Origin of the sequence: Miniphocaeibacter sp. (assembly GCF_049276255.1) — a bacterium.
Lineage (GTDB): Bacteria > Bacillota > Clostridia > Tissierellales > Peptoniphilaceae > Miniphocaeibacter.
This window is the reverse complement of sequence record NZ_JBASWB010000056.1, coordinates 1-57,671: the sequence shown is the minus strand read 5'-3', so window position 1 is coordinate 57,671 and position 57,671 is coordinate 1. Positions and strand designations below refer to the sequence as shown.

Annotated in this window: 55 protein-coding genes, 1 riboswitch and 1 other annotated feature (1 of these 57 running past the window's edge); of the genes, 7 read left to right on the top strand and 48 right to left on the bottom strand. The window is 29.2% G+C overall.

Annotation, left to right across the window (positions count from 1 at the left end):
* On the bottom strand, positions 1 to 1,175 hold the 5' portion of the coding sequence (metG, locus tag WAO56_RS07240) for a methionine--tRNA ligase (RefSeq protein WP_422144070.1). 775 nt of this gene lie to the left of the window's left edge; the window shows 1,175 of its 1,950 coding nt (coding positions 1-1,175); the start codon lies at positions 1,173 to 1,175; its stop codon lies off the left edge, out of view.
* A 478-nt stretch (positions 1,176 to 1,653) separates the two neighbouring features.
* Between metG and WAO56_RS07235 the strand changes: the two genes are divergently transcribed.
* Positions 1,654 to 2,460, top strand: coding sequence for an alpha/beta hydrolase (locus WAO56_RS07235; protein ID WP_422144069.1), 807 nt, complete (start codon positions 1,654 to 1,656; stop codon positions 2,458 to 2,460).
* 87 nt (positions 2,461 to 2,547) lie between these two features.
* On the opposite strand, the gene WAO56_RS07230 is transcribed toward WAO56_RS07235, so the two are convergent.
* Positions 2,548 to 3,324: an IclR family transcriptional regulator gene (locus tag WAO56_RS07230; protein ID WP_422144068.1), complete on the bottom strand. Its 777-nt coding sequence runs from the start codon at positions 3,322 to 3,324 to the stop codon at positions 2,548 to 2,550.
* A 791-nt stretch (positions 3,325 to 4,115) separates the two neighbouring features.
* On the opposite strand from WAO56_RS07230, the gene WAO56_RS07225 reads away from it, so the two are divergent.
* The gene (locus tag WAO56_RS07225; RefSeq protein ID WP_422144067.1) at positions 4,116 to 4,322 is read left to right on the top strand and encodes a transposase; all 207 of its coding nucleotides are present in this window, start codon (positions 4,116 to 4,118) and stop codon (positions 4,320 to 4,322) included.
* Positions 4,323 to 4,494: 172 nt separating this feature from the next.
* On the opposite strand, the gene WAO56_RS07220 is transcribed toward WAO56_RS07225, so the two are convergent.
* The 28 genes from WAO56_RS07220 to rpsF all read right to left on the bottom strand — a co-directional run bounded on the left by WAO56_RS07220 (position 4,495) and on the right by rpsF (position 30,916).
* On the bottom strand, positions 4,495 to 4,677 hold the full coding sequence (locus tag WAO56_RS07220; RefSeq protein ID WP_422144096.1) for a transposase family protein: 183 nt from the start codon (positions 4,675 to 4,677) through the stop codon (positions 4,495 to 4,497).
* Positions 4,678 to 4,686: 9 nt separating this feature from the next.
* Entirely contained in the window at positions 4,687 to 4,854 is a 168-nt protein-coding gene (locus WAO56_RS07215; RefSeq protein ID WP_422146306.1) for a hypothetical protein, read from the bottom strand.
* 255 nt (positions 4,855 to 5,109) lie between these two features.
* Positions 5,110 to 6,033, bottom strand: a complete 924-nt coding sequence (locus WAO56_RS07210; protein ID WP_422142763.1) for a dihydrodipicolinate synthase family protein — start codon at positions 6,031 to 6,033, stop codon at positions 5,110 to 5,112.
* Positions 6,034 to 6,051: 18 nt separating this feature from the next.
* A complete protein-coding gene (locus tag WAO56_RS07205) occupies positions 6,052 to 7,221 on the bottom strand; it encodes a UxaA family hydrolase (protein WP_422146305.1) in 1,170 nt (389 codons plus the stop codon).
* 10 nt (positions 7,222 to 7,231) lie between these two features.
* Positions 7,232 to 7,531 (bottom strand): UxaA family hydrolase, encoded by a 300-nt coding sequence (locus WAO56_RS07200; protein ID WP_422142761.1) that lies wholly within the window; start codon positions 7,529 to 7,531, stop codon positions 7,232 to 7,234.
* Between the two features lie 26 nt (positions 7,532 to 7,557).
* Positions 7,558 to 8,556: a 2-keto-3-deoxygluconate permease gene (locus tag WAO56_RS07195; protein WP_422142760.1), complete on the bottom strand. Its 999-nt coding sequence runs from the start codon at positions 8,554 to 8,556 to the stop codon at positions 7,558 to 7,560.
* A 316-nt stretch (positions 8,557 to 8,872) separates the two neighbouring features.
* On the bottom strand, positions 8,873 to 10,117 hold the full coding sequence (gene purD / locus WAO56_RS07190) for a phosphoribosylamine--glycine ligase (protein WP_422142759.1): 1,245 nt from the start codon (positions 10,115 to 10,117) through the stop codon (positions 8,873 to 8,875).
* Position 10,118: 1 nt separating this feature from the next.
* A complete protein-coding gene (gene purN, locus WAO56_RS07185) occupies positions 10,119 to 10,742 on the bottom strand; it encodes a phosphoribosylglycinamide formyltransferase (RefSeq protein ID WP_422142758.1) in 624 nt (207 codons plus the stop codon).
* The gene (gene purM, locus WAO56_RS07180; RefSeq protein ID WP_422142757.1) at positions 10,733 to 11,767 is read right to left on the bottom strand and encodes a phosphoribosylformylglycinamidine cyclo-ligase; all 1,035 of its coding nucleotides are present in this window, start codon (positions 11,765 to 11,767) and stop codon (positions 10,733 to 10,735) included. The genes purN and purM overlap by 10 nt, the downstream gene beginning before the upstream one ends.
* Positions 11,768 to 11,777: 10 nt before the next feature.
* Positions 11,778 to 13,019: an amidophosphoribosyltransferase gene (locus tag WAO56_RS07175; RefSeq protein WP_422142756.1), complete on the bottom strand. Its 1,242-nt coding sequence runs from the start codon at positions 13,017 to 13,019 to the stop codon at positions 11,778 to 11,780.
* Positions 13,020 to 13,026: 7 nt separating this feature from the next.
* Positions 13,027 to 13,506 (bottom strand): 5-(carboxyamino)imidazole ribonucleotide mutase, encoded by a 480-nt coding sequence (gene purE, locus WAO56_RS07170; RefSeq protein WP_422142755.1) that lies wholly within the window; start codon positions 13,504 to 13,506, stop codon positions 13,027 to 13,029.
* A gap of 9 nt (positions 13,507 to 13,515) precedes the next feature.
* The gene (locus tag WAO56_RS07165) at positions 13,516 to 17,199 is read right to left on the bottom strand and encodes a phosphoribosylformylglycinamidine synthase (protein ID WP_422142754.1); all 3,684 of its coding nucleotides are present in this window, start codon (positions 17,197 to 17,199) and stop codon (positions 13,516 to 13,518) included.
* 160 nt (positions 17,200 to 17,359) lie between these two features.
* Positions 17,360 to 18,037 carry a phosphoribosylaminoimidazolesuccinocarboxamide synthase gene (locus WAO56_RS07160; RefSeq protein WP_422142753.1) on the bottom strand — a complete coding sequence of 226 codons (678 nt, stop codon included), beginning with the start codon at positions 18,035 to 18,037 and terminating at the stop codon, positions 17,360 to 17,362.
* A 213-nt stretch (positions 18,038 to 18,250) separates the two neighbouring features.
* The gene (guaB, locus tag WAO56_RS07155; RefSeq protein ID WP_422142752.1) at positions 18,251 to 19,702 is read right to left on the bottom strand and encodes an IMP dehydrogenase; all 1,452 of its coding nucleotides are present in this window, start codon (positions 19,700 to 19,702) and stop codon (positions 18,251 to 18,253) included.
* Positions 19,703 to 20,249: 547 nt separating this feature from the next.
* Positions 20,250 to 20,438, bottom strand: coding sequence for a hypothetical protein (locus WAO56_RS07150; RefSeq protein WP_422142751.1), 189 nt, complete (start codon positions 20,436 to 20,438; stop codon positions 20,250 to 20,252).
* 118 nt (positions 20,439 to 20,556) lie between these two features.
* The gene (locus WAO56_RS07145; protein WP_422142750.1) at positions 20,557 to 20,694 is read right to left on the bottom strand and encodes a DUF4177 domain-containing protein; all 138 of its coding nucleotides are present in this window, start codon (positions 20,692 to 20,694) and stop codon (positions 20,557 to 20,559) included.
* A gap of 365 nt (positions 20,695 to 21,059) precedes the next feature.
* A complete protein-coding gene (gene rplL, locus WAO56_RS07140) occupies positions 21,060 to 21,431 on the bottom strand; it encodes a 50S ribosomal protein L7/L12 (protein WP_422142749.1) in 372 nt (123 codons plus the stop codon).
* A gap of 42 nt (positions 21,432 to 21,473) precedes the next feature.
* A complete protein-coding gene (gene rplJ / locus WAO56_RS07135; protein ID WP_422142748.1) occupies positions 21,474 to 21,998 on the bottom strand; it encodes a 50S ribosomal protein L10 in 525 nt (174 codons plus the stop codon).
* A gap of 22 nt (positions 21,999 to 22,020) precedes the next feature.
* Positions 22,021 to 22,140, bottom strand: a sequence feature (ribosomal protein L10 leader region).
* Positions 22,141 to 22,184: 44 nt separating this feature from the next.
* The gene (locus WAO56_RS07130) at positions 22,185 to 22,829 is read right to left on the bottom strand and encodes a 50S ribosomal protein L25 (protein ID WP_422142747.1); all 645 of its coding nucleotides are present in this window, start codon (positions 22,827 to 22,829) and stop codon (positions 22,185 to 22,187) included.
* Positions 22,830 to 22,865: 36 nt separating this feature from the next.
* Positions 22,866 to 23,114, bottom strand: coding sequence for a pro-sigmaK processing inhibitor BofA family protein (locus WAO56_RS07125; RefSeq protein WP_422142746.1), 249 nt, complete (start codon positions 23,112 to 23,114; stop codon positions 22,866 to 22,868).
* A 101-nt stretch (positions 23,115 to 23,215) separates the two neighbouring features.
* The gene (locus WAO56_RS07120; protein WP_422142745.1) at positions 23,216 to 24,580 is read right to left on the bottom strand and encodes a M15 family metallopeptidase; all 1,365 of its coding nucleotides are present in this window, start codon (positions 24,578 to 24,580) and stop codon (positions 23,216 to 23,218) included.
* The gene (locus WAO56_RS07115) at positions 24,570 to 25,730 is read right to left on the bottom strand and encodes a glycosyltransferase (RefSeq protein WP_422142744.1); all 1,161 of its coding nucleotides are present in this window, start codon (positions 25,728 to 25,730) and stop codon (positions 24,570 to 24,572) included. The genes WAO56_RS07120 and WAO56_RS07115 overlap by 11 nt, the downstream gene beginning before the upstream one ends.
* Before the next feature lie 6 nt (positions 25,731 to 25,736).
* Complete coding sequence (locus WAO56_RS07110) at positions 25,737 to 26,849, bottom strand: glycosyltransferase family 4 protein (protein WP_422142743.1); 1,113 nt, start codon at positions 26,847 to 26,849, stop codon at positions 25,737 to 25,739.
* A gap of 12 nt (positions 26,850 to 26,861) precedes the next feature.
* On the bottom strand, positions 26,862 to 28,706 hold the full coding sequence (locus WAO56_RS07105; RefSeq protein ID WP_422142742.1) for a polysaccharide biosynthesis protein: 1,845 nt from the start codon (positions 28,704 to 28,706) through the stop codon (positions 26,862 to 26,864).
* A gap of 3 nt (positions 28,707 to 28,709) precedes the next feature.
* On the bottom strand, positions 28,710 to 29,795 hold the full coding sequence (locus WAO56_RS07100; RefSeq protein WP_422142741.1) for a glycosyltransferase: 1,086 nt from the start codon (positions 29,793 to 29,795) through the stop codon (positions 28,710 to 28,712).
* Positions 29,796 to 29,890: 95 nt separating this feature from the next.
* Complete coding sequence (gene rpsR, locus WAO56_RS07095) at positions 29,891 to 30,115, bottom strand: 30S ribosomal protein S18 (protein WP_422142740.1); 225 nt, start codon at positions 30,113 to 30,115, stop codon at positions 29,891 to 29,893.
* A gap of 16 nt (positions 30,116 to 30,131) precedes the next feature.
* Positions 30,132 to 30,617 carry a single-stranded DNA-binding protein gene (locus WAO56_RS07090; protein WP_422142739.1) on the bottom strand — a complete coding sequence of 162 codons (486 nt, stop codon included), beginning with the start codon at positions 30,615 to 30,617 and terminating at the stop codon, positions 30,132 to 30,134.
* A gap of 14 nt (positions 30,618 to 30,631) precedes the next feature.
* The gene (rpsF, locus tag WAO56_RS07085) at positions 30,632 to 30,916 is read right to left on the bottom strand and encodes a 30S ribosomal protein S6 (RefSeq protein ID WP_422142738.1); all 285 of its coding nucleotides are present in this window, start codon (positions 30,914 to 30,916) and stop codon (positions 30,632 to 30,634) included.
* A 156-nt stretch (positions 30,917 to 31,072) separates the two neighbouring features.
* Here rpsF and WAO56_RS07080 point away from each other — a divergent pair, with 156 nt between their 5' ends.
* Positions 31,073 to 31,747, top strand: coding sequence for a hydrolase (locus WAO56_RS07080; RefSeq protein WP_422142737.1), 675 nt, complete (start codon positions 31,073 to 31,075; stop codon positions 31,745 to 31,747).
* 69 nt (positions 31,748 to 31,816) lie between these two features.
* Here WAO56_RS07080 and WAO56_RS07075 read toward each other — a convergent pair whose 3' ends face one another.
* From WAO56_RS07075 to tadA, 6 genes are all read right to left on the bottom strand, one after another.
* The gene (locus WAO56_RS07075; RefSeq protein WP_422142736.1) at positions 31,817 to 32,773 is read right to left on the bottom strand and encodes an LCP family protein; all 957 of its coding nucleotides are present in this window, start codon (positions 32,771 to 32,773) and stop codon (positions 31,817 to 31,819) included.
* A 161-nt stretch (positions 32,774 to 32,934) separates the two neighbouring features.
* The gene (fni, locus tag WAO56_RS07070; protein WP_422142735.1) at positions 32,935 to 33,951 is read right to left on the bottom strand and encodes a type 2 isopentenyl-diphosphate Delta-isomerase; all 1,017 of its coding nucleotides are present in this window, start codon (positions 33,949 to 33,951) and stop codon (positions 32,935 to 32,937) included.
* A gap of 8 nt (positions 33,952 to 33,959) precedes the next feature.
* Positions 33,960 to 34,967 (bottom strand): LCP family protein, encoded by a 1,008-nt coding sequence (locus tag WAO56_RS07065; RefSeq protein ID WP_422142734.1) that lies wholly within the window; start codon positions 34,965 to 34,967, stop codon positions 33,960 to 33,962.
* 123 nt (positions 34,968 to 35,090) lie between these two features.
* A complete protein-coding gene (locus WAO56_RS07060) occupies positions 35,091 to 39,317 on the bottom strand; it encodes an acyl-CoA dehydratase activase-related protein (RefSeq protein WP_422142733.1) in 4,227 nt (1,408 codons plus the stop codon).
* A gap of 21 nt (positions 39,318 to 39,338) precedes the next feature.
* A complete protein-coding gene (locus WAO56_RS07055; protein WP_422142732.1) occupies positions 39,339 to 40,244 on the bottom strand; it encodes a TIGR01212 family radical SAM protein in 906 nt (301 codons plus the stop codon).
* Positions 40,245 to 40,301: 57 nt separating this feature from the next.
* Positions 40,302 to 40,778 carry a tRNA adenosine(34) deaminase TadA gene (gene tadA / locus WAO56_RS07050; RefSeq protein ID WP_422142731.1) on the bottom strand — a complete coding sequence of 159 codons (477 nt, stop codon included), beginning with the start codon at positions 40,776 to 40,778 and terminating at the stop codon, positions 40,302 to 40,304.
* Between the two features lie 188 nt (positions 40,779 to 40,966).
* Here tadA and WAO56_RS07045 point away from each other — a divergent pair, with 188 nt between their 5' ends.
* Complete coding sequence (locus tag WAO56_RS07045) at positions 40,967 to 42,097, top strand: ribose-phosphate pyrophosphokinase (RefSeq protein WP_422142730.1); 1,131 nt, start codon at positions 40,967 to 40,969, stop codon at positions 42,095 to 42,097.
* Between the two features lie 239 nt (positions 42,098 to 42,336).
* Positions 42,337 to 43,107 carry an SDR family oxidoreductase gene (locus WAO56_RS07040; protein WP_422142729.1) on the top strand — a complete coding sequence of 257 codons (771 nt, stop codon included), beginning with the start codon at positions 42,337 to 42,339 and terminating at the stop codon, positions 43,105 to 43,107.
* A gap of 53 nt (positions 43,108 to 43,160) precedes the next feature.
* On the opposite strand, the gene prxU is transcribed toward WAO56_RS07040, so the two are convergent.
* Positions 43,161 to 43,862, bottom strand: a complete 702-nt coding sequence (gene prxU, locus WAO56_RS07035; RefSeq protein ID WP_422142728.1) for a thioredoxin-dependent peroxiredoxin — start codon at positions 43,860 to 43,862, stop codon at positions 43,161 to 43,163.
* 249 nt (positions 43,863 to 44,111) lie between these two features.
* Entirely contained in the window at positions 44,112 to 44,951 is an 840-nt protein-coding gene (locus WAO56_RS07030) for a hypothetical protein (protein ID WP_422142727.1), read from the bottom strand.
* A 253-nt stretch (positions 44,952 to 45,204) separates the two neighbouring features.
* On the opposite strand from WAO56_RS07030, the gene WAO56_RS07025 reads away from it, so the two are divergent.
* Positions 45,205 to 46,755, top strand: a complete 1,551-nt coding sequence (locus WAO56_RS07025; RefSeq protein WP_422142726.1) for a helix-turn-helix domain-containing protein — start codon at positions 45,205 to 45,207, stop codon at positions 46,753 to 46,755.
* A 121-nt stretch (positions 46,756 to 46,876) separates the two neighbouring features.
* Here WAO56_RS07025 and nagA read toward each other — a convergent pair whose 3' ends face one another.
* Genes nagA through WAO56_RS07010 form a run of 3 tightly spaced genes read right to left on the bottom strand, consistent with a single transcriptional unit; the run spans position 46,877 to position 51,058 of the window.
* Positions 46,877 to 48,055 carry an N-acetylglucosamine-6-phosphate deacetylase gene (gene nagA, locus WAO56_RS07020; RefSeq protein WP_422142725.1) on the bottom strand — a complete coding sequence of 393 codons (1,179 nt, stop codon included), beginning with the start codon at positions 48,053 to 48,055 and terminating at the stop codon, positions 46,877 to 46,879.
* Positions 48,056 to 48,102: 47 nt separating this feature from the next.
* Positions 48,103 to 49,470: a class-II fumarase/aspartase family protein gene (locus WAO56_RS07015; protein WP_422142724.1), complete on the bottom strand. Its 1,368-nt coding sequence runs from the start codon at positions 49,468 to 49,470 to the stop codon at positions 48,103 to 48,105.
* Between the two features lie 16 nt (positions 49,471 to 49,486).
* A complete protein-coding gene (locus WAO56_RS07010; protein ID WP_422146304.1) occupies positions 49,487 to 51,058 on the bottom strand; it encodes a PTS transporter subunit EIIC in 1,572 nt (523 codons plus the stop codon).
* Positions 51,059 to 51,266: 208 nt separating this feature from the next.
* On the opposite strand from WAO56_RS07010, the gene WAO56_RS07005 reads away from it, so the two are divergent.
* Entirely contained in the window at positions 51,267 to 52,121 is an 855-nt protein-coding gene (locus tag WAO56_RS07005; RefSeq protein ID WP_422142723.1) for a Cof-type HAD-IIB family hydrolase, read from the top strand.
* 68 nt (positions 52,122 to 52,189) lie between these two features.
* On the opposite strand, the gene WAO56_RS07000 is transcribed toward WAO56_RS07005, so the two are convergent.
* The 7 genes from WAO56_RS07000 to ribD form a co-directional block, all read right to left on the bottom strand.
* Positions 52,190 to 52,438 (bottom strand): OsmC family protein, encoded by a 249-nt coding sequence (locus WAO56_RS07000; protein WP_422142722.1) that lies wholly within the window; start codon positions 52,436 to 52,438, stop codon positions 52,190 to 52,192.
* Between the two features lie 3 nt (positions 52,439 to 52,441).
* Positions 52,442 to 52,606, bottom strand: a complete 165-nt coding sequence (locus WAO56_RS06995; RefSeq protein WP_422142721.1) for an OsmC family protein — start codon at positions 52,604 to 52,606, stop codon at positions 52,442 to 52,444.
* Positions 52,607 to 52,875: 269 nt separating this feature from the next.
* Positions 52,876 to 53,934, bottom strand: a complete 1,059-nt coding sequence (locus tag WAO56_RS06990) for an agmatinase family protein (protein ID WP_422142720.1) — start codon at positions 53,932 to 53,934, stop codon at positions 52,876 to 52,878.
* Positions 53,935 to 54,072: 138 nt separating this feature from the next.
* A complete protein-coding gene (ribE, locus tag WAO56_RS06985; protein WP_422142719.1) occupies positions 54,073 to 54,540 on the bottom strand; it encodes a 6,7-dimethyl-8-ribityllumazine synthase in 468 nt (155 codons plus the stop codon).
* 9 nt (positions 54,541 to 54,549) lie between these two features.
* On the bottom strand, positions 54,550 to 55,746 hold the full coding sequence (locus WAO56_RS06980) for a bifunctional 3,4-dihydroxy-2-butanone-4-phosphate synthase/GTP cyclohydrolase II (protein WP_422142718.1): 1,197 nt from the start codon (positions 55,744 to 55,746) through the stop codon (positions 54,550 to 54,552).
* Positions 55,747 to 55,755: 9 nt separating this feature from the next.
* Positions 55,756 to 56,397: a riboflavin synthase gene (locus tag WAO56_RS06975; protein ID WP_422142717.1), complete on the bottom strand. Its 642-nt coding sequence runs from the start codon at positions 56,395 to 56,397 to the stop codon at positions 55,756 to 55,758.
* Complete coding sequence (gene ribD, locus WAO56_RS06970) at positions 56,397 to 57,485, bottom strand: bifunctional diaminohydroxyphosphoribosylaminopyrimidine deaminase/5-amino-6-(5-phosphoribosylamino)uracil reductase RibD (RefSeq protein ID WP_422142716.1); 1,089 nt, start codon at positions 57,483 to 57,485, stop codon at positions 56,397 to 56,399. The genes WAO56_RS06975 and ribD overlap by 1 nt, the downstream gene beginning before the upstream one ends.
* An 85-nt stretch (positions 57,486 to 57,570) precedes the next feature.
* Positions 57,571 to 57,671, bottom strand: a riboswitch (FMN riboswitch). This riboswitch is flagged as partial in the annotation.

Sequence of the window (57,671 nt, the reverse complement as noted above, 5' to 3'; positions counted from 1 at the left end):
CCTTCTGCAAGTTCTATTAACTCCTTGTCTACTTCTTCCTTTTCTACCGGTTCCTTAATTTCTCCATTAAAGTACTTTTCAACCATAGTAACACTTCTAGAAACTAGGTTGCCTAAATCATTAGTTAAGTCTGAATTTATTCTTTGTAAGAATTTTTCATTTGTATAATTTCCATCATTGCCAAAAACAAATTCCCTTAAAATAAAATATTTTAAAGCATCAGCACCATATAGTTCTATAATTGGTTCAGGATAAACAATATTCCCTTTAGATTTACTCATTTTATCCTCATCAAATAAAATCCAACCATGAGCAAAAATTTCTTTTGGTACTTCTAAATCCAAGGCCATTAACAATGCCGGCCAAATAATAGCATGGAATCTTACAATTTCCTTTCCTACTAAGTGAACATCAGCTGGCCAATATTTATTGAATTTTTCTTCATCTACACCGTAACCAATACCAGTTAAATAACATGAAAGAGCGTCAATCCAAACATATATAATATGATTATCATCAAAAGGCACCTTTACTCCCCAGTCAAAACTATTTCTAGTAACTGATAAATCATCTAATCCCTTTTTAAGAAAATTATTTAACATTTCATTTCTTCTAGATTCAGGTAAAAGGAAATTAGGATTATCCTCATATAGTTTTATTAATTTATCTTGATATTTAGATAATTTAAAGAAATAGGATTCCTCTTCGTGATACTGTACCGGTCTTCCACAATCTGGACACTTACCATCTACTAATTGTGCATCTGTCCAAAAGGCTTCGTCTGGTACACAGTAGTTTCCCTTATATACGGATTTGTAAATATCACCTTTATCATAGAGTTTTTGAAAAATTGCCTGTACGTTTTTTTCATGTTGAGGATCAGTAGAACGAACAAAAGCATCATAATTAATATCCAATTTTTTCCATAACTCTTTTGCACTTTCAACTATTGGGTCTATATATTCTAAAGGCTCTTTTCCCGCTTCCTTAGCCTTCTCCAGAAGCTTTTGACCATGTTCATCTGTACCTGTTGTAAAAAAAACATCATAACCTTGAATTTGTCTTATTTTTTTTAAAGTATCGGCAATAATAGTTGTATAGGTATGACCTAAATGTAAATTATCACTTGGATAATAAATAGGCGTTGTTAAATAATAAGCTTTTTTATTGCTCATAATATCATCTCCTTAAATAAATATATAATTGTCTAAAATCTTTAATTCTTAATTTACTAATATAAGTCCATAAATTCCCAAATTCTCTTAGTAAGCAGTTAACTTATCGAAAATAGATTTTCCATTTCAATCATAAAAAAACCTTCATCTCCAATAGAGACGAAGGTAATATTCGTGGTACCACTCTAATTCAACTTATAAAATAAGTCCTCATTAACTTAGACTCATGGGCCATTTTCACTAAATACATCCTTTGCTTTTCACCAAACAGCAACTCTCTTATCTCAGTATTAAGATCTCTTCCAATCACAGTCCTATTCAATTACGCCTTATTTTACCTTAAATTAGCAATTTAGTCAAGTTAGTTATATTTTTATAAAAATATATTTATACCTTTCTATTACTATTTTAGATTTATATATAATTTTAAACAAAGCTACTATATATTATGATAAAATTGTTAAAAGGAGATGGTTAAATGTACGAAGAAAAATTAGTTCCTTCCTTTGATGGAACAGAACTTAGAATGAGAACTGACAAGGTAGATAATCCTAAAGCAGTAGTTTTAATTTGCCATGGATTATGTGAACATTTAAACAGATACGACTATGTAACTGAGAAACTAAATGAAAATAACTTTTCCGTTTATCGATATGATCAAAGAGGTCATGGAAAATCTAAAGGAAAAGATGTTTATTTTAATGACTATAAGGATATGCCAAGTGATGCAAATTTTATCTTTAAAATAGCCGAGGAAGAAAATCCTGGCCTTCCAATTTTTGTTTTAGGTCATAGTATGGGAGGGGAAACAGCAACTTTATTTGGAACAATATATCCACGAAAAGCAAAGGGAATTATTTTATCCGGTGCATTAACTAGATTTAATACTAAATTATTTCCAGACAAACTAATGGATGCAGATGATGAGTTCTATTTTAAAAATGCCTTAGGTGATGGAGTTTGTTCTGACAAAAATGTAGTAGAAAAATACATAGCTGACCCTTTGGTAAAAAATATGATCTCTGCAAAATTAGTAAAAGAAATTACCTTAGGAGTTCATTATTTAAAGAAGAACGCCGACAGATTTATAGCTCCTGTATTAATATTACATGGTGCAGATGATGGACTTGTCTCAGAAAAAGATTCCAGAGATCTTTTTGGAGAAATAGCTTCCAAAGACAAGGGATTAATTATTTATTCGAAGCTTTATCATGAAATATTAAATGAACCAGTTAAGGATAAAATTATAGCTGAAATTATAGAATGGATAAATGAAAGAATATAATATTTATTAATAAATAGCTTTATAATACTACTATAAACTCGGGGCTGAAACATTAATTTTAGCCCTAAGTTTTATGCTATGCAACTTTTAAGATATTTCAATTTTATGAATTTTAGATATTTCTTCTATTAATTTTGCTTTTGATTTTAAATTGGTTTTAATGCTATTTATTTTTTCTTCTGTCCCTCTAAATATTGGATAAGTAACACTTAATGCTAATTTATAACCTGTATTCATATTTATTGGAACTGCAATACAAGAAGCGTGTAACATCGCTTCCTGATTATCATATGCAAATCCTATTTTTCTCACATTTTCAACTTCTTTTAACAATTCTTTAATATTCGTTATAGTTTTTTCTGTAAATTTTTCAAATTTAAAACCATCATACATTTTTTCAATTTCCTTATTATCTAAAAAAGATAGTAGAGCTTTACCTAAACCTGTACAATATGCAGGCATATATTTACCTGTATAGGATAAAATTTTTATCGCTTGATCCGGTTCTACTTTTTCCAAATAATATACTTGATCACCTACTAACATGCCAAGTTGACAAATTTCTTTACATTCGTCAACAATATCTATCATTTCTTTTCTTATAATATCAATTCCACCTAAATTTGCAGAATACGATAATCCAATTTGAAAAGTCTTCAAACCTATTACATAATTATTAAATCTATTTAATTTTAAGTATCCATTCTCTAATAAAGTATTTAATATAGGATAAATTGTACTTTTAGGACTTCCAATAGTTTTTGAAATCTCCGTCAAGCTTAAACCCTGTGGATTTCTATCTACACATTCTAAAATTTTCAATACTCGCATTGTAGGTTGATGCAAATCAATTGTTTCTTTCATTATAAAAATACCCCCTGTCAACAATAATTATTTTATAAATTCAAATCTTTGCTTCTTAATTAAGAATGTAAATCTATTCGCTATAATTTTCATACAATAATACTAGTTTATATTGTTAATATATTTTTATTGACTATGTTTCATAACCAATATTAAATCTCTCTTAATAGCATATCTAGTACACTATATTTTCTAATGTAATTAGAATCAATAATATTTTTAACATATTCAACTTGAAAAGTTTTTTATTTTTATTTGATACAATGCTAAATTTTAATAATAGTAAGAACCTAAATCTCTATTTAATATAATTTAAATTAATACTCCTTAAAATTCCAAATTTCATATTTAATAAAAAACTATTAAATAATTCAAATATATCAAAGTAAAAATACAAGTTACATATGTTTATACATAGTAGTTAGTTTATTTTATCTATATTTAAATATTCTCCAGTAATATATTCTTAAATAAAATGTATACCATCTATTATATCATTGATTTTATTAAGTCTATCTCTCCAATTTTTATATAATCCATATTATTTTTATTTTGCTGTTTTTTCTTACCCTTACCACTCACGATTCACTCCCTGTTTTTATTATTTAAATTCTATAATATTTGATATAAAACCGTCCTATTTAGCGTAGTCTATCCACTTGTTGTGATTTTATTAAATCTATAAATTTATCTGTTTCTATTAAAGACTTTGATTTATTTAAGCAATGTTTAAATGATTATTTAGAAAATAATAATTTATCAGATAAGGTTATTCTACTTTAAATACAGGTATGGAATATTCAGAATATATTAAAAATACTATTAATTATAATTTTACTAACGGAAGAATTGAAAGCAATAACTATAAAATCAAGTTAATTAAAATAGTTTCTTATGGTTATCATAGTTTTGATAATTTCAGATTAAGAATTATGCTATGTTTTCATAAGTTTAAATTTAAAGGTTTTGAAAATGAAATAGCGGCTCAAACTTTTTAGCTTGAAACGCAAATATTATTATTTTTTCTTCATCAAAACATAAAGTTTCAGGTAAATATGATCTATTAACTTTGAAATCCTTATAATTAGCCTCTAAAGAACGAAAAACAGTATTTGAAGATACATAATTTAACTTAGCAATGTCCTTTTGACTTATTTTCATTGTCAGATTTTAAGTTATATGTAGTTTTACGCTATTTGAAATAAAACAATTCTCATCTACAATATTAGTTTTTGCTGTAAAAGTATGAGAACATTCCTTACATAAAAATCTTTGCTTCTTCAATCTTAAAATAGTAGGATTGCCATTTAATGGAAGAAGTTTAATATTTGATGTTGTGTTTCCATATTTAATAATGGTATTTTATTCCATATTTCCACAACTTGTACAAACTTTAGCAACATAAGAAAGTTTAGCATCAATAACCTTGTATGTTGTATTGTTCTTCTTTACGTTATTATTGAATTTAATAAATTTAATGTTTTTATCTTTAATTCCTAAGAAATCTAAGATATAATTATTTGTAGACATAATGACCTCCGATTGGTATTTTGTAGTGAATTTATTGTATCGGAAAATGGTTGTTATGTCTCTTTTTTTAAATAAAATGGTGCTGGAGAAGATTTTCATTTTCCTTCACCAACACCATAAATTACAGAATCATGATATCTCGTTTGTTATAATTCAACAATAAAATTAAAGGACCTACTTTTGACTAGGTCCTTCACATTTTTTATATTATTTTTTATTGTGAGCTATTTTTTAACGGCCCTTTCATTTATACAATTATAAACATTGTTTACCAATTGATTTGTATTCTTTTAATACTAAATCCAATAAATCTTTTGCTTCCTTTATAATTTTTTCATCTAATGGCGTAAAAGGAAATATTGATTTTGTATTAATATCTAACCCTCTATGTTTCATTAACTCTTTAAATAATAATGAAAAGTTACTATCTAGATCATATAACGGCATTAACTTATTAATACATAACTGAATATTATTCAGTGTAGAAAAATCTTTGTTATTTGCAGCCCGAACCCAGTCTTTCCAAATTTCCGGTACTATATTTGATAGGGCTGCTATACAACCAGCTCCGTTATTAAATATATTAATTAAGAATTGATCATCATAACCTGAATATAACTCGAAATATTTAAAATCAGAGTCCAATTCTCTTAACAAAGCTGTAGTATGATAATAATCAAGCACAGAATCTTTTAATCCTTTAATATTTTTATTCTCAATAAGTAGATTCTTTAAAGTATCCTTGTTTATACTATTTCCTGTTCTAGCCGGAAAGTTATAAATGAATATATCCCCCTTAATATTTTTAGCTAGTTTATCATAATAAGCATATATTCTTTCTTGGTTTAATCCATAATAATAAGGAGTAACTATCACAGCCGCTTTGTAACCCAAATCTAAAACATAATTTGATAATTCAACTGCATTCTCTAATTTTAAATCTCCCGTACCAGCATATAACTCTACTCTATTATCTGTATATTCATAATAGAATTTAAAAAATTCTTTTTTTTCCTCCATAGAAAGTGTAGTAAATTCACCAGAACTTCCTAAAGCTAAAATCCCATCCATTCCATTATTTATTAGATGATCAATAACTATCTTATTTCCGGATTCATCTATTTTTTCTTCATCATTAAATACAGTAATTGATGGAGTAATTATTTTACACTTCTCCAAATTAACCTCCTAATTCATCTATACAAAATTACATCCTCTTTGAATAGCTGTCTCAATATATCCTAATGATTCAGCTTTCGTTAACTTACCATTTAAGAAATCTATAAATTCTTCAAATAGTTCATTTGCTAATTCATCAACAGTTTTTTCTCCATAAATAGTTGGACTTGAATCCCAATCTAAATTATCCGGCATTTTTTTATATGTTTCTCTGTTACCAGTAATTTTTATTACAGGAGCTATTGGATTACCTGTAGGTGTTCCTCTTCCTGTGGAGAAAACAACTATTTGACACCCCCCAGCTACCATACCAGCCACAGAAGAAGGATCATTTCCTGGAGTATCCATAATTACTAATCCTTCCTTTGTCTTTAATTGTTTTGAATAATCATAAACAGCATTAACAGTAGTAGTTCCCCCTTTATGAATACAACCTAAAGATTTCTCTTCTAAAGTAGTTAATCCTCCCTCTTTATTACCAGGTGAAGGATTACCTTCTCTAACTTCCTCCCCAGTATTTAATAATATGTGCTTTTCATATCTATGCACTATATCAAATATCCTATCTCTTACTTCATCATTTTTTGCTCTTCTAGCAAGTATATGTTCTGCTCCGATAAATTCAGTAGTTTCACTTAAAACAGTAGTTCCTCCCTCTTCTACTATTTTATCACTTAATGCTCCAATAAGTACATTTGAAGATAGTCCGGAAGTAGGATCTGACCCTCCACATTCTGTTCCTAATATAATTTCTGATAGTGGGAATTCTTCTCTTCTTAGTAAAGCGGCTTCCTCAGACATTTCTTTTGCATACCTAACAGCTTTTTCAATAGTTTTTAGTGTTCCACCTTCTTCTTGTATGATTAGACTTTTTATAGTTTTATTTGTTCTTTTCTCTATTTCTTCCTTAACTAAATGTAATTGTGCATTTTCACAACCTAAAGAAACTAAAACTATGCCATATACATTAGGATTAGCAGCAAATCCTGCAATTGTATCCATAGTATATTCATGATCTATACCTACTTGTGAACATCCTAATTGATTATTAAATGTTACTGCATCTTTTACTTGACTTGCTATTATTCTTGTAGTGTCAGATGCACATACACTACATGGTAAAATTAATATATGATTTCTAATACCAATTCTTCCATCAGATCTTTTATATCCCCAAAAAGTTCTCATTTTCCCCCTCCTATACTAATTCATCCAAATTTTCTCTAACCCCAATAACATTGTGTTCGTGGACATGGTTACCAATATGTATATCTTCTGATGCAACTCCTATATGTTCCCCATATTTAACTATATGAGCATCTTTTTTTATTTCATTTCTAGCTATTTTATGATAAATTTTAATATCATTTATCGCCTTAAAAGAATTAATCTTTCCATCTAAATCCATATAAACTACATCATTGTTTTTTTCGATTTTTTCTCTTGCCACAACAACATTATCTTCTTTACTAATCAATACAGCATTAATTTCTTGCATAATATTTCCTCCTAAATAAACTCAAGTTATTGTTTTGCTTTTGGTGCTCTCCAATCTTTTTTACTAAAATCTTGTCCTTCTAAAGGTTGTGCAGGACAACCATATTTTTTTGCCCACCAACTTGTAATGATAGGTATTAATATTGCTGTAACTACTACAGAAGCAGCTACTTGTGTTGTTGCTGTTGCAACAAAAGGTGCCCATGTTTTATCAACCGTTGCTACTACTGCAGGAACAGCTATAGCATTACCAGCAGTTGTTGAAACAGCCCATCCAGCATATCCAGGCCTTTTATTTATTAATCTATCGCACAATACTACTATAGGTCCACTTATAAACACTGTAATTAAACCTAATAATATTCCAGGTCCACCACCAGCAATTATATCAGTGATATTTATTCCAGCTCCTAATGTAATTCCTACAAAAGGTAATAATAGAGATACTCCTGGCGCTAAAAACTCTGATAAACTTTTGTCTATGTTTCCTAAAATCATACCAAAAATTATAGGTACTAATACAGCAACTAAAGAAACTATTGGAACATTTGCCAATCCTGAAGCTCCTAAAGTCAATAATGTTAAAAAAGGACCATCATTTAAAGCTAAAAAGCTCATTGCTGTCTGATCAACTTCATCACCATATGTAACATTTAAAGCCAAGTATAAAGATCCATTTGAATTGGTAATCGCACTTATAATTGCCAACGTAGTTAATCCTAAAAATCCAGCCATTCCAAACACTTTACCAACCGCAACTCCAATTATAGCTCCTACAGCATATTTAGAAAGTAATAAAACTCCTCCTCTTTTTACAACTTCCATTAGCTCTTTTATTCTTAACTGACTCCCCATACAAACCAGTTGAACCCCCATAATTGCTGTTGCTCCTGCATTTGTAAATACAGCTGTTGTAAAAGATCCAATCTGTAAAATTTCTGGAAAAAACGTATTCACAATAGCTGATAAAAACATAGGAACTATCATCATTCCTGCTGGTACTTTTTTCAAAAATTTCATTATCATAAAGATCCCCTCCTCTTGTTCGTAAATTAGTATTAATTTGTATATACGTATATAGTGATTATAGGATAACCGATAATTAATTATTTGTCAAGTAAATTTAATGAATTTTTACATTGATAATCCATTAATCATCTATTTTTTATAAATTAACTAAAAAATGGTTAAACTAAAAAGTTTAACCATTTTAAACAATATTTGTTAAGATATAAAGATTACTCACCTTTTATTACCTAACATTTTACTTTAAAAAATTATTTTCTTATAGTTTACAAAAAAGATTTCACAGGCTCAATATACTTGTTCAAAACTATCTACACTATATTTTTCCAATATCCTTCCTATAATACATTCCATCAAAATCTATTCTAGCAATATTTTCATATACTATGTTTCTTGCTTCCTCTAAGGAGTCTGCAAGGGTAGTTACAGAAAGTACCCTTCCTCCATTTGTTAATAGGACTTCCTTTTCTAGTTTTGTTCCATTGTGAAATACTATAATGTCCTTGTCTAATTTATCTAATCCTACTATTTCCTTATTAGTTTCATATTTGTCAGGATATCCTCCAGAACAAAGAACTGTTGTTAAGCAGTATTCTTCTCTCCATTGTAAATCATCTTCAGATATTTCATTATTCATAGTTTTTAAAATAACATCTACTAAATCCGATTTAAGTCTTGGTAGAATTACTTCTGTTTCAGGATCTCCAAACCTAACATTAAATTCTAATACTTTTGCTCCTTCTTCTGTAATCATAAAACCAATAAATAAAATACCATTATAGGCTAAGTCTTCCTTTTCTAAAGATTTCTGAATTTTTTTTGCAATAGTGTTTAATTCTTTTTCTGTATTTTCATCTAGTAATGGATTTGGAGATATGCAACCTACTCCTCCAGTATTTTCCCCTATATCTCCTTCCCCTATTTTCTTATAATCTTTTGCAGGTTCTAGGGGAACTATATTATTTTTTGATACTAAACATATTAATGAAGCTTCAAAACCTTGTAGAAATTCTTCAATTACTATTTTATTTCCTTCTTCACCAAAAATCTTATCTAAAAATATTTTATTTAAACTTATTATTGCTTCATCTTTGTCCTTACAAATAAAGACTCCTTTTCCTTTGCAAAGTCCGTCAGCCTTAATTACCAATGGATATTTAAAATCATCTAGTCCTTTTAATGCACTATTATAGTCTGTATAAGAAAAATATTTTGCAGTAGGAATATTATTTCTTATTAAAAATTCCTTTGTAAATTCCTTACTACCTTCTAATTGTGCAGATTTTTTATTTGGCCCAAAAATCTTTAACTTGTTTTCTTCGAATAAATCAACTAATCCTTCACATAAAGGATTTTCTGGACCTACTATTGTTAGGTCTATATTGTTATTTTTTGCAAAATCCAATATTTCAAAATTGTTAGTTAAATTAACACTTTCTGCAATTTTATTTATTCCACCATTACCAGTAACAGAGAAAATCTTATCTACTAACTTACTTTGAGCAATTTTCCAGATAAGTGCATGTTCTCTTCCACCATTACCTATTACTAAAATCTTCATTCTATCTCCTTATTAGTACCCTTCTTCCATTTATTTCAAGTTTTTTGTTTTCTATTAGCCCTAATGTTTCAACTAATATTTTATGCTCAATTTTCAAAACTTCCTTCTGTAATTCTTCTGCAGTTATTTCATCTTCTATTTTAAAAGGCTCCTGCATAATAATAGGACCAGTATCTACTCCTTCGTCTACAAAATGAGTTGTAGCACCAGTTACTTTTACTCCGTATTCTAAAACTTTTTCATGTACAGTTAATCCATAAAATCCCTTACCACAAAAACTTGGAATTAATGAAGGATGAATATTAATTATTTTGTTTTTATAATGCTTAATTATTTCTCCAGGTACTATTCCCAAATATCCTGCTAATACAATTAAATCTATTTTTTTATTATTAAGAATTTCCAATAATTCTTCTTCATATTCCCTTGGGGAATTGTAATTGTTTTTAGATAAATACCTTGATTTTATCCCATGTTTTTCCGCTCTTACTAAACCATAAGCATTTTTCGTATTTGAGATTACAATTTTAATTTCACTTTTTAAGCTGTTTTTTTCTATAGCATCAATTATACTCTGTAAATTACTTCCACTTCCTGAAATCATTACAGCAATATTTAATGACATAGAATTACTCCCTCTTCCCCTTTTACAACTTCTCCTATTTCATATACTTTTTCATCTAATTCCTTTAAGTAGTTTAACACATCATCTTTTATAGCTTTATCTATAAAAAACACTATTCCTGCTCCCATATTAAATGTTGAATACATTTCCTTAGTTTCTACATTTCCCCATTTTTGTAGCAAATTAAATATTTCATGTTTTTCAATATTTTTAGTATTAACCCTTGCTGTTAAACCTTCTGGTAATGATCTTGGAATATTTTCATATAAACCTCCACCTGTTATATGAGAGATTCCATTTATTTTAAACTTTCTTACTAAATTTAATAAAGGTTTAGTATATATTCTAGTAGGTTTTAATAATTCTTCACCTAATGTTGTTCCCAGTTCTTCAATATACATATCCAACTTATAATTCATTTTTTCAAATATTATTTTCCTTACTATTGAATAGCCATTACTATGTACTCCAGTAGATGGTAGGGCTAAAATAACGTCCCCTTCCTTTATGTCTCTTTTGCCATCAATTATTTTATTCTTGTCCACTATACCAACAGCAAAACCAGCTAAATCATATTCATCTTCTTCATATAGCCCCGGCATTTCTGCTGTTTCTCCTCCAATTAAGGCACAACCACCTTTTATACAACCATTTGAAACACCTTCAACTATTGAATACATTTTTTCAGGAATTAATTTCCCTGTAGATATGTAATCTAGGAAAAAAATAGGTTCTGCTCCCTGGCAAAGAATATCATTTACGCACATGGCAACACAATCTTCACCTACGGTGTTATGTTGGTTCATTTTAAATGCCAACATTAATTTTGTTCCAACACCATCTGTTCCTGATACCAATACCGGTTCTTCATAGTCGTCTTTATTTATTCCAAATAAACCAGAAAATCCACCTATGTCAGAAATAACTCCCTCTCTAAAGGTTTTTTTAATTAGAGGCTTTATTAATTGTATTTCCTTATATCCTGCTTCTTTATCTACGCCTGAATCTTTATATGTTAAACTCATAATTTTCTCCTTATGCAAAATATTTTTCATAATATCCCTTGTTGCCACAACAATCTCTAAGTCCTTGTAAACTTAAGTGATATAGAGAATCTGCCTGTATTTCTTTTGCAACTTCTTTGAAACTTTTACCTCGACTAATAAGATTTTCTTCATTTGGAATATCTATACTTAAGTCATCTTTATTAATTACAGGTGGAGATGCAATTCTTAAGTGAACCTTTCTAGCTCCAGAATCCTTTAACATCTTAATTAATCTTTTTGTAGTAGTACCTCTAACTATAGAATCATCTACTAAAATAATATCCTTACCTTTTACATTTTCAACTATTGGGTTAAGTTTAATATTTACACTTTTTTCTCTATTTTCTTGGTCTGACTCAATAAATGTTCTTCCTATATACCTGTTTTTTACTATACCTTCCATATATGGAATTTTTGAAGCATAGGAATAACCTAACGCTGCAATTATTCCAGAGTCTGGAGCACCAACTACAATATCTGCCTCTGTCTTATTTTCCTCGTACAAGGCCTGGCCAGAATTATACCTTGCCCTATATACACTTACTCCATCAATATAGCTGTCGGGTCTTGCTATATAGACCATTTCAAATAAACAAAGTTTAGCCTTTTCATTTGAATATTTTATAAACTCATGACCAGAACCTGTACCTATAAATATTTCTCCAGGTTCTAGGTCCTTTAATAATTTATACCCAATTGAGTCTATTGCACAAGTTTCAGATGAAATAACATATCCTGTATCATTAAATCCTATAGAAAGTGGTTTAACTCCATAAGGATCTCTTACGGCAACAATTTTGTCCTTGTCAATATACGCAAGACTAAAAGCTCCTTTAATACCTGCAAAATATTCTCTTAATTCTTCCTTGCTCCCCTGAATTTTTTCTCTTAGCTCATCATAGGAAATATTAGAAATAATTTTACCATCTATTACCATTGAAGAGGATATTCCATTTTTCTTTGAGACAAAGGGCATTGGATTTTCTTCTTCAAATCTAAAGGCATATTTCACATACCCAATACCCTTATTACCATTAAATTTTCGTAATACTTTGTTACTAAAATTTTCTCCTACTAACCCTTCTCCTACTAAATAATTTAATCTTTCATTTTCAATAGTTGCAATTCCAACTTCAGCCTGTCCTCTATGCTGAACTCCATAAAGGCCATATTGTAAATATCTTATAGCTTCAATATCCTCATTATTGAAAATTCCGAATATTCCACTCATAATACACCTAAATCTCTAAATCTTGATTAATTTTAATAATATCGTCTCTACTTTTTTCTCTTAGATTTCTAATATTATTCATTATTTTTTCATCATTTAATGCTAAGATTTTTCCAGCTAAAATCGCTGCATTTTCTCCCCCATCTATTGCTACTGTAGCAACTGGTACACCTTTTGGCATTTGTACAATAGATAATAATGCATCTAAGCCCTCTAAGGATTTTGATTTTACCGGAACCCCTATAACAGGAATATCTACCATAGCTGCAATAACCCCAGCTAGGTGAGCAGACATTCCTGCAATTGCTATTATTACTCCTATTTCTTCTTCCTCAACTTTTTCACAAAAATCCATTAAAACATCTAAAGATCTATGAGCAGAAATAACATTAACTGAATTTTCTATTTCTAATTCATCTAACTTGTTTTTTACCTTTTTTGCAATTTCCTTATCGGAAATACTTCCCATTATTACAGCTACTTTCATTACTTCCTCCTATTTATTAAAGTAATTAACTCCAGATTCAATAATCTTAGAATATCCTTTTATATTGTTATTAATAAATAACCCTTCCTCTATTCTGTCTACTAATCCTATTAATCCTATTACCCTACCACATGGACTAACTAGACCATCTACAGATAAGTCGGAATTAAATATATTTTCTGTAAATGCCGTTACTATTTGATTATTCTCAATTAGTTTTTCCTTTGCTTTTCCTAATAAAACCCTTCCCTGTCTAGTAGCTACTGGAGCTGTATATAAACTTCCTACTTCCATATTAGATAACCAAGGAGAATTTTTAGAAATAACCTTAATGTCTACTAAATCCGAATTAAAACCATCATATTCATTTTTAGCAATTTCTATTGTACTTCCCTTTTTAATTTCTCCAAATTCTATTAACCCAGAGTTTACAAGACCCGTAAAGCCAGCTCCTAAACCAATTACTAACCCTTTTCTATTTTTTATTAGCTCTTCAACTGCTTCTTTTATGGTTTCCTCTGAAAGAATTAATTCTATTAATTTCCCATTACTTTCTAATTCCTCACCCATTAAAGCACCATTTGCAAAAGCTAAAATATTATTTCTTTCTATTGCCTTTTTAAGTTCTATATAGGATTTTTCAACTAGTTCTTTTGTTAAGGTGTTAAATACTATTTTTTCAACCTTAGCTCCTGCTTTTATAAAGCTTCTTTCCAAATCATATTCTCCATTTGTACCTGGGAAAACTGGAATTAATACTTTTGCCTCTTTTTCTATTGATTTTTCAAATTTATTTGTATTATAGTTAAAATCTACTACTTCTTTTTCATCTTTAGCTTCTTCTATAGGATATACATCATTTAAAACCTTAAGGGTGTCTTCCTTTAAAAGCTCTATTGATATTTTCTCATTATTAATATTAATTAAAGAACTATTATTAGTTTGACCTATTATTTCACCAATATTTTCTAAATTTTCCACATTATTATTGGCAACTTCAATTATTATAGACCCAAATAAATTTTTAAATATCCTATCCTCTATTTTTTTATCTAAGTCAACTCCTATATTATTTCCCATTGCCATTTCTACAAGGGCTTTTCCAATTCCACCAGAAGCTATAGTAGAAGCTGATAGTATATAACCCTTGTTTACAAATTCCTTTATTTTTCTATATTTATCTTTTAATATATCTATATTCAAAAGACCATTTTCCATTAAAGGAACTTCCACTAATAATATAGTTGACTCTTCAGATTTTAATTCCCTACTAACTATATTCTTTATATTTTCCTTTGTAACAGCAAAAGAAATCAAGGTAGGAGGTACAGTAATATCTTCATAAGTACCACTCATACTATCTTTTCCACCTATGGCAGGAATGTTTAAATCCTTCATTGCCTTGTAGGCTCCCAATAGAGAACTAACTGGTTTGCTCCATTTATCAGGGTTTTTATCTAATCTTTCAAAAAATTCTTGGAAACTTAATCTAGCCCTTGAATAATCCCCTCCTAAGGCAACTATTTTAGCTAAGGATTCAATTACTGCATAATAACCACCATGGAATTGACTTTTTTCTGCTAAATAAGGATCATAACCATAGGTCATAATTGAACAAGAATCAGTATTCTTGTTTAGTACTGGAAATTTTGCTACCATTCCCCCTTGGGTCGTTATTTTATTTTTTCCTCCTAGTTGGGAAAGTACCGTTCCTTTTCCTATACTATTATCGAAGTTTTTAATTAAACCTTTTTGAGAAGCATATTTGATATTAGTTACATATTTTTTAAGATTATCTTCAATAGTTAAATTTTCATCTAAATTATTATTAAATAAATAATCTACTTCCTCTGGACTATTTATATTTATATCAACTTGTTTTCTAGCACCATTACTATTTAAAAATTCTCTAGATAGATTTATTATTTCTTTTCCTCTCCAGATCATTTTCATTCTTGCTTCTTCAAAAACTTCTGCAACAACTGTAGCTTCAATATTTTCTTTTTTAGCTAGGTCTAAAAATTCATCAATATAATTCTTTTCAACAACTACTGCCATTCTTTCCTGGGACTCTGATAAAGCTATTTCTCCTCCATGTAGGCCCTGGTATTTTAACGGAACAGAATCTAGGTCAATAACTAAACCATCTGCTAGTTCTCCAATAGCTACTGCAACTCCTCCTGCTCCAAAGTCATTACATTTTTTTATTAATCTAGTAGCCTTCTCGTCTCTAAACAATCTCATTATATTTCTTTCAGCTAAAGGATTGCCTTTTTGCACCTCAGCTCCGGCAGTTTCTAAAGAGGTTTTGTCTTGTACATTTGATGAACCAACAGCAGCACCTAAACCATCTCTACCAGTTCTAGCACCTAAAAGTACAATTAAGTCTGTTGGATTTGGATTTTCCCTTCTAACCCATTTCTTTGGTACAGCTGCAACTAAGGCTCCTAGTTCCATTCTCTTAGCTTCATAACCATCATGGTATATTTCCTTTACCAAGCCTCCAGCTAATCCTATTTGATTACCATAGTCACTATAGCCTTCCATGGCAGACTGACATATTTTTCTTTGAGGTAATTTTCCCTCTAAGGTATTTTCCAATTTAGTTCTAGGATCTTTAGCTCCTGTTATTCTCATTGCTTGATGAACAAAAGCTCTTGAAGAAAGTGGATCTCTTATTCCTCCACCAATACAAGTATGGGCTCCACCATAAGGCTCAATTTCTGTAGGATGATTATGTGTTTCATTTTTAAACAGAAGTAACCAATCTTCCTCTTGTCCTTCAACGTCAACCTTAACTTCAATACTACATGCATTTATTTCGTCTGAAACTTCCATATCATCTAATAAACCTAGTTTTCTAAGTTCCTTCATATTAATTGTTGCCATATCCATTAAGGTAACAGGTTTACTATTATTATGGGCAAATTTTCTAGATTCTAAATATTCATTAAATACTTTTTCTAAAGTATCCTTATATTTACCTTCCTTAAAGTTGATATTTTTAATTTCAGTTAAGAAAGTAGTATGCCTACAATGGTCTGACCAGTATGTATCTATTGTTTTTAATTCCCAAATATTAGGATTTCTATTTTCGCTCTTAAAGTAATTTTGAACAAATTTTATATCATCTAAATCCATTGCGAAATTTGAAATTATTTCCTTTAACTCTTCTTCATCCATATTAATAAAATTATCTACTATTTCTATAGTATCTTCACAATCTTCAAATACGAAAATAGAGGAATCATCTAATGGAATTTCTTTACTATCAACATTGTTAATATAGTATCTTTTTATTTTTTCTAAATCAGCATCATTTATCCCTTTTAAAATTACAACTTTTGAATGCTTTATAAGTATATTTTCATAGCCAAAGAATTTTTTAATATATTCATTTGTCATATCTTCTCTTTGATTATACTGTCCGTCTTTACTTTGTACTCTAAATCCTTTTTCATCATCTTCTAAAATAATTTTATTTTCATAAAATATATCGGTATTATCATTTTTTAATAATTTAGCTTTTATATTTTCATATTCCTCTTTAGTAAAGTTGGAAAAATTAAAAGCGTTAATAACCCTAACAGATTCTAAATTTTCCATACTAAGAAAACTTTTAAACTCCCTGTATAATTTACAATTTTCTGAATTGAATTCTTTCTTTTTTTCAATGAAGATAGTCTTATTCATGATTCCTCCTTGTATAATTAAGAAAGCCAAGATGGGTAAGTTAATAAACCTACCCGTCTTGGCTTTTCTCCATTCGGTGTATTGCATAGCAATTATATCGCTTGGACCAGCAAAGTCTTTAACTTTCGGAACCCTAGATATACTTTATTATATTTGCTTGTTAAAATAAATATTTTCCTAATTCCATCGGATCTATATATTCATCACCTTTATAAACTCTCATATTTCCACCGGATAGCTCATCAATTAATATAATTTCACCACTACTAAGCTTTCCAAACTCTAATTTAATATCATAAAGAGTTAATCCTTTTTCTTCTAATTGCCTTTTAATAATTCTAGATATATCTTTAGTAAGACCAACTATCATATGATATTCCTCTTCATCTAAAAGATTTAAAATAGACAATGCATCTTTAGTAATTAGAGGGTCATTTCTTTTGTCATCCTTTAAAGTTATTTCGGTATATGCCGGTAGGTTCATACCTTCCTTAGCATATAATCCATATCTTCTAATAAAGCTTCCTACAGCCTTAAATCTACATATAACTTCTAGTCCCTTACCAAATACTTCAGCTTGTTTTACAACCATAGTATTATTTTCAATATCAGCTGAAACATAATGAGTAGCAATATTATTTTCCTTTAACTTTTCAAAAAAGAATTTAGACATTTTTAAATTTTCTTTTCCTACTCCTTCAATTGATAATCCTACTTGATTAGCACCAGGATCAAAATGTCCATCTACTCCTGTAACATCATCTTTAAATTGTAAAACTAGATTTCCGTCTTCTCCTTTATAAATATCTTTAGTTTTTCCCTTATATAATAACTCCATATATTTCTCCTTATTATTAGAAAAAGCTCAGAAAGGTAGGTTAGGCGAAACCTACCCTTCTGGGCTTTTATCCCTTAGGTGTAATACTTTGTGTATTTATATCGCTTGGACCAGCAAAGCTTTAAGCTTTCGGAACCCTAGATATACTTTCGCCCATAATGAGCTTTGTTTCAAATTTTAAAAATTATAATTTTATACTATTATAAAATAATATTAAGATGTTGTGTAATTTGGTGATTCTTTCGTAATAGTAATATCATGAGGATGATTTTCTACTAAGGAAGCAGAAGTAATTTTTATGAATTTAGCTCTTTCATGTAAATCCAATATAGTCTTACTTCCAGTATAACCCATTCCAGCCCTAACTCCACCAATTAATTGGTAGATGATTTCAGTAATTTCTCCTTTGAAAGGTACTCTACCTTCAACACCTTCTGGAACAAACTTCTTGCTGTCCTCTTGGAAATACCTATCGCTACTACCTTCTTTCATAGCTGCAATAGAGCCCATACCTCTATATTCCTTATATCTTCTTCCTTCATATATAACAATTTCTCCAGGACTTTCTACAGTACCTGCAAATAATGACCCTGCCATAATAGTACTTGCACCAGCTGCTAGTGCCTTTGTAATATCACCAGAATATTTAATACCTCCGTCTGCTATAATTGGTATATTATATTTCTTTGCTACATTATAACAATCTATAATAGCAGTAACTTGTGGTACCCCAATACCTGTAACAACCCTTGTTGTACAAATTGAACCAGGTCCTATACCAACCTTAACAGCATCTGCACCAGCCTTTATTAAAGCTTCTGTTGCTTCGCCTGTTGCCACATTACCTGCTATAATTTGTAAATTAGGGAATGATTCTTTAATCATTTTTACTACTTCTAAAACTCCTTTAGAATGACCATGGGCAGTATCTATAACAATAACATCAACACCTGCTTCTTCTAATGCTGTAATTCTTTCTAAACAGTCCTTAGAAGTACTAACAGCTGCCCCTACTAATAATCTTCCCTTTTCATCTCTTACGGAGTTTGGATATTTAACGGTTTTCTCTATATCTTTTATGGTTATTAAGCCTTTTAACTTATACCTATCATCAACTAATGGTAATTTTTCAATCTTATGCTCTTTTAATTTTTCCAAAGCTTCATCCATAGTTATATCAATATCACCTGTTATTAGATTTTCCTTTGTCATAGCTTCATCAATTGGCTTATCAAAGTCAGTTTCAAATCTAATATCCCTATTTGTAATTATTCCCAAAAGTACCTTGTCCTCATCTACAATAGGAACTCCAGAAATTTTATACTTTGACATAATTTCTAAAGCTTCTGATATTTTGTGTACAGGTGAAAGGAAAAATGGATCAGTTATAACACCTTGCTCTGAACGCTTTACCTTATCAACCTCTATTGCTTGTCTTTCTATTGACATATTCTTATGTATTATTCCAATTCCACCTTGTCTAGCCATAGCAATAGCCATTTTTGATTCTGTTACAGTGTCCATACCTGCACTTAATAATGGTATGTTTAATTTTATCTTTGATGTTAAATTAGTTTTTACGTCAGTATCTGCTGGTAAAATTTTTGATTCTAAAGGTACTAATAAAACATCATCAAAAGTTAAACCCTCTCCAATAAACTCCATAAAATCTCCTTTCAGTTTTTATATAGTAATTTAAAAATAAAAATAATGATATTTATTAAAAATTAACAGAGATTTCATTTATTGTCAACATTAAAAACATTGAAATTTCAACATTTTTCTATGCGAGAAAACGATGTATTACATGATAACGTTTACTTTAGGAAGGTTTTTCTTTAAGAATAATATTTTTATTATAGATTTCAAGTATTAAAAACCACCTATTGATGTTAAACTTGTTTAACCTTAATAGGTAAATATAAAAAACCCTTTAACTTTTTGTAGAAATATTGAAAATTATATTTTTTGAAAATGTTTACAAAAATAAATATTATGAAATTGAGTTAGTTTTTTATAATTTTATTAATTTTTTCTTTAATATTAGGCTGTTTTATATTAGATAATAAATATATTTCTCTTTTTTTAAAATCTCCCTAGATATTTTTATGGAATTTAAGCTCTATTTTCTACATAATCCTTTTACATTGTTAATTTTCTTTAAATAACTACAATCTAAAAATATAATTATTTGTACTTATTATAGTTTGGTTTATTTGTTTTTATTTGAACTTATAAGTAAAGAAATTATTAAACCTAGAGCTGCTCCCACTATTAAACCTAGAGAAGAACCTAATAACATTTTATCAAACATTGTCCCAATTGACATTCCTAATGCAAGACCAAGGCCACCGCCTAAAACAATTGCCAACCCTAAGTATTCATTATCTTTATTTTTCATCAAAATCCCCTTGCTTAAGAAAAAATGTTTTTATAACTTTTCATTAAACAATCCTACTCTTTTTCAACCTCTCTTTTAAAAGTGGACATTATACTTTTAGTTGAACCATATCCTTGGGTTATAGCACCATAGCTACTAATTCCCAACCTTCTAAACCTAATTCATTTAGTTCTTCGGATAAATAATAATCGTCAACTTTACTACCAAAAAACCCTTCTACTTCTGTATTAATAATCTTATATTCAAATTTCTTCATATGACATTCTCCTTTAATTTTTTCTAATTTACTATTAATAAAAAATCTATAACTAATATTATAAATATAGTAACAAAGTAATTATTGTAGCTCTATTTCATTATATATAAATATTTTTTTATATCAAATTTAAAATAATTTTTTGTTTTAAAATTTAAAACTGAAATATTCCTCCTATAATATTCAAAGTATTATTTACTGTCTTTTCGCTAGGAGTATGCTGGAGAAGATTTTCATTTTCCTTCACCAACACCATAAATTATAGAACCCTATAAAATATATAATGTAGAATTGCTTCATGGTTATTTCACAAAATAAAAAAGCCTATAAGCTAGTATATCACTAACTTCTAGGCTTTTAAGCTATTATTTTAATTCTATTGTAGCTCCAACTTCTTCTAGTTTAGCTTTCATTTCTTCAGCTTCTGCTTTAGCTACACCTTCTTTAATTGCTTTAGGTGCACCATCAACTAATGCTTTAGCGTCTTTTAATCCTAAACCAGTTATATCTTTAACTACTTTTATAACTTTGATTTTTTCAGCTCCTGCTGATTCTAATACTACATCAAATTCAGATTTTTCTTCTGCTGCTGCTTCTCCACCTGCTGCAACTGGTCCACCCATTACTACTGGTGCTGATGCTGATACTCCGAATTTTTCTTCTGCTGCTTTTACTAATTCATTTAATTCAAGAACACTCATGTTCTCAATAGCTTCTAATATTTGTTCTACTGACATTTCTAAACCTCCGTTTAATTTATATGTTTTATCTTTTTTTAATTATGCTTCAACCGCTTCTTCTGCTGGTGATTCTTCTTCTTTTTTCTTAGCTATTGCATCTACTAAGTATACGAAATTAGATACTGGAGCCTTGAAGCTTCCAAGTAATTTAGCTAACAATACTTCTCTTGCTGGTATAGATGCTAAATCTTTTACTCCTGCTAGATCTAAAAATTCGCCTTCTAAGTAACCTGCTTTAATTTCTAGATTTTCATGTTCTTTTGCAAAATCATTTGCAATTCTAGCACCTGCTATTGGATCTTCTTTACTAAATGCTACTGCATTAGGTCCTTCTAATAATTCAAGAATATCTTCATAACCTAGTTCTTTAAAAGCAAAGTTCATCATAGTGTTTTTATAAACTTTATACACTACATCTTCTTTTCTAAATCTGTCTCTAAGATCTGTTAATTCTTCTACATTTAATCCTCTGTAATCAACTAAAACAATTGACTTTGAAGATTCAATATTTTCTTTAATTTCATTAACTACTGATTGTTTTTTCTCTAAAACATAATCCTTCACTATACTTTCACCTCCACTACGGCTACACATAAAAAAATCTTTCTACCAACAGGCAGAAAGATATTGTATTTATCTTATCCACCTCGGTAGGATATTTAAATCTTTCGATACCTACGGTCTTTGGTAGCCAACTATTTAATTAACATAATAAGTATAACAGAATCTGAAATTCTGTCAACTATTTTTTTATTCTTCTGAAGCTTCTTCCTCTTCTTCTCCAACTGTTGGAACATCTGCAGCGTCAACTTCTTCTATTTCTTCTTCAATAACTTCTTCTCTAGGTTCTGATAATGTTGCTATTGCTTCTTCTAGATCAACTAATACTTCAACTTTTTCATTGCTAGATACATCTAGGTCTTTAACTAATAAAGTATCTCCAATTTGCATGTTTTCTACATTTACAATTGCTTCACTTGGTAGATCAGCTGGTAAACATTCAACTTCTATTTCATTTACTAATTGCATTAATACTGATGGTTGAACTCTTATTGAATCCCTTCCTTCTAATACAACTGGAATAACAACTCTCATCTTTTCAGTCATATCTACTCCAACAAAGTCCACATGAATGTATTGATTTTTAAATGGATGTTTTTGAACTTCCTTAATTAATGCTGGTTTAGTTACTCCATCTATTTCCAAATCAATTATATTACTTGTACCAGCTCCTAAATATATTTTATCAAATTCTTTTGCATCTAGTACTATTGGTAAACTTTCTTTACCTTTTGCATAAATAACGCTAGGTATTAATTTTTCAACTCTTAATTTATCTACTTTATTTTTACCTATACCTTCTCTTATTTTAGCTTCTAATTTAAATTCTGACATAATTACCTCCTGATTTATAAAGTCTTAATAAACTTATTATGCATTTATAAATAATAACACAATTATGCCAGGAATGCCAAATATTCCTGAAATAATTGCATTAATAGGTGTTATGGCTAAATTTAAACCTATAATTCCACCTATAGCATTAAATATAAAAAGACTCACTACTCCAATTATACCATTTATTATTATTTTCCCAAAAAACTTTATAGAAGTTTTTATTATTTTAAAAAATACAAATATAAGTCCAATTATAATACAAATCTCTATAATATTATCCATTACATTTTCTCCTTTATTTTCCCTCTCAATATGATACTATCACAAATTCAAAGCTTGAATATATACAAAAAATCAACAGTTTTCACTGTTGATTTTTATGGCTAATTATTATTTTCATTCTCTTTTGAATTATTAGAATTATTGTTGTTTGAATTGTTATTGTTTGAATTATCGGAATTGTTATTTAAATTATCCTTTGAAGAGTTCTCCTTGTTGTTAGTATCTTCATTTTCTTTATTTTCATTGTTGATACTATCCTCTTCTTCATTGGCTACATTTTTAACTAATCCTAAATACTCCTCTAGGGTTTGGTTATTAGCATACATTTCCTTTGCTACCTTAGTTCCAACAAATCTCAAATGCCAAGGTTCTGCTTTTCTACCAGTTATTTCTTCTTTTCCTTCAGGATATCTAATTATAAAACCATATTTATGAGCATTTTCTTTTATCCATTTATATTCAGTAGATTCTACAAAATTCTTACTGTATTTAGCCTCATAGTCTCCATATACATCGAAAGCTAAGCCAGTTTGATGCTCACTTGCACCTGCTGGTACTGGTGAACCATCACTTAAATATTCACCATATTCACTAATTCCTTCACTATTGTAGGAATTATTCTTTTGTAATTCATAGCTTCTATAATCACTTGCAACTTTAATACTAACGCCATCGGTTTTAGCTGCTTTAACCATTATATCGTAACTTGTGCTAGCTTCTGCATTTTTCCCAGCTTCGTATTCTTCCGGTAATCTATAGTCGTTATTTACTATTAATATACCATCTATTACCTTAAACTCATTTTCTTTGCTAATTTCAGCAATATCTACTGTATGAACATAGCCTTCTATTCCTTTATATTTAATTTTCGTAAATTCATCAACTGTTCCAAATTTTTCTAAATATTCTCCAGCTTGAATTTCTTTTAATTCAGTGGAGGAATCTTTACTTTCTTCAAAACATTTAGTTGCTTTTGTAGTTACTACAAAACCTTTTAACATTTCAGTATCAACATCTTTAACCTTTGTCTTTTCTGAAGTGTCTGTTGCTACAACTGGATTGGTCTTTGCATTTTTATTATCTAAAAGCGTTTTAATAGTAAAGGCTAGAAGCACTACTATTATTACTCCAACAAAAACCGAAATCATTAATCTTTTTTTTCTCTTTTGCTCTCTTTCCCTTCGAGCTTTCATTTCAACTCTTCTACGCTCTTTTTCAATAGCCTGAGCATCCATTTTTATTGTATGGTCTCTAAAGTTTTCCCTAGTTTGGTTGTTTTTAGTATTTCTACGAACCTGTTGATTAACGTTTTGTCTATTGTTTTTTTCAGATTTTTCAGACATTACCCTTCTTCGAGCTTCTTCATCTCGTGTAGAATTTCTGTTTTTTAAACCCTCAACACCTTCATCAAGGAAACTATATTTTTTATTAATATCACTAAAACTCTTTCTCTTTTTATCTGACATATTTTTCTCCCCTTAAAACTGTGGAATATATTTTTTTTAATTCTAAAATCGAAGCCTTTTCAGAAAAATTTTCATTTGCATATTCACTAATAATTTTTTTATTAAACTTATGTCTATTATTATACATTAATTCAAGTTTATTTGCTAAATCATTTATATCCTTTACATTTGCTATAGCCCCATTAAATTCCTCTATAAAGTGTTCACTTCCACCATTTCTCGTTGTTATAACTGGAAGACCGCATATCATCGCCTCTATATAGGCCTTGCCATAGGTTTCTGAATGGGATGCTAGTACAAAAAGATCCCCTTTATTGTATTCTTCAGCAATTTCTTCTAATCTTCTATGTCCCTTTAAATAAACTTTCTGCTCTAAATTTTCTTCTTGAATTATTTTTTCCAATTCCCTTCTGTCATCGCCTTCTCCAAAAATTAATAATTCACTACTTTTGTTTTTAAAAACTTTACCATATGCCCTAATTAATTCCCTGTGACCTTTTTCCAATTTTAAATTACCAGTAGATATAATTCTATATATGTTTTCGTTAAAATTATAATTTTTAAGTTTAAAGACATCGGTATTGGCTACAGTTGGAGTACAAATAGGTTTAATTCCAAAATTCCTATATAATCTTTCCTGAAAAAAGGGACTGCCTACTAATAGCTCATCACAATTATTATATACATATTTTGCTACTTCTAGTTTATCTTTTCTAATATTACTTAAATCCTCTTTATTTATAGAAGATGAATGTTCGGAAACAATTATTGGAATATTAATACTTTTATCCTTTATTGTTTTTATAAAGGAATAGGAAGGTTCTGTAAAATGCGAATGAATTATTTCTGTGTTTTTTTCCTTATTTAAAATATAATTAATTCTTCTCTTTAAGAAAAAAGCTCCTATATTACATAGAAGTTTTTGATTTATATTCCCTAATGGTATATTTATTGCATATGTTTTTATTCCATCAACTATCTTTTCCTCATAACCCCATTTTCTTTTCCTTCTAAAAGATCTAAGGTCTAAGGCAACAACATATACATCTTCACCATACTTTTTCAAAGCCTTTGCATAAGCATATTGATGAATTCCATTCATAGGATATTCTTTTGTCGGATAACCTTGAGAAGCTATCATAACTTTCATATTTATCTATTCCTTAATATTATTATAAATTTCTATATATTCTTTAGATATATCCTTCCAGTTAAATTTTTTAGCAGACTTTGAAGCATTAATAGACATGTTGTTATAGTCTTTTAATATGTCTTTTATTCTATCAACTATACCATCTGCATCTTTGTACCAGACATGATATCCAACATGTCCTTCTGGAAATTGCCCATCAAATCCTTGACCTTTTGTGTATACTACTGGCAATCCCTGACTCATAGCCTCAACATATACTAAACCAAAGGTTTCTTTTTTAGATGGCATTACAAAAATATCATTTTTGTTTAAGGCCTCTCTAACTCCATATTTATCAGTTTCAGAAATATGGCTAATAAATTTATTATTTTCAACTATTCTTTTAAAAATAGAATTCTTCAATCTGCCAACTAATGTTAAATTAACATTATATCCTTCTTTTATTAATTTTTTACAAGCTTTAATAGTAGTTATAACATTTTTATTTAAATCATCTACTCTACCAACGTAAATTAAATTAACATCATTTATACTATTTTTTTCTCTTATTTGTCCATTATCTAAATAATACTGATCTATTCCGTTTGGTAAAATAATGGATTTTTCCAATATTTTTTCCCTATCTTCAACCTTTACATATTTGTTTACCGTTAAGTCCCTATAGGTTGGGGATAAAAAAATAACCTTCTCTGCTTCATTTAAAATTTTTCTTGCTGTATTCCTTACAAAGGGATATAGTCTTAAAAATGTAAATAAATCCGTATTTCTAACTGCTACTATATATGGAATACCATAATCCTCTTTAATTTTCATAGAAATATATCCATTTGATACTAGGGAATGAGCATGAGTCATATAATATTTATTAAAGTCTATTTTATTTTGTATATCCTTATAGACTTTATTATGTTTTATATGAAACACTGCCCTATCCCATGGATGAAATGATTGAGAAACAATTAAATTATCCGGTATTTCTCTTTCTATTACAGTTTTTCTGGAACAAAAATATAAAATATCGTAATCTATTTTTTTGTAATCAAATTGATCAAATAAACTTTGATAAAGAGTTGAACCCATATAATAGGAACAAACTTCTAATACACTATTTCTCATTATTTTCCTCTATTAAATATCTGGCGTAAAATTTGGAACAATATATTTTAAATCATTTACTAACTCTATCTTATTATTATTGTGAATATCTTTTTCTAATTTTTCTAATCCCTTATTTAAAACTTCAACATCATGTTTATAAGGTTTTTCTATAAATATCTTTTCAAACTCTGTTTTACATGAGTTTTCTTTGTTTAAAAGCAATTCCTCATATAGTTTTTCACCAGGTCTAAGTCCAGTAAATTCTATTTTAATATCTTCATAAGGTACAAAACCAGATAACTCTATTAATTTTTCTGCTAAATCCAATATTTTTACAGGTTCTCCCATATCTAGAATAAATATTTCCCCACCTTTGGCAATAGCCCCTGCTTGCATAACTAATTGACAAGCCTCAGGTATAGTCATAAAATACCTAATTATATCTGGATGGGTAACTGTAACAGGTCCACCTTCTTTAATTTGATTTTTAAATAAAGGTATTACTGAACCATTTGAGCCTAGTACATTACCAAATCTTACTGCTACAAAGTCAGTTTCAGATTTTTCATTCATTGTTTGAACCATTATTTCACAAATACGTTTTGTACATCCCATAATAGAAGTAGGATTTACTGCCTTGTCTGTAGAAATATTTACAAATTTTTCTACTCCAAATTTGTCAGAACATTTTAAAAGATTTAATGTTCCAAAAATATTATTTTTAATTGCCGATACTGGTGAATCCTCCATTAAAGGAACATGTTTATGGGCTGCTGCATGAAAGACAACCTTTGGCTTATATTTATTAAATATATATTCCATTCTTTCTATTTCTCTAATATTGTCTATTAATACTTCTATTTGAGGTTTATCGTAAGCTCTTTTTATTTCATTTTGAATATCATATATATTATTTTCATAAATATCTACCATTACAAGTTTTTCTGGATTATATTTAATTATTTGTCTACATAGTTCTGAACCAATAGAACCTCCAGCACCAGTAACTAATATAACTTTATTTTCAATAAATTCCGATAATGAATCGGTATCAAGTTTAATTTCATCTCTTCCTAATAAATCTTCTATTTCTACTTCCCTTATAAGATTTAAATCGAAATTATCCTCTTCTATTACCTTATAATAGCCTGGTATAATCTTCGTTTTAACTTTTGTTTTATTAGCTATTTCCAGTATTTCTTTTTGTTGTACTTCCGGTATAGATGGCATAGCTACTATTATTTCATCTATTTTATAATCCCTTACAACTTTTGGAATGTCATGTCTTGTACCAACAACTGGAATACCTTTTATTATCTTATTCTTTTTTTCTGGATCATCATCTATAAACGCTACTGGAACAGAAGCTATTTCATGATGTTTTCTTAGTTCCATAAGAGCTAAAACCCCTGCTTCTCCTGCTCCTACTATTAAGGTTCTCTTTATTTGAGATGGAGATTTTTTACCTTTATTTGAAGCTTTACGCACCAGTACATCTCTAGCTCTTGAAAATAGTCTAACTCCGGAAATTAACACCGTTTCGAATAAAAGTGCCATAACATATATAGATCTTGGAATTTCCCTATCTATAAGTGTTATAAAAACTATTGCTGTTACAACAGTAGCAAAAATAACCGCTCCTATTACTTTTAAAAACTCTTCAATACTAGCATATCGCCACATGGTCTTATAAAGACCAAAAATATAGAATATTACTATCTGTAACAATGTTATATACAAAGCATATTTAAAATAACTATTTAAATATATATCTGGTGTTTTTCCATCAAAACGTAATATAAGTCCCAGTAAATAACTGAAATTTATTAATATAATATCTAATAATATTAATCCTAATGTTCTTAAATATCTCATAATTTACACTTCTTTTTCTTTTATAATTTTTTTATATATTTCATCAACATAGTTGAAATTATCTACAATATTAAACTTCTCTAATACATATTCCCTTGCTTTTTTTCCCATATTTTCCTGTAGCTCTTTATTATAATATAACTTTTCCAAAGCTTCGGCTATTTGTTCGGCATTTTTCGGTTCAACTACTAAACTGGTTTCTCCTGGTTTAGTCGCTTCTGGTAACCCTCCTACATTCGATACTATTGTAGGAATACCACAAGCTTGAGCCTCAACTGCAGCAACTCCAAAACTCTCCTGAGTAGAAGGAAAAACCGCAACATCCATTTTATTAAATGCCTCTACAACTTCTTCTTGATTTAAAAAGCCTAAAAATTCTACCTGATTTTCCAAATCCAATTCTTTAGTTAACCTCTTAAGATTTTCTTCTTCCTTACCTTTGCCACCTAATATTAGTTTAATATTTTCATTTTTAACCCTATCAACAAAAATTTTAAAACCCTTAATTAAATAATCTAAAGAATATTTTTCATAAAACGATTTTACTGTACCTACAGTAAAATCATCGTATCTGTTAACTTTTTTAGGAGCATAAGCATTAACATCTACCCCAAAATAAGTAACGAGTATATTCTTATTTGTGTATTTTAAAACCTCTTTTTTCATATCCTTTGAAGTGGACATAATATAATCTGCTGATTTTATATTATTCTTTAACATAAACTTATGTATAGCAGACCGGTTGGGAAAATCATAAACATCTGACCCCCAAAAAGACAAGATATATGGATGAATATTTAACATAGACGCTAATATCCCATAGCTTGTTGCATAATGTGCATGTATTATATCTGGATTTTCTTCCTTTATAATCTTTCTTACTTTTCCAATTTTTGTTGTATAGTTAAATAATTTACTAATATCACTTTTTAATATTAAATCTTTCATTCCGAAGGAATAGACTTTGCAACCCTCAATAACAGCATCCCCTAAAGAAATTACTATGATTTCATAGCCTTTACTTAAAAAGAAATCACACCATTTACGAGTATGGGCACTAGTTGCATCGGCAAGATAGCATATTTTCATATCTTTCTCCTATTTTCTAATCTATATATGATTATAACATACATAATTCTATGAAAAAATAGAAAAAGCTCTGTTACGCAACAGAGCTTCATTTACTAATCGGCGCTATATGGTAGCAATGCTACTTGTCTAGCTTTTTTTATTTCTTCAGTTACTGCTCTTTGATGCTTAGCACAACAACCAGTTACTCTTCGAGGAAGTATTTTTCCTCTTTCGCTAACAAATTTTTTTAAATTATTAACGTCTTTGTAATCTATGGTTTTGTTTTTATCAGCACAAAAAGCACAAACTTTTTTTCTAGGTCTATATCTTCTTTGCACTTAAAATCCTCCTATATTAAAACGGTATATCCTCATCATTTAATGGGAAGGCATCGTCACCTAACCCAAAATTATCATCACTAATATCTTGATTAAATCCTGCATTTTGATTATAGTTATTAACTTGATTAAATCCTGTATTCATACCTTGTCCTGCAGAAGGACTACTTCCAATAAATTCTACTCTTTCTGCAACAACGTCTGTTCTATAAACTCTATTGCCATCTTGACCTTCATAAGAACTTGTTTGTATTCTTCCTTGAATAGCAACTTGTCTTCCCTTGGACAAATAATTAGCAACTAGTTCTGCAGTTTTGCCCCAAGCTATACAACCAATAAAATCTGCTGTAGGTTGTCCTTTTTGTTCCATTTCCATTTTTTTGTCTCTAGATAAACCTCTATCAACTGCTAATGTAAATCTGCACATAGCTATTCCAGTTCCTGCAGTATATCTTAATTCAGGATCTCTTGTAAGTCTACCAATCAATATAACGTTATTCAAGTTAATACCTCCTATTATGCATCTTTTCTAACAAACATATAACGAATGATTGCATCAGATATTCTACTTCTTCTTTCTATCTCTGTAATCAACTCAGGATTAGCTTCAAATTCTACAATATAATAATATCCCTCTTTAATGTAGTTGATTTCATAAGCTAATTTTCTCTTACCCCAGTCTGAAATTTCAGAGATTTTACCGTTTGATTCTATAGTTTCTTTTATACGATCAAATGCTTGATTTCTAGCTTCATCTTCCAAATCTGGTTTAAATACTAAAACACCTTCGTATTTTCTCATTAAATACACCTCCTTCTGGTCTCTGGCTACTTTATGTAGCAAGGATTACCTAAGTATATTACCATATAAGAAATAATTTTACAAATAATTTTTTTATAATTGTCTATTCTTAATAATTAATGATATACTAAAAAATATACTATATGGAGGTATTTCATGAAACATAATTATATTCCAGAAATAACATCTAACCTTAGAACTCGTTCAGTTAAAGTTCCTAATGTCATTAGAAAATGTAGTGGTATTATCATCTTAAATAAAAGAATAAAATCCTTAATATTTTCTACAGATGTTGCTGTAATACAAAATAGTAATCCAGATGCCGTTATGGCAGTTTATCCCTTTACACCAACATTAACAATTACCCAAGCCTTACTTTCATCTTCTTTCACCCCTCTATTTGTAGGAGTAGGAGGAGGTTTAACTTCAGGTGAAAGGTCTTTAACTTTAGCCCTTCAAGCTGAATTACTTGGTGCCTATGGTGTTGTTGTAAACGCACCTATGCAAAATGAGACATTAGCTTTAATAGCTGAATCTTTAGATATTCCAATAGTAGCTACTATTGTTTCAGAAAACGATGACTTTGAAGGAAAGGCTAAGGCAGGAGCAAATATTTTTAATATTTCCGGTGGTAAAAACACAATAAATATAGTTAGAAAAGCCCGAAATATTTTTGGACCTGAATTTCCAATAATTGCTACTGGTGGAAAAACCGATGAACAAATTGAAGCCACAATAGATGCTGGTGCTAATGCTATTACATATACACCTCCATCTAGTGCAGAAATTTTTGCAGATGTTATGAAAAAATATAGGGAAGATAAAAAATAAACCCATCTTTATAAACTTAAAGAGCGTCTAAGATTATATCCTATAACCTTAGACGCTCTATTTATGGTCTTAATCAAAAGCATTTATTTTTGATTTATCTAAAAAATATTCTGGATATTTTTCAGAAAATAATCTATTCATTTTTTCTTTGTTAACATAAAAATAATCTACAGGATTTCCATTTGCATTATATTCCCTACCTGTTGTTCCTTCTAAGGTCATTGTTGTCATTTTAGATGAATCAAATTTTACTATCTGTAGTAAAATATCTCCAAAATTTCCTAGACTTAAGTTATGTTCTACATTATCTTTAAAAACCTTAAAAAGTTTTGGTATTTTAGGTAAATTAGATATTTTAGTAACTTCTTTTGCTAATTGTTTCAAAAAGTACTGTTGGTTTTCCATTCTTTCAAAATCAGATCCATTTTTTAAAACCTCCCTTGCCCTTAAAAAATACAAGGATTGTTTTTCATCTAGTACTGATTTCCCCTTAGGAATATAAACTCCTATTTCTGGTGCCTCTATAACCTGTGGAGAATCAACCTCAACTCCTCCTATTACTTCAACAAGCCTTAAGACTGCATTGTAATCTACACTCATAAAATAATCTATATCTAATCCTGTTAACTGTCTTACTGCTTTTAAAGCCCCAACTTTTCCATCATAAGCATGGGCTGCATTTATTTTTACATTACTTCCATTATAATTAACCTTTGTGTCCCTAGGAATTGATATTAAATCAATAGTTCCTTCATCAAAATTAACATTTACTAATATCATCGTATCTGTTCTTACATGTTCATCTTGTTGCTCTTCACTTACATCAGGGTTTTTATCTACTCCTAATAACAAAAACATCAGTTCATTATCAACTACTGGCTCTATTTCGTTTCCTTTTCCTAATTCCTCACCAGATATATCTACAGTAGTTGCTACTTGTAAATCTAAAACTTCCTTTATTATGTAAAACGCAGCTCCAAAAATAAGTAAACATGCGATAAATATTATAATTGATCTTTTCTTCATGATTCCTCCAATATGGTTTTTAAGATTCTTAAATATTATATCACTAGAAAAAAAAATAGCAAAAAGAATTTTTTTCAAAAAGCTAGTAATTTAAAGATTTATGATTTTTACAAATTCTACAATAATTCTACAATTAGGAAATAAAAAAAATAAACCCATGTTTAAGGGTTTATTAATTCTTTTAAATAGCCTGTAACTCTATACTCAACAGTTCTTAATTCTGAAATATTCTTCTTGCCTAGTAGGACCATTAATATTTTAGTCTTTTTTATTAGGGAGTCAACATAATCTTTAGCTGCATCGAATCCTCCATGCATTAAATAAAGTAAAATTTCTCCACTAATTGCTGTTAAATTTCCTCCTATAATTAAAGATTTTATAATATCTTGTGAGGTTTTTATTCCACCACTACTTACTAAAAATATATCGTCGGAAATATCTCTACACTCAATTAAGGCCTTAGCTGTTGGAATCCCCCATTCATATAAATCTGAATAATCCGAACTAAAATTTCTAATATCCTCTATTTCTATAAAATTAGTTCCACCTGCTCCTGCTACATCTATATATTTAACTCCAATATCCTTTAATTCCATAGCTACCTTTTTAGATATACCAAATCCTACTTCTTTAACTATAATTGGTTTATCATATACTTCTAAAAATTTAGAGATATTTTCTTTAATTCCTTTAAAGTTCCTGTCTCCTTCTTCCATAAATAACTCTTGAGCAACATTTAAATGAACCTGCATAGCATCTGCATTAATCATTTTACTAACTTCTAGAAAATTTTCTATAGGGGCGTTTGCAGATACATTCCCTATAACTATATTATCCATACCTATAATATCCCTAACTATTTCAAAAGAACTTCTACATTCCTCTTTTTCAATAGCAATAGTTTGAGAGCCAACTGCCATAGGAATATTAAATATTTTTGCAAGTCTTGCTAAATCCTCATTAATATCAGCTAATTCTTCCCCGCCACCTGTAATTGCATTAATCATAAGGGGAAAGCTAATATCTTTACCTAGAAATTTCATGCTTGTATCAATATCATCTAAATCCACTTCTGGTAGTGCATTATTTTCAATGTATATATCATCAAATAATGTTTCACCTTTATAATCGGATTTTAGATAATTTTCTATATGTTCTTTTTTCCTATCTAAACGCATTTAACCACCTAATTATAATTATAATTTTGTCTTCTTTCTATTGTACTCTCTGTATTATTAGATTTATATTTATCAACTTCTGATTTATCTAAAAAATATTCTGGGTATTTTCCTGAAAATAATTTATTCATTTTCTTCTCATCAACATAAAAATAAGATACCCTTCCTCCATTAGCATTGTTTTCATAGCCATCAGTACCTTCTAGTGTTTGAGTTGTCATTTTTGAAGCATCGAATTTAGCTGCCTGTAGTGCAATATTTCCTAAACTTCCCAATTCTATATTTGTTGTAACATTATCCTTATATACTTCTAATAATTCCGGTATTTTTAAAAGGTTAGAGGGTTTAGTTACTTCTTTTACAAGTTGTTTTAAAAAATATTGTTGATTTTTCATACGTTCAAGGTCCGATCCGTTTTTCAAAACTTGTCTAGCTCTAAGAAAATACAAAGACTGATTTTCATCTAAAACAGATTTCCCTTTTGGTATGTAAACGTTAATTTCTGGAGCACTAATTTCCTGTGGCGAATCGACTTCTACTCCACCAATTACCTCTACAAGTCTTAAAACAGCATCATAATCTACACTCATATAATAATCTATATCAAGTCCTGTTAACTTTCTAACGCTTCTTAAGGTTCCCTCAATACCGCCATATGAGTGAGCTTCTCCTAATTTTATCGTACTTCCTTTGTAGGTGATTTTTGTATCTCGTGGTAAGGAAATAAGGTCTATTGTACCTTTGTCAAAATTCACATTTGTAAGTATCATGGTGTCAGTTCTTACTCTTACATCCTGTGCTTCACCAACTTCATCAATGTTTTTATCTACACCTACTAATAAAAACATTAGCTCCCCATCTAGAACTGACTCTATTTTATTTCCTTCTCCTAATACCTCTCCATCTATATTAATAGTAGATTTGGCTTTTAAATCTAAAACTTCATCTATTACATACCATGTACCACCAAAAATCAGTAGAGACACAAAAAAAATCACTATCGACCTAATTTTCATTTTTCCTCCAAGGGTGTATAAATAATTAATAAATATTATATCATGAAATATATAATATCAAAATTTCAATATAAAAATAATAGGAAAATCACATTATTTGTAATTTTCCTATTATAAATATTTTTAGTTAACTAGTTGTTGCTCTTTTAGAATTTCCTTAGCTTGAGAAAGCATTAATTTAACTCTATTAACTTGATTTACCTCACTAGCACCTGGGTCATAGTCAATAGGTATAATATTTGCTTGAGGATATAGTTGTCTTATTTTTTTAATAACACCTTTACCTGTAATATGATTTGGCAAACAACCAAAAGGTTGAATACACACTATATTATTGGCTCCATCTTCAATTAATTCTATCATCTCTGCAGTTAACAGCCAGCCTTCTCCATACTGATTGCCAAGGGAAACTACTTTCTCAGCATTTTTTTCTAAATCAGTTATAAATAAAGGAGCACTATATTTAGATTTTTTTAATTCCTCTCTTACAAAATTCCTATAATATTCTATGAATTTCACCCCTGCACCTGACACAATACTACCTATTTTCCCCTTAGAAAGTAAGGTGTTCTTATGATGTGCATTTCTTAAACAATACATAAGAAAGTCCATAAGGTCCGGTAAAACTACTTCTGTACCTTCTGACTCCAATATTTTCTGTAAATTATTATTTGCTTCAGGTAAATATTTAACTAAAATTTCTCCAACAATTCCAACCTTTGGAATGACTTTATTTTCCACTTCAATGTTTGAAAAATCGGAAATAATCTGTTTAACATTGTTTTTAAATACTGAAATCTTATTAGTTTGAATGTCTTTTCTACATTTTTCAATCCAATATTTTTTTAAATTATCAGTTTCATTTTTATTAACTTCATAAGGTCTTGTTGCATTTGATACCCTCATTATTAAATCGCCATATAGTACAGCTATTATTAATTTATGTCCTAGAGTTAAAGTAATGTTAAAACCAGGGTTAGTTTCTATGCCCTGTGCCGATAAAGCTATAACAGGAATATTTGGGTAACCTGCTTCTGCTAATGCTTTTCTAATAAATCCTACATAGTTTGAAGCTCTACAAGCCCCTCCTGTTTGAGTCATTAAAAGTGAAATGTTATCATTGTCGTACCTTCCAGACTCAACTGCCTCCATCATTTGTCCTACGACTGTAATTGACGGATAACAGGAATCATTGTTTACATATTTTAAACCCTCATCTATAACCTTGGAGTCTACAGTTTTTAAAAACTCAAATTTATATCCTTCAGCTTCTAAGGCAGCCTGCATTATTTCAAAATGATCTGGAGCCATTTGTGGTGCTAGAATAGTATGTTTCTTCTTCATTTCCTTTGTAAAAGAAACCTTCTTTGGCACTTGGATGTTTTTAGGTTTTACAAACTTTCTATCTTTTAAAGCTTGAGTTAAAGACCTTAATCTAATTTTAATAGCTCCTAAATTAGAAACTTCATCTATTTTTATTACAGTATATATTTTTCCATAGGATTTTAGAATTTCATTTACTTGGTCTGTTGTTACTGCATCTATTCCACAACCAAAGGAATTTAATTGTACTAACTCTAAATCTTCCCTTTCTCCAACAACTTTTGCTGCCCTATAAAGTCTAGAATGGTATACCCATTGGTCTAAAACCCTTAATTCTCCGTCTATATCATCATCGTAAGTAAGAATACTATCTTCTGACAAAACTCCCCATCCTAATGATAATATCAATTCAGGAATTCCATGATTTATACCTGGATCAATATGGTATGGTCTACCAGCAAGAACTATTGCCTTTAAGTTGTTTTCCTTTAAATACTCCTGAGTTCTTCTACCTTCTTCTTTAACGTCCATTCTAAATTTTTCAAGCTCATCCCAAGCCTTATCTACAGCATTACTTATATTTTTAGCTTCTAGATTTTCATCTTCTAGTTCCTCTATTAATCTTTTAGCCAATCTTTTTTTGTCTTGTAAAGATAAAAATGGATTTTTAAATTTTATATTTTTATTTACTAGATTTTCTAAATTATTTTTTATTACTTCAGGATAACCAGTTACTACCGGACAGTTAATATTATTATCTACATTTTTATATTCCTGTTTTTCGTAGAAAATTGAAGGGTAAAAAATCAAATCTACATCTTTTTCTATTAACTCTTCAATATGACCATGTACCATTTTAGCCGGATAACAAGCTGTTTCACTTGTAATAGAGTCAATTCCCCTTTCATACATCTCCCTACTGGAAGGTCCTGACAAAATAACTTCATAACCTAGTGATGTAAAAAATGTATGCCAGAAAGGATAATTTTCATACATATTTAGTACTCTCGGAATTCCAACCTTACCTTTAATAGCTTTTTCTTCAGGTAAACTTTCATAATAATTAAATAATCTATTATACTTGTATTCGTAAAGGTTAGGTAATTTATCATTTTCAGAAATTCTAATACCAGCTCCACGTTCACATCTATTACCTGTTATATATTTTTTTCCATTTGAAAAAATATTAATACTTAAGGCACATTGATTACTACAGAGTTTACAATTTGTTTGTTTTTGCGTATAGGAAAAATTATTTATAAATTCCTCATCAGCTAAAGTTGAAACTCCTGTAGATTTTTCCTTGGCTATTAAGGCCATTCCCATTGCTCCCATTAAACCGGCAATATTAGGCCTTGTTGGAACCCTACCTGTAACTTTTTCAAAAGCCCTTAAAATAGCATCACCATAAAATGTTCCACCTTGAACAACAATGTTTTTACCGAGTTTTTTAGGGTCTCTTACTTTTATTACCTTTTGAATGGCATTTTTAATTACTGAATAGCATAGTCCAGCTGCAATATCAGCTACAGTAGCCCCTTCTTTTTGTGCTTGTTTTACCTTGGAGTTCATAAATACAGTACATCTTGAACCAAGATCTACCGGATGTTTAGATTTTAAGGCCTCATTTTGAAATTCCTCAACAGTTAATCCTAAAGATTTTGCAAATGTTTCAATAAATGAGCCACAACCTGATGAACACGCTTCATTTAATTGTATAGAATCTATTATTCCATCAGTAATATGCATTGCTTTCATGTCTTGACCACCAATGTCAAGAATAAAATCAACATCTTTGTCGAAAAATTTTGCTGCTCTATAATGAGCGATGGTTTCCACTTCACCAACATCAACACCAATAGCCGCTTTTATAAAATCCTCCCCATAACCAGTTATACCGGAAGATACAATTCTAGCCTTGCTATTTAATTTTCCATATATATCCTTTAAAACTTCAATTACCAATTCTAAAGGCTTACCTAGGTTGTTAGCATAGTGAGTGTATAAAATATTATTATCCTCATCTATTAAAACAACTTTAGATGTTGTTGAACCTGCATCTATTCCTAAATAACAATTACCTTCATAAGTACTTAAATCAGCATATTTTTCCTTTTCATTTTTATGAATTTCCTTAAAGTCTTTTAATTCTTCTTCGTTTTCAAATAAGGGTTCAAGTATATTTTCAGTGTCTATTTCTACTTCAACCTTTTCATTTATTTTATTTATAATAGCTTTAAATGGAACTGACTCTAACTCCTTTGATGCAATTGCAGCTCCAATAGCTACAAACACTTGAGAGTTTTCTGGAACAATAAAATTATTTTCCTCTTCTCCTAAGGTTTCCTTAAAGCGTTCAGCTAACTCAGACAAGAAATGTAGCGGTCCACCTAGTAAAGCAATGTTACCTCGAATTGGTCTACCACATGCTAAGTTAGATATTGTTTGATTAACTACTGATTGAAATACAGAAACAGCAATATCCTCTTTAGAAGCTCCCTGATTTATTAATGCCTGTATATCGGTTTTTGCAAAAACTCCACATCTAGAGGCAATTGGAAAAACTTTTTTATAGTTTTTTGCCAATTCATTTAAGCCTGCAGCATCTGTTTCAATTAAAGAAGCCATTTGATCAATAAAAGCTCCCGTTCCACCAGCACATATTGAGTTCATTCTTTGTTCAACACTACCGCTAATATAGGTGATTTTACTGTCTTCTCCACCTAATTCAATAGCAACGTCCGTTTCCGGAATTAAGGTTCTAATAGCTGTAGTCCCTGAAACTACTTCCTGAATAAAGTTCATATTCCAGTATTTTTCAACAAACATTCCACCGGAACCAGTTACCATAATAGTTACATCTTCATTTTCAAACTGCTTATATGCATCTGTTAATACATTTTTAACAGTTTCTTCAACATTTGACTTATGTCTTTTGTAAACACTATATTTTAAATTATTATCCTTATCTATAATGACGAGCTTAACAGTAGTTGAGCCCACGTCTAAACCCATATGCAATTCCATTTAACCCCTCCTGTCAACAAGTTAATAATTATAATTTATACCTTGTACAATATTCTTAATTTTTAACTTTTTTTGTATTAATCCAATTACCGACAATTTATCTGCTGACCATTTTGGCAAATACAATTGTGTTTTATCTGCATCTCCTGTTAAACGATGCACTACATAATTCTTTGGTATTAAACTAATTGCCCTACATACCATGTCTGTATATTCATCTTTACTAATAATTTTAAAGTTATTTTCTAAATAATATTTATATAAATCCGAATTTTTTTGAATATATAGACTATGAAATTTAACTCCCCAAAGATTCATCTTAGAAATAAAGTCTACACTATTAACCCAATCCTCTACATTTTCATTGGGTAAACCAAATATTAAATGGCTTACAACCTTTATTCCTGCACTATTTAATCTTCCTACAGCATCTATGAAAACAGAATTATCATACCCTCGTCTTATTAGGTTTGCTGTTTTAGCATTACTTGTTTGAAATCCAAGTTCTACCCACAACTCATATTTTTCATTAATTTCCTTTAATAGATCAATTACTTTATCATCTATACAATCGGGACGAGTCGCTATTGCTAATCCTATTATTGTATCACAATTTAATGCTTCATAATATTTATTTTCTAAATTTTCTATTTTATCGAAGGTATTAGTAAAACTTTGAAAATATGCAATATATTTATTTGCTTTATTTTTATGTTTAAGAAAGTTTTTTTGCCTTACTATTTGTTCTCTTATACTAAGACTAGAATCTTCTCCAAATTCACCAGAACCTAAATCACTACAAAATAAGCAGCCCTTTAAACCATTAATCCTATTAGGGCAAGTAAAACCTCCATTTACAGATAGTTTTAAAATTTTATAACCATATTTTTCCTTAAAATAGTCCGATAGTGTATAGTACCTATTCATTTTTTCTCCATCTAGATAATTTTTGTAGGATATTACAATAAATAGAAAAAATCTTACTTAATTACCCTTGTTTCTCATTCTTAATTTTTTAAAAAAATCCTGTATAATTAACAGACATTCTTCTTCCATTATCCCACCAAGAATTTCTACTTTATGATTTAATTCTTTCCTAGTAGGTAGATTTTCAATAGAACCACAATAGCCCCTTTTGTAATCATAGGCTCCAAAAACAAGTCTGTCTATTCTAGAGTAAACTAAGGCCCCTGAACACATTGCACAAGGTTCCAATGTAACATATAGAGTACAGCCATGAAGTCTCCAACTATTAATTTTCTTAGCAGCGCTTTCAATAGCAATTAACTCTGCATGTTTTAAAGGGTTATTTTTACTTTCTACTAAATTATGCCCCCTACCGATAATTTTATTTTCCTTAACTACTACGCATCCTACAGGGATTTCTTCTTTATTCCTGGCTTTCATCGCTTCTTTTATGGCTTCCCTCATATAGTAGAAATCATCTATTTTTTTATCCATAATTATATAATAACATAAAATTATTAAACTATTCTTAATTATACCCAATAAGTATTATGTTTTATTTTAGAAAATACACAATTATATATAAAATTTGTCAACTATTTTATGTGACTTATTCGGTTGTTTATATATTTCTTATATGATATTCTAAATATGAAAATAATATTATGGAGGTAGTTACACGCATGTCTGAGGAAGTTTTTAGCACTAGCCCACTAGGAGAATTGGGATTAATTGTTATGAAAAATATTTGGGATTTTGGAGAGAAAGTAGATGCCGAATTAAAGAGAAGATATAATATTGATGATCCAGATTTCACTTTCAAAGTAGATATTACGGAAACTCGTTTTTCTAACGGTGAAGCTAAAGTTCAAATTAATGAATCTGTAAGAGGTAAAGATGTATTTATTTTATCTGATATTGGTAATTATGGAGTTACTTATAAAATGTTTGGCTCTGAAAACAGAATGGCTCCAGATGAACACTTTGCAGATATTAAAAGAGTAATTTCTGCTATAAATGGTAAGGCTAAAAGAATTAATGTAGTTATGCCTTTAATGTATGGTAGTCGTCAACACAGAAGAAAGGCTAGAGAATCTCTAGATTGTGCAATGGCTTTACATGAACTTGAAGATATGGGTGTAAACGGAATTTATACATTTGATGTACATGATCCAAATGTACAAAATGCTATTCCACTATTATCTTTTGAAAATATTTATCCTACTGCTGAAATAGTAAAGGATTTTTTATGCAGGGAAAATATATCCGATGAAGAATTGGATAATAAAAATATTATCATTATAAGTCCTGATACAGGCGCCATGGATAGAGCTGTTTATTATTCAAATGTATTACAACAAGATATTGGTCTTTTTTATAAAAGAAGGGACTATAGTCGAATTGTAAACGGAAAAAACCCTATTGTTGAACATAAATATATAGGTAAGGATGTTGAAGGAAAAGATATTTTAATAGTAGATGATATGATAGCTTCAGGAGAATCGGTTTTAGATATTGCTGAACAATTAAAAGCTCAAAAAGCCAGAAGAGTTTATGCAGCAGTAAGTTTTGCCTTATTTACTGAAGGACCTAGTAAATTTGATGAATATTATGAAAAAGGATTACTAGATGCTGTATATTCAACAAACCTTACTTATGTTCCTGAATCAATTAAATCTAAACCTTGGTATAGACATGTTGATATGTCGAAACTTTTAGGTAAATTTATCTACAATATAAATTTAGATATATCCCTTAGCTCACTACTAGATAAAACTAGAGGAATAAGAAGAATTGTAAGAAAGAAAAGTTAGTAAAAACTGCTTAATTGCAGTTTTTTTAGCTCTATAATTTATAGTGTTAATGGAAATTAATCCATTGACACTATTTTTTATTGCTCACATATAAATATATATTGTTAATTAATGTCCTTATTATTTTCAATGTTCTATGTTAAGTATGATATATTATTAATAATTATTGCATTTTACTTTATTCAGATATATAATTGAGTCGTAAACATAAACAACTTTCAATGTACTAGGAGGAAAAAATGAAAGATTATTTCAATTTAACTGGAAGAGTTGCTCTAATAACTGGCGCTTCTAGCGGATTAGGAGTTCAATTTGCCAATGCACTAGGTAATCAAGGAGCAAAACTTGCTTTAATAGCAAGAAGGGCTGAAAAATTGGAAGGAGTAAAAAAAGATTTAGAGTCAAAGGGCTATGAAGTATTTGTTCAAACTTGTGATGTTACTAAAACAGAGGACATAAAAAACGCAGTATCTAATATAGAAAAACACTATGGAAAAATAGATATATTAGTAAATAATGCCGGTTTAGGTTTAGGTGAACCTGCCGATACTATGAGCGATGAAGTTTGGGAAAAAATGATGAGAACAAATATTGATGGTGTTTATAAAGTAGCTCGAGAAGTTGGTAAAATAATGAAGAAAAACCATTATGGACGTATTATAAACCTAGGTTCTATTCATTCTAGAGTTGCTATGCCTCATTCAAATATGATGACTGCATATGCTACAACAAAAGGAGCTGTCTTTATGATGACAAAAGCCCTTGCTAATGAATGGGCTAAAGAAGGCATTACAGTAAATGCAATTGGACCAGCATATTTTGAATCTGAAATGACTAAAGATGTATTGTCCAATGATGCTTTTGATACAGTAGTCGGAACATATTGTCCTATGGGAAGAACAGGCTCTAAAGGAGAATTAGACACAGCAGTAATCTATTTTGCATCTGAATTTTCATCTTATACAACTGGACAATTACTTAATGTTGACGGTGGTTGGACTGCTATATAATATTACATTAAAAAAGTAGACATATTAATATGCCTACTTTTTTTCAATTAGTCTTAAAATGCGTCTTCAACTTTCCATTCTTTCCATACATTACCAACTAATCCAGTACCTGGTTTTAAGGTTTTCTTGCCTGGTTGCCAACCTGAAGGAGTAACTTCTCCACCACCAGTTTTTCTTACTAATTGGTAAGCTTGAATTTGTCTTAAAGCTTCTGAAACATTTCTTCCTACTGGAGGAGTTAATACTTCAAATGCTTGAATATTTCCATCTGGATCTATAATAAATCTACCTCTAGTGTCTACTCCACCTTCTTCATCATAAACACCGTACATTTTACCTATAGCTCCACCTTGGTCAGATAGCATTGGGAATGGAATATCTTTTCCAACCATTTTTGATAACTCTTGATCGTTCCATACCTTGTGTACAAATGTTGAGTCAACACTCATTGAAAGTACTTGTACATCTAAATCTTTAAACTCGTCATTTTTTGCAGCAACTGCTGACACTTCAGTCGCTCAGACAAAAGTAAAGTCTCCTGGATAGAAACATAATAGTACCCATTTTCCTCTATAATCCTCTAAACTTACTTCTGTCATTTCACCATTGTAAAATGCTGGTGCTGTAAATAATGGTGCTGGTTTACCAACTTTAATCATGCTTTGTTCCTCCTTAATATTTTCTTCTACAATTAATTCTTTTTTCTCCTCTACTGGAGCATTCTTTAATGTAGGTCTTCCACAACCTGCTGTCATGTTGAAGATACCTCCTTAATTATAACTATTTTATAATGTATGTATTTTTGTAACTATTACAATTCCATACAAAATATATATAACCTTTTTAAATGAATTTAAACATATTTATTCAGTTTTTTGAATATATTTAAATATCTTTGCATTTATTTATATTTTAAATTAATAGTAACTCCTACTAACTTATTTGATTATTTATAATTTTACATAAAAAAAGTAGGTAACTTACCTACTTTAAAAAACTATATTCTACCTATACAAATTATCAATTTCTTCAACTGCTTCTTTTTCCAATAGTATTCTTTCATAGGTTTTTTTAATATCTTTAAATAAATCTTCATTATTTAATTCATAAGTATACTCTTTGCCATTTTCAAGTAAAATTACGAATTTATTTTCTCCTAATTCTGAGTCTAGGACCTCCTTAGATATTAATAATTCAATATTACCTTTATTTATGCCAACGGGTTTTACTAATTTAACAGTATCTGGAAATATCCTTTCTTCCTTTAGTTTATTTAAACATTTTTCAAAATCTATTATGTCCTTATTTTCATAACTTTCTAAAGCTACATAACCATTTCTTAAACATAAACTATAAAATTTAATTAGTATTTTCTCATCTTTTACTTCTACAACTTCAGTACTATTATTTTTAATACTATCCATAGATTTATTATAGAAATCCTGTATCTTATTTACTAATTTACTATCTGTATTCAAATAGTAATCTTTATACATATTTTTTTCCTTAACTCTTATATGCATTTTATTCTTAGAAGGATTATCAAAAGAAAGTATAATATCTCCACTTTGAAAATTGTGTTCCCTTATACATTCACATGATTCTTCAGCTTTTTCCTTTTTTAATTCTTCAATTATATGATTAAAATCCTCTTCTATTCCATTATACTTTACAATAAAATACTCATCACTATTGTCCCTATTCCAATATTTAAAATTAATATCTTCTATCTTATTATTATTAACATTATCACTAATACTATCATTTCCGGTTATTCCATCCCTACAACTAACTAATACTACAAAAAAGAACATTGTTAAAACCAGCAAGGACAATTTTTTCATACTTCCCCCCCTTTATAATAGAAACCTTTTTCTAAGGTCTTTTGTGACAGTATAAAAAGGAATTTTTCAATATATAAGTGTTAAGCAGGTCTACCACTTAAATAACCTAGAACTCTTATATTATTTCAAAAGACCTATGACCACATTGCCTCCATATTTTAAAAATGCTAAAATTAATATATTATAAAAATTCATATATACTAATTTATATATACTTATTATAATAAAGAATTAAAAATAATGAGGTATAACTATGGCTTTAACTTCCTATAATTTAAAATTACTAAAATATTTACAGGAAAATAATTCTGTTCATATAAATAAAATTTCTAAACATTTTAATAAAAATACTGCTACTATTAGAAAAAACATTTATCACTTAAATAAATATCTTCCTAAAAATAAATCCCTTATAATAAAAAATGGATATATTTTACATAGTCTGAGTTACAACAATGTTAATGACTTTATTAAAGAATTAAATATGAATAATTACTCTTTAAATAAATATGAACGTATTCACTATATAATTATTAAGACCTTCTTCTATGAAAACATAAATTTAACAAGAGTTTATGAAGATTTAGGTCTTTCCTTAACAACAAAGAAAAAAGATACAAAATTTTTAAAAGAATATCTTGAAGAAAAAGAACTTAGTGTGAAAATTATCCATAAAAAAGGCATAACTATTGTAGGAAATGAACTTAAATTTAGAATACTAGTAATGCAAATTCTAATTCCATTATTTGAAATTGATGAAAATTATAATATTTTACCAAGAAAAGCCAATACGCCTTTAGATAACCTAATAGTTGAAATATTATTAAACAATTATAAGGATGTTAAAAAATTTAGTCAAATATATTTAACCGAATTTTTAAATAAATACTCTCGTAATTTAACCTATTCATCTAAAAAGTTTCTATTGATTTATACTGCTGTTGCAATTTTAAGAAAAGGTAATAATAAAATTAATACTTTTTATAATATACAATTAAGCTCTCTAAATCTAAACTATTTTTTAGATACATATGAAAATGCAGCCCTTAATCAAATTACAACAATGTTGGATTTTTATCCTTCTTTAGAATTTCCTACAAATAAACTATTAGACACTGAAGTTAATAATTTCTTAACTAAGATACAAAATAATATTAAAACTATTTTATATACACGTAATGAAATAAAAAAAGAAATTTATAATTATCTATATAAGGAGATTGTTTCTAAAACTTATAATTACTCCTTTAAAGATAAATTAGTTAAGGATACACATTTTAAATTTTTTGTTTTGTACAATCTAGTTAAAAAATACTCTTCAGAAATTGAAGAAAGTTTTAATGTAAACTTTGACGATGAACAATATTTAACAATTACCCTAATATTAAGAAAATGGATTAATAAGAATAAAGTATTTGGGCATAATATGAAAAAAATTATAATAGTTACAAATACTTACTTTGAGCGAATACAATATTTTATTGAAGCCCTTAAGAATAAGGTAGAAGTTGAAATTATAAAAATTTTTGATATTAATGAAATTAATTTAATTAAAAATATTGAATTTGATTATATTATTACTTTTTCTGATAGAATACATGATATTGTCACCAGCCTTAATTATAACTCAATAAAAATGGAATATTTTTTCAATGATAGTGATATAAATAAATTAATCGATTTAGGCTTTTCTAGAACAAATTTTAAATTTCTAAAATCAGATTTTTCTAAAAAACTTGCAAATAAATCAACTAATGAAATTGAGAAAATATTATCAGATGAATACGATGATTTTTTTATCTAAAATGCCATACATATATTAAACACATAAAACAAAGATGATACCTAAAAAATATAGATAGTATCATCTTTATTTGCTCGTATATTGTTTTCTACATATTAATTATAAAAGTTTTCAAGTTCAATTAGCATTCAATTCCCTTACAATAGCACTTAATTACATTAAAATCGCTATCCAAGGCTATAATATCAGCATCTTTTCCTATTTCTATAGTTCCCTTTTTATCATCAACACCTATATATTTTGCTGGATTTAAACTAGTAATTTTACTTAAAGATACTAAGTCCATTTTGGTATGCTTTAACATATTCTTTACAGACTCCTCATAGCTTACCTCTAAATTCTTCACAGCTTCATAATCATCTGGATTAATATACTCTACTTGTCCAGAATCTTTTGTGATTTTTAATTTACCATTATCCGGCTCGAATTTTTCTCCCCTAATATAATGATAAAATGGTTTTTGTGTTTTTGCTATTCCTTGACAATCTGTAGTTAAATACACTTTATCATCTGTCTTTAACCTGTAAACAAAATCAAAAGCCTCATGTTTTACAGTCATACCTGTTTGTTTTGCAAATTCACAATATAAATCATCAAAATACAAGGCTGCACCAACTACGCTTAATTCTCTGTGATGAAATGCCTTCATACCACTAAACATATGAGTTACTCCACCTAAGCCGTATTCTTTTAATTCTTTTATACATTCAAAAGATGCTCCACTATGGCCTATAGAATTTTGTATTTTTCTTTCCTTATTATATTGAATAAGTTCCTTTGCTTTGTTTAGTTCAGGTGCCAAGGTCATAAGTTTAATCATTGATTTATCATCTTGCAAGTTATAAAACTTCTCCATTAAATTTATGTCCGGGTCAATACAGTGCTCCTCTTCTTGCAAACCCTTATATTCTTTTGAAATAAACGGTCCTTCCATATGAATTCCTAAAAGCTCCGCCCCTTCTTTCTGATTAAGATAAACAGTATTAGCTGCCTTAATAGATCTACAAGTTTCCTCTATAGAATCAGCTCCTGTTGTAGCTAGGAAAGATGTAACTCCGCTTCTAGGTAAATATTTTTGCATTTTCCAAATAGATTCTGGAGTTTTTTCCATCCAAAAAGAACCAGTTGCCCAACCATGTATATGGATATCTATATAACCAGGCATAATTATTAGATTACTGTAATCAATAAATTCTGAATCACAAGATTTATCTATACTTACAATTTTCCCGTCTTCTATTTTTATATAAGCTTCTATTATCCCATCTAAAGTACAAACTTGTTTTGAATATATTATCATTAAAATACCTCTCTAATTCTTAGATAATTTGAATATAGATAAATAGTCTATTTCATTTTAGATTTTAATTCTAAAGATTTATCCTTTGCTTTTTTTGCCATTTCCTTAGCAATTTCAGGTCCCTCTCCTATATAATTTACCGGATTTGTTAGTTCTTCTATTTCTTCTTCTTTAAACATACTAGAAATAGTTTTATCTTCTTTCAATACGGTTAAATAATCTTTACCATCTATCTCTGTTTGCATAGCTTTTTCATACATTAATTCATGGGCTTTATCTTTGCCTATTTTTTTAGCTACTTCCATCATAATATATTCACTATTATCAAGACCTTTATTAATTTCTGCATTTATTTTCATCTTATCTTTTTTAATATCTATAGTCCTAGTTAATTCTTCTGCCCTAATTATTACTTCTGCTGCTAATTCAACAGCTTCTTCCAACAAACCATCAAATAACATATATGAACTACTATCACCTTCAAACATTCTAATACTAGAATAATATCCTAAAGATGCTATAGAATAAAGTTTCTGAGAATTAGCAATAATGCCTTTTGATAGTTTTGGATTTATTTTTTGTGGCATTGTTGAACTGCCAACAGTTCCTGGTGTAAAGGCCTCACTTACTTCTCCTATTTCCTCTAGTCCAGTATAGTATGTTTCCTCTGCCATTTTATGAAAAGTATTACATAACATAGCTAAATTATTAATAAATTCTATTTTATGTAAACACATATTTCTAGATGGAACTTCCATAGAATACATACCTAAATCTTTTGCAACCAAATCTTGTACTTTTCTACCTAATTTTCCTGTTGCATTAAAACTCCCTACAGCTCCTCCCATCATTACCTGGTAAATTCTTTTTTCACTTTCTTCTATTCTATTTAAACTTGAAATTAACTCACTTATCCATACAGATACTTTATAACCATATGTTATAGGAATTGCATGTTTACCATGAGTCCTTCCAGGCATAACTGTAAAAGCATTGTTCTCTGCTAGAATAGACAAGTTATTAAGAATATCTGAAATAAAATCTTTCATTACCTCCATCACTTCTTTAAGGATGTATAATTGCCCTGTTTGTTGTATATTCTGAGTTGTTACGCCATAATGAACATATTTTCCACCAACATCATTACAAGCTTTAACTAAAACCTTTAAAAAGGGTACAAACCCATGTCCTATTCTTTCTTTAATTTTATACATTTCTTCAAAATCTATATTTTCAATTTTACAAGAATCCTGTATGTTATTAGCTGCTTCCTTAGGTATAAATCCAACTTCTCCTTGTGCTTTTGCTAAAGCAGATTCAATTTTTAGCCAAGACTCCACTTTAGATTCTTCTGTTAATAATTTCTTAATTCCTCTATCATCAAGTTTACTTTTAGAATCATATAACGCTCTCATAGATACTCCTCGTAGTTTATATTTTATCTTCCATTGCTAATCTAACAAATTCTACATGTGGTCCAAAAACTACATGAATATGGTTTTCTTTAGGGAAGAAAATTCCTGCACAGCCTGAATCTTTTAGGCCTTTTTCATTAACTAATTTAGGATTTTTTAAATCGATTCTCAATCTTGAAATACAATTTTCCAAACTTAATATATTTTCTTTTCCACCTAAACCTTCTATTGTAATATCTGCAATTTTTTCCCAATTTTTATCTTTTATTAATACACTACTAGCTTCATTAACTTCAAAAGATTCACGTCCTGGAGTTTCTAATGCAAATTTTAAAATAAACCATTTAAAAACAAAATAGAAAACTACAAAATTTACTGCTCCTAACAATATTAGGTTTATCCAATTGGTATTTTCATATAAAAGTCCAAAAATACCAAAATCAAAAATAGTTCCTCGTATATATCCAATAGATATGTTTAAAAGCTGATATGGAATAGTCATTATTCCAGATATAATACAGTACACTATAAATAATGCAGGTGAAATGAATAGAAAAGTAAATTCCAATGGTTCTGTAACATTTCCTAAAAATGCTGTTAATACACAGGTTAAAATAACTCCTTTAGCTATTTTTTTATTTTTTGTAAATGCTGTTTTATACATAGCTAAGCCTATAGCTGGAACTCTAAATAATGTTGTAAGCATTTGAGCTCCTCCTAAATAACTTGTTAACTTTGGCATATATTGAGACCAAGCAGGGTCTGAAGGGCCTAAATTAAATAATATTTCATTTATTGCTGGTAAAATTCCTACATATTCTACACCATTAATAATGTAGAGTCCCCCAGCCTCAGTAAATCGTACTATAGAAGACAAAACATGGTGTAGACCAAAAGGAATTAATGCCCTATTAAGTGCATAAAATATACCACTTCCTATATATGGAGTCATAAATATAAAAGATATACTTATTAAAAATCTAGTTAATAAATCCCATATAATTGGTACTACAAATCCAATTGGTATCATTGCAGCAATTGTAATAATAGGTATAGATTTTTTTCCTCCAAAAAAGGCAAATGCTAAAGGAAGTTCCAAATTATAAAATCTATTAGCGACCTTTGCCGCTACTAAACCACAAATAATACCACCCATTGCTTCTATTTTAAGAGTTTGAATTCCTAATACCATTCCTTGACCAACTTGTGCCATTGTCTCAGGTTCTGCAAGATTACCAGTTATTGTTAAGAATATATTCATTACCTGATTTAAGGTTAAATAACCTGCAACAGATGCAAATACAGCAATTCCTTTTTCTTTTTTAGCAACACCTTGGGCAACTCCCATAGCAAAAAGCAAAGGTATATTGTTAAATACAATACTTGTAATCGATTGTAAACTCTTTATAATTAATTGAAGCGTTTCATTTCCTATTAAAGGAAATTTTTCTAGCATATATGGTTGGGAAAGAGCACTACAAATTCCCATTATCATTCCAACAGGTGCTAATACCGCAATTGGTAGAAGAAGAGAACGACCAAATGTTTGTATACCGTCTTTCCAACTCGAATTTTTTTTCTTTTTCATGTCTCTATCCTTTCGTTATTTATTAAAAATTTCCTTCATGAAGTAACTTAATTATCATATTTATTAAAAAGTTCTTCAAGGTATTAATTATATAAAATATTTTCGCATTTAGTTGCCCCTAAAAACCTAATCTAATTATACAATTTCCTTTATACATGGTAATATTAATAATTGAAAGATTTTATAAAAATATAAGGAAGGTGATTAGATGAAATTATTTGCATTTGATTTAGACGGAACACTACTATCTGACTCTAAGGAAATTACAGAAAATTCTTTAAAAACAATAAATAGAATTGTTCAACTTGGATATAAATGGGTAATTGTAACAGGTAGAAACTATGATTTAGTTAAACCTATTTTAGAACAGTATAATTTAAGTTGTGATTTAATTTTAAATAATGGACACCAGTATATAGATTCTAATAACAAGGAAGTTAAGCGAATACCTATTAAAAGTGAAACACTAAAGGAAACTTTACCAATTCTCTTAAAAGATAAAAATCATACTACTATATTTACTAACAAAGAAAAATATATTTTTACCGATAAAGAATCCTATTTTAAAGAACATGTAAAAATTTTAACTACTATTAACAATAACCATTATTTAAGTTCAAACGAAAATCTTAACTACTATAAAAATATGCTACTTTATAACACTAAGACTCTTGATTTAACTAATACATCAATAACAAAACAATTTGATGTTTTAAAAATAGACCTGGCTAATTTAGATGAGAATAAGGTACAGAATAGTTACCAACTTTTAAAGGATATAGATGATTTAGGCGTTCATAAAACATCAGACTATTCTCTGGAAATTACAGAAATATCTTCTAATAAGGCTCTTATGCTAATGAATTTAGTTAAGGAAAAAGATTTGTCTTTAGACAACATATATGTTTTTGGCGATAGTATGAACGATATTGAGTTATTTGAAACTTTTCCAAATTCAATTGCCATGGGAAATGCTGACAAAAAAATCAAAGAAAAAGCAAAATGGATTACAGATACAAACAATAATGATGGCATATACAAAGCTATAAAAAATATTATCTAGCTTCATATATGCCTTTATGGTGTTTCAATTTTTAAAGTAAAATTAAAATGACTATGAATTTCTGTATATTAAATTATATTTATTTCCCTTTCAAATTCTGGATTATCTGTAATAGTTAATTTAACAGGACAGTACTTTTCTACTAAATTAATAAATTTCTTGATTTGTTTTTCAGAATCATCAGAATCTATATAATAAGTTGTTTTTATTAGGGAAAACCCACTACTTTTTTCTTTGTCCATTTCTCCACTAACATCAATTTTTATAGATTTTATATTTAATTTCAATTTCTTGCTAAAACCTTTAGCTACCATCATCTTTCAAGCTCCTAAGGAGGATAATAAGGCTTCTACTGGAGTCATGCCTTCATCAGAGCCTCCCTCGTCTATCGGCTCATCTAATATTAATTCAAAATTCCTTACCCTAGCTATAGTTTTCATTCCCTCTGTAGATTCTATACTTGCTCTATATAAACTTTTATCCATAGTAACCCCCCTTTATAATCAATGGTATATTTATACCCCTGCTATCTTTCTACAATTATAGGTAAAACTATGTACTTATTAATATATATAATAATCAAACATATAAAAACCACTATAATTATAAAATTATAGTGGTTTTTTAACGACTTACTTATGTAAAACAAGACATATTAATTTAAGGATAATAAGTAAACCGGCCCATTATTTATTTAACAGTATAATCTCAAAGTATATACCTATCTTCTAATATACTTGACTCTTACTAATTTTTATTTCTTTGGTAAATGTCCATTTTGTACTAATGAACATAAGGTATCACAAATAATTCTAACACCCATTAAGGCTGTTTGTTGATTATTGTCATCATAAGGAGGACTTACCTCTACAACCTCCATACCAATAAGACCTGGTTCTGCTAATTTTCTTACTAATCTAAGAACTTCTCTTGGAAGTAATCCACCTGGTTCTGGCCATCCAGTACCATTTGAAATTCCACTGTCAATAACATCTACGTCTACTGTTAGATAAACAGCTTCTACACCATTTGCCCAAGCTTTTTCTAAAGCTATTTCTGCTACCTTATCTACTCCAAGTTCATCTACATCGTCAACTGTTAAAACTGTTTGACCACGTTCTTTTGTACCAGCTGCTGCTCTTGCATCATTTTGCCAGCCACCAATACCTATGTGAACAATATTTTTAGGATCTACATTAGGTAATGAACCTGCATGATATAATGGTGTGTCATGCATTTTTTCTCCCATCATAAGTGGAGTCATATCTAAATGACGATCAAGTTGTATTACTCCAACTTTTCCTTCTATTGATTTTGCAACTCCTTTTATTGTTCCATAAGCAATAGAGTGATCTCCCCCAAGTACAACAGGAAATACATTTTGTTTTAAAATAGTAGATACCGCTTCACTTAATTGTTCAATTTCCCTATCTATTGCATGAATAGAGAAAATATCACCAATATCTCCCATTTTCATTTCCAAGGCTAAATCGATTCCCGCTTCAAAATTATATGTTTTAAATAATTTTGAAATGGATCTCATAGACTCCGGTCCAAAACGTGTTCCCGGTCTAAATGTTGTTCCTACGTCAAAAGGTGCTCCTACAAATGCAACATCTAAATCCTTAATATTATTATAGTCTTCATAATATGGAGTTTTTAAAAATGTTGCTATACCTGCATACGAAGGTATGTCATCTCGAACAAATAGTGGTAATTTTTCCTTTACCTTACTTTTGTCCATTCCACCCATCTTTTCTACAAGTTTTTCTGCTGCTAAAAGTGCTTTTTCGCCATGAGTATTTTTTTTCATATATAACACGCTCCTAGTTATTAAACATACTCACTTTAAAGATTACACTGCACATTTACACCTTACGGCTAAGGTTTCACCTTAATCCTACTACAAAATGTGATTAAAATCAAATTAGCACTATATAAGGTATAGTTTCTAACTTTCTAATTCCTTAATTAGATTAACCATTTCTATTGCACCTTCAGCACATTCAAATCCCTTGTTACCTGCTTTTGTTCCTGCCCTTTCAATAGCTTGTTCAATATTTTCCGTTGTTAACACTCCAAATAAAACAGGTTTTTCACTGTTTAAGGAAATATGTGCTATCCCTTTTGAAACCTCACTACAAACATAGTCATAATGAGTAGTAGAACCTCTAATTATAGCTCCTAGACAAATTATTGCATCGTATTTCTCATTTTTTGCCATTTTAGAAGCAATTAAAGGAATTTCAAAAGCACCTGGTACCCAAGCTACTTCTATATCCTCTTCTTTTACATTATGTCTTTTAAGTCCATCAATTGCTCCCGATAATAATTTCGATGTAATAAACTCATTAAATCTTCCTGCTACTATGCCAATTTTTATATTTTCTGATATTAAATTTCCCTCGTATACTTTCATTTTATCCTCCTATATATTTAAAATATGTCCCATTCTATTTTTCTTTGTATTTAAATAAAATAAATCATGTTTATTAGCATCTATTTCAATTGGTAAACGCTCTGTAATATTAATACCAAATTCAGATAACTGATTTACCTTATCAGGATTATTTGTTAAAAGTTTTATGGAACTAACTCCTAAATCCTTTAACATTTGAGCTCCTATATAATATTCTCTTAAATCCCCTTTAAAGCCTAATGCTAGGTTTGCATCTAGGGTATCCAGTCCTTGGTCCTGTAAATTATAGGCCTTTATTTTATTTACAAGTCCTATCCCCCTGCCTTCTTGGCGCATATATAAAATTACTCCCTGACCTTTTTCAGATATTTCTTTCATAGCATTTTCCAGTTGATTTCCACAATCACATTTTAAAGAGCCAAAAGTATCTCCAGTTAAACACTCAGAGTGTAGTCTACAGAGTACATTATTTTTATTTTTTACATCTCCCTTTACTAAGGCTAAATGATGCTCTTGATTTAGTTTATTTATATAACAATAAAGTACAAAATCACCATATTTAGTTGGTAAGTTAGTCCTTGATACCATTTCTACTAATTTATCCTTGTTTTTTCTATAATCTTGTAAATCTTTTATGGAAATATAGGTAATATTCCATTTTTTTGCAAACTCCTTTAATTCTTCCCTTCTCATCATCTTCCCATTATCAGCCATTATTTCACAGCAAATTCCACATTCCTTCAAATATGCTAATTTCATTAGGTCTACTGTTGCTTCAGTATGTCCATTTCTTTCTAAAACTCCATTATTTTTTGCAACAAGAGGAAACATATGGCCAGGTCTTCTAAAATCTTCAGGCTTACTATTTTCATCTACAGATAAACGAGCAGTAAGTCCTCTTTCTTCAGCTGATATACCTGTTGAAGTTTCTTTATGGTCAATAGAAACAGTAAAGGCTGTTTCATGATTGTCGGTATTAACAGTTACCATTGGAGTCAACTGTAAATTTTCAGCAATTTTTTTACTCATTGGCATACATATTAATCCTTTGGCATATTTTGCCATAAAATTAATATTTTCCGTAGTAGCAAATTCCGCTGCACAAATTAAATCTCCTTCATTTTCCCTGTCCTCATCATCAACTACCATTACTATTTTCCCCTTACTAATATCGGAAATAGCTTTTTCAACTAATTCAAATTTCATTATTTCCTCCTAAAATCCATGTTTTAATAAAAACTCTCTAGAAATATTACTTTCCTGCTCTTTATTTATATTTAAGATTCTTTCAATATATTTGCCAACACAGTCATTTTCCAAATTTACTATACTTCCAATTTTTTTATTGGATAGTATTGTTTCCTTAAAGGTATGCGGAATAACCGATACTCTAAAGCTATCTTTTGTAAAATCTACAATAGTTAGGCTAACTCCATCAATAGCTATTGAGCCTTTTTCAATAATATATTGCATAATCTTTTTATTACTTTCTATTCTGTACCAAGTTGCAATTTCATCTTTTTTTATTTCTACAATCTTTCCAACTCCGTCAATATGGCCTGTTACTATATGACCTCCAAAACGACCATTAGCTGTCATTGCCCTTTCCAAATTCACTAAATCCCCTACTTTAGAATTTTTTAAAGAGGTTTTCTCTAGAGTTTCCCTCATAGAATCAAGACAAAATCCATCCTTTGTAAATTCTGTAACAGTTAAACAAATTCCATTAACAGCAATACTGTCTCCAATTGAAATATCTGACATTATTTTTTCTGCTTTTATTCTTAAGCTTAAAGAATTTCCCTTCCTTGTAATACTGTCAATTTTTCCTATTTCTTCTATAATTCCTGTAAACATTAGGATAAAACCTCACTTTCCAATAAAATATCCGGGCCAAAATATTTAACTGTTGGTAGAGACAACCTTATAGAATTAATCGGGTCATTAATACCATCTCCCCTTATTGGTGAAATTCCATGTAGACCACCAAATAATTTTGGAGCAAGATAAACCTGAATGGACTGCACAATTTTTTCTTCTAAAGCCGACCAGTTTAAAGTTCCTCCCCCTTCAAGTAAAATACTATCTATTTTCATTTCACCTAGTTTTTTCATTAATTGAGAAAGATTAATATGGTCTTTTTTCATATCAGTTACAAGAATTTCACAGCCAAGGTTTGTATATTCTTTTTGTTTCTTAGTGTCTCTATTACAGGTAGCAATAATTGTTCTTACTTTTCCTGCTGTTTTTACAATTTTTGAATCCAGTGGAAGAATTAAATTAGTATCACATATAATTCTTACTGGATTATAAAAACCCTCTAGTCTACAGGTAAGCATTGGGTCATCATTAATAACCGTATTAATCCCCACCATAATGCCTGCATACTCCCCTCTCGTTCTATGTACATTTTCTCTTGCTTCTACACCAGTAATCCATTTTGACTTATTGGTCCTTGTTGCAATTTTCCCATCCATAGTCATTGCATATTTCATAGTTACATAGGGAGTTTTATTTTTAATATAATGAGAAAATATTTTTATTAATTCCTTACATTTCTCTTCTAAAAATCCTACCTTTACATTTATTCCCTTAGCCTTAAGAATTCCAACTCCCTTTCCTGCAACAATGGGATTCGGGTCTAAAGTTCCAACTATAACTTCTGAAATACCACTTTTTATTATTGCTTCTGTACAAGGTGGATTTGTTCCTTGATGGCAACAAGGCTCTAAGGTTACATACATTGTTGAGCCATCTAAGGACTTTTTAGAAGATTTAATTGCATTTACTTCCGCATGAGCCTGACCATATTTTTCATGGTATCCCCTTCCAATAATTTCTCCATTTTTAACAATTACAGCTCCTACTAAAGGATTAGGATTAACTTTTCCCCTACCTTTCTCTGCTAATTCAATTGCTAAATCCATAAATTTTTTTTCGTCCATTTCTCCTCCATAAAATTAAAAATAGAATTATTACAATAAAAAAACCCTGAACAATCCTGTTCAGAGCAAATTAACAATAAATTACTATTATCTTCTTTCATCCAGACTGTACTGTCGGCTTTGGAATTTCACCAAATCATACCTTACGGTGCGTGGGCTTTACCACCGGTAGGGATTTTCACCCTG

What these genes read in the sequence shown, in the direction of transcription:
- WAO56_RS07235 (WP_422144069.1), top strand. Translation starts at nt 1,654, where the DNA reads ATGTACGAAGAAAAATTAGTTCCTTCCTTTGATGGAACAGAACTTAGA.
- WAO56_RS07230 (WP_422144068.1), bottom strand. Translation starts at nt 3,324, where the DNA reads ATGAAAGAAACAATTGATTTGCATCAACCTACAATGCGAGTATTGAAA.
- WAO56_RS07225 (WP_422144067.1), top strand. Translation starts at nt 4,116, where the DNA reads ATGGAATATTCAGAATATATTAAAAATACTATTAATTATAATTTTACT.
- WAO56_RS07215 (WP_422146306.1), bottom strand. Translation starts at nt 4,854, where the DNA reads ATGTCTACAAATAATTATATCTTAGATTTCTTAGGAATTAAAGATAAA.
- WAO56_RS07205 (WP_422146305.1), bottom strand. Translation starts at nt 7,221, where the DNA reads ATGAGAACTTTTTGGGGATATAAAAGATCTGATGGAAGAATTGGTATT.
- WAO56_RS07200 (WP_422142761.1), bottom strand. Translation starts at nt 7,531, where the DNA reads ATGCAAGAAATTAATGCTGTATTGATTAGTAAAGAAGATAATGTTGTT.
- WAO56_RS07195 (WP_422142760.1), bottom strand. Translation starts at nt 8,556, where the DNA reads ATGATAATGAAATTTTTGAAAAAAGTACCAGCAGGAATGATGATAGTT.
- purD (WP_422142759.1), bottom strand. Translation starts at nt 10,117, where the DNA reads ATGAAGATTTTAGTAATAGGTAATGGTGGAAGAGAACATGCACTTATC.
- purN (WP_422142758.1), bottom strand. Translation starts at nt 10,742, where the DNA reads ATGTCATTAAATATTGCTGTAATGATTTCAGGAAGTGGAAGTAATTTA.
- purM (WP_422142757.1), bottom strand. Translation starts at nt 11,767, where the DNA reads ATGAGTTTAACATATAAAGATTCAGGCGTAGATAAAGAAGCAGGATAT.
- WAO56_RS07175 (WP_422142756.1), bottom strand. Translation starts at nt 13,019, where the DNA reads ATGAGTGGAATATTCGGAATTTTCAATAATGAGGATATTGAAGCTATA.
- purE (WP_422142755.1), bottom strand. Translation starts at nt 13,506, where the DNA reads ATGAAAGTAGCTGTAATAATGGGAAGTATTTCCGATAAGGAAATTGCA.
- WAO56_RS07165 (WP_422142754.1), bottom strand. Translation starts at nt 17,199, where the DNA reads ATGAATAAGACTATCTTCATTGAAAAAAAGAAAGAATTCAATTCAGAA.
- WAO56_RS07160 (WP_422142753.1), bottom strand. Translation starts at nt 18,037, where the DNA reads ATGGAGTTATTATATAAGGGAAAAACTAAAGATATTTATAAAGGAGAA.
- guaB (WP_422142752.1), bottom strand. Translation starts at nt 19,702, where the DNA reads ATGGAGTTTATTGGAGAGGGTTTAACTTTTGATGATGTTTTATTAGTA.
- WAO56_RS07150 (WP_422142751.1), bottom strand. Translation starts at nt 20,438, where the DNA reads ATGAAAAATAAAGATAATGAATACTTAGGGTTGGCAATTGTTTTAGGC.
- WAO56_RS07145 (WP_422142750.1), bottom strand. Translation starts at nt 20,694, where the DNA reads ATGAAGAAATTTGAATATAAGATTATTAATACAGAAGTAGAAGGGTTT.
- rplL (WP_422142749.1), bottom strand. Translation starts at nt 21,431, where the DNA reads ATGTCAGTAGAACAAATATTAGAAGCTATTGAGAACATGAGTGTTCTT.
- WAO56_RS07130 (WP_422142747.1), bottom strand. Translation starts at nt 22,829, where the DNA reads ATGTCAGAATTTAAATTAGAAGCTAAAATAAGAGAAGGTATAGGTAAA.
- WAO56_RS07125 (WP_422142746.1), bottom strand. Translation starts at nt 23,114, where the DNA reads ATGGATAATATTATAGAGATTTGTATTATAATTGGACTTATATTTGTA.
- WAO56_RS07120 (WP_422142745.1), bottom strand. Translation starts at nt 24,580, where the DNA reads ATGTCAGATAAAAAGAGAAAGAGTTTTAGTGATATTAATAAAAAATAT.
- WAO56_RS07115 (WP_422142744.1), bottom strand. Translation starts at nt 25,730, where the DNA reads ATGAAAGTTATGATAGCTTCTCAAGGTTATCCGACAAAAGAATATCCT.
- WAO56_RS07110 (WP_422142743.1), bottom strand. Translation starts at nt 26,849, where the DNA reads ATGAGAAATAGTGTATTAGAAGTTTGTTCCTATTATATGGGTTCAACT.
- WAO56_RS07105 (WP_422142742.1), bottom strand. Translation starts at nt 28,706, where the DNA reads ATGAGATATTTAAGAACATTAGGATTAATATTATTAGATATTATATTA.
- WAO56_RS07100 (WP_422142741.1), bottom strand. Translation starts at nt 29,795, where the DNA reads ATGAAAATATGCTATCTTGCCGATGCAACTAGTGCCCATACTCGTAAA.
- rpsF (WP_422142738.1), bottom strand. Translation starts at nt 30,916, where the DNA reads ATGAGAAAATACGAAGGTGTTTTAGTATTTAAACCAGATTTGGAAGAT.
- WAO56_RS07080 (WP_422142737.1), top strand. Translation starts at nt 31,073, where the DNA reads ATGAAACATAATTATATTCCAGAAATAACATCTAACCTTAGAACTCGT.
- WAO56_RS07075 (WP_422142736.1), bottom strand. Translation starts at nt 32,773, where the DNA reads ATGAAGAAAAGATCAATTATAATATTTATCGCATGTTTACTTATTTTT.
- fni (WP_422142735.1), bottom strand. Translation starts at nt 33,951, where the DNA reads ATGCGTTTAGATAGGAAAAAAGAACATATAGAAAATTATCTAAAATCC.
- WAO56_RS07065 (WP_422142734.1), bottom strand. Translation starts at nt 34,967, where the DNA reads ATGAAAATTAGGTCGATAGTGATTTTTTTTGTGTCTCTACTGATTTTT.
- WAO56_RS07060 (WP_422142733.1), bottom strand. Translation starts at nt 39,317, where the DNA reads ATGGAATTGCATATGGGTTTAGACGTGGGCTCAACTACTGTTAAGCTC.
- WAO56_RS07055 (WP_422142732.1), bottom strand. Translation starts at nt 40,244, where the DNA reads ATGAATAGGTACTATACACTATCGGACTATTTTAAGGAAAAATATGGT.
- tadA (WP_422142731.1), bottom strand. Translation starts at nt 40,778, where the DNA reads ATGGATAAAAAAATAGATGATTTCTACTATATGAGGGAAGCCATAAAA.
- WAO56_RS07045 (WP_422142730.1), top strand. Translation starts at nt 40,967, where the DNA reads ATGTCTGAGGAAGTTTTTAGCACTAGCCCACTAGGAGAATTGGGATTA.
- WAO56_RS07040 (WP_422142729.1), top strand. Translation starts at nt 42,337, where the DNA reads ATGAAAGATTATTTCAATTTAACTGGAAGAGTTGCTCTAATAACTGGC.
- WAO56_RS07030 (WP_422142727.1), bottom strand. Translation starts at nt 44,951, where the DNA reads ATGAAAAAATTGTCCTTGCTGGTTTTAACAATGTTCTTTTTTGTAGTA.
- WAO56_RS07025 (WP_422142726.1), top strand. Translation starts at nt 45,205, where the DNA reads ATGGCTTTAACTTCCTATAATTTAAAATTACTAAAATATTTACAGGAA.
- nagA (WP_422142725.1), bottom strand. Translation starts at nt 48,055, where the DNA reads ATGATAATATATTCAAAACAAGTTTGTACTTTAGATGGGATAATAGAA.
- WAO56_RS07015 (WP_422142724.1), bottom strand. Translation starts at nt 49,470, where the DNA reads ATGAGAGCGTTATATGATTCTAAAAGTAAACTTGATGATAGAGGAATT.
- WAO56_RS07010 (WP_422146304.1), bottom strand. Translation starts at nt 51,058, where the DNA reads ATGAAAAAGAAAAAAAATTCGAGTTGGAAAGACGGTATACAAACATTT.
- WAO56_RS07005 (WP_422142723.1), top strand. Translation starts at nt 51,267, where the DNA reads ATGAAATTATTTGCATTTGATTTAGACGGAACACTACTATCTGACTCT.
- WAO56_RS07000 (WP_422142722.1), bottom strand. Translation starts at nt 52,438, where the DNA reads ATGATGGTAGCTAAAGGTTTTAGCAAGAAATTGAAATTAAATATAAAA.
- WAO56_RS06995 (WP_422142721.1), bottom strand. Translation starts at nt 52,606, where the DNA reads ATGGATAAAAGTTTATATAGAGCAAGTATAGAATCTACAGAGGGAATG.
- WAO56_RS06990 (WP_422142720.1), bottom strand. Translation starts at nt 53,934, where the DNA reads ATGAAAAAAAATACTCATGGCGAAAAAGCACTTTTAGCAGCAGAAAAA.
- ribE (WP_422142719.1), bottom strand. Translation starts at nt 54,540, where the DNA reads ATGAAAGTATACGAGGGAAATTTAATATCAGAAAATATAAAAATTGGC.
- WAO56_RS06980 (WP_422142718.1), bottom strand. Translation starts at nt 55,746, where the DNA reads ATGAAATTTGAATTAGTTGAAAAAGCTATTTCCGATATTAGTAAGGGG.
- WAO56_RS06975 (WP_422142717.1), bottom strand. Translation starts at nt 56,397, where the DNA reads ATGTTTACAGGAATTATAGAAGAAATAGGAAAAATTGACAGTATTACA.
- ribD (WP_422142716.1), bottom strand. Translation starts at nt 57,485, where the DNA reads ATGGACGAAAAAAAATTTATGGATTTAGCAATTGAATTAGCAGAGAAA.